This is a genomic window from Streptomyces sp. ISL-99 (assembly GCF_018614005.1).
GTDB lineage: Bacteria > Actinomycetota > Actinomycetes > Streptomycetales > Streptomycetaceae > Streptomyces > Streptomyces flavidovirens.
Map to the genome: position 1 here is coordinate 57,672 of NZ_JAGGPC010000057.1, position 52,647 is coordinate 110,318.

The 52,647-nt window shown below is 70.4% G+C and carries 46 protein-coding genes and 1 tRNA gene (1 of these 47 cut by a window edge); 22 read left to right on the forward strand and 25 right to left on the reverse strand.

Annotated elements, in window-relative coordinates; genetic code table 11:
* The 3 genes from dapF to miaA all read right to left on the reverse strand — a co-directional run.
* Nucleotides 1–107, reverse strand: partial view of a diaminopimelate epimerase gene (gene dapF / locus J7E91_RS29565; protein WP_214909764.1) — the 5' end (the start) only. The gene continues 772 nt to the left of window position 1, outside the view; the window shows 107 of its 879 coding nt (coding positions 1–107); it begins with the start codon at nucleotides 105–107; the stop codon falls past the left edge of the window.
* Nucleotides 108–141: 34 nt separating this feature from the next.
* Nucleotides 142–579, reverse strand: coding sequence for a hypothetical protein (locus J7E91_RS29570; RefSeq protein ID WP_214909818.1), 438 nt, complete (start codon nucleotides 577–579; stop codon nucleotides 142–144).
* 106 nt (nucleotides 580–685) lie between these two features.
* Nucleotides 686–1,624 carry a tRNA (adenosine(37)-N6)-dimethylallyltransferase MiaA gene (miaA, locus tag J7E91_RS29575; RefSeq protein ID WP_214909767.1) on the reverse strand — a complete coding sequence of 313 codons (939 nt, stop codon included), beginning with the start codon at nucleotides 1,622–1,624 and terminating at the stop codon, nucleotides 686–688.
* A 222-nt stretch (nucleotides 1,625–1,846) separates the two neighbouring features.
* Here miaA and J7E91_RS29580 point away from each other — a divergent pair, with 222 nt between their 5' ends.
* Both J7E91_RS29580 and J7E91_RS29585 read left to right on the forward strand, forming a co-directional pair.
* On the forward strand, nucleotides 1,847–2,053 hold the full coding sequence (locus tag J7E91_RS29580; protein WP_308377495.1) for a gliding motility protein: 207 nt from the start codon (nucleotides 1,847–1,849) through the stop codon (nucleotides 2,051–2,053).
* A 24-nt stretch (nucleotides 2,054–2,077) separates the two neighbouring features.
* Nucleotides 2,078–2,359 (forward strand): antitoxin, encoded by a 282-nt coding sequence (locus J7E91_RS29585; protein WP_214909771.1) that lies wholly within the window; start codon nucleotides 2,078–2,080, stop codon nucleotides 2,357–2,359.
* A 103-nt stretch (nucleotides 2,360–2,462) separates the two neighbouring features.
* Here the strand turns inward: J7E91_RS29585 and J7E91_RS29590 are convergent, their stop codons facing one another.
* Nucleotides 2,463–3,194 carry a class III extradiol dioxygenase subunit B-like domain-containing protein gene (locus tag J7E91_RS29590; protein ID WP_214909772.1) on the reverse strand — a complete coding sequence of 244 codons (732 nt, stop codon included), beginning with the start codon at nucleotides 3,192–3,194 and terminating at the stop codon, nucleotides 2,463–2,465.
* 74 nt (nucleotides 3,195–3,268) lie between these two features.
* On the reverse strand, nucleotides 3,269–4,753 hold the full coding sequence (gene miaB, locus J7E91_RS29595) for a tRNA (N6-isopentenyl adenosine(37)-C2)-methylthiotransferase MiaB (RefSeq protein WP_214909774.1): 1,485 nt from the start codon (nucleotides 4,751–4,753) through the stop codon (nucleotides 3,269–3,271).
* A 70-nt stretch (nucleotides 4,754–4,823) separates the two neighbouring features.
* Between miaB and J7E91_RS29600 the strand changes: the two genes are divergently transcribed.
* On the forward strand, nucleotides 4,824–5,819 hold the full coding sequence (locus J7E91_RS29600; RefSeq protein ID WP_214909775.1) for a TAXI family TRAP transporter solute-binding subunit: 996 nt from the start codon (nucleotides 4,824–4,826) through the stop codon (nucleotides 5,817–5,819).
* Here J7E91_RS29600 and J7E91_RS29605 read toward each other — a convergent pair.
* Together J7E91_RS29605 and J7E91_RS29610 are read right to left on the reverse strand one after the other, a co-directional pair.
* Entirely contained in the window at nucleotides 5,809–7,206 is a 1,398-nt protein-coding gene (locus J7E91_RS29605) for a HAMP domain-containing sensor histidine kinase (protein ID WP_214909776.1), read from the reverse strand. The genes J7E91_RS29600 and J7E91_RS29605 overlap by 11 nt on opposite strands.
* A 6-nt stretch (nucleotides 7,207–7,212) precedes the next feature.
* The gene (locus J7E91_RS29610) at nucleotides 7,213–7,923 is read right to left on the reverse strand and encodes a response regulator transcription factor (protein WP_214909777.1); all 711 of its coding nucleotides are present in this window, start codon (nucleotides 7,921–7,923) and stop codon (nucleotides 7,213–7,215) included.
* 271 nt (nucleotides 7,924–8,194) lie between these two features.
* Between J7E91_RS29610 and J7E91_RS29615 the strand changes: the two genes are divergently transcribed.
* From J7E91_RS29615 to J7E91_RS29645, 8 genes are all read left to right on the forward strand, one after another.
* Nucleotides 8,195–8,980 (forward strand): amino acid ABC transporter ATP-binding protein, encoded by a 786-nt coding sequence (locus J7E91_RS29615; protein WP_028814205.1) that lies wholly within the window; start codon nucleotides 8,195–8,197, stop codon nucleotides 8,978–8,980.
* Nucleotides 8,981–9,017: 37 nt separating this feature from the next.
* Entirely contained in the window at nucleotides 9,018–9,932 is a 915-nt protein-coding gene (locus J7E91_RS29620) for a glutamate ABC transporter substrate-binding protein (protein WP_214909778.1), read from the forward strand.
* A gap of 114 nt (nucleotides 9,933–10,046) precedes the next feature.
* Complete coding sequence (locus tag J7E91_RS29625) at nucleotides 10,047–10,694, forward strand: amino acid ABC transporter permease (protein ID WP_214909779.1); 648 nt, start codon at nucleotides 10,047–10,049, stop codon at nucleotides 10,692–10,694.
* Entirely contained in the window at nucleotides 10,691–11,656 is a 966-nt protein-coding gene (locus tag J7E91_RS29630; RefSeq protein WP_214909780.1) for an amino acid ABC transporter permease, read from the forward strand. The genes J7E91_RS29625 and J7E91_RS29630 overlap by 4 nt, the downstream gene beginning before the upstream one ends.
* Nucleotides 11,657–11,799: 143 nt before the next feature.
* Nucleotides 11,800–13,506 (forward strand): FAD-dependent monooxygenase, encoded by a 1,707-nt coding sequence (locus tag J7E91_RS29635; RefSeq protein ID WP_214909782.1) that lies wholly within the window; start codon nucleotides 11,800–11,802, stop codon nucleotides 13,504–13,506.
* A 47-nt stretch (nucleotides 13,507–13,553) separates the two neighbouring features.
* Complete coding sequence (locus J7E91_RS37415) at nucleotides 13,554–13,625, forward strand: putative leader peptide (RefSeq protein ID WP_309544753.1); 72 nt, start codon at nucleotides 13,554–13,556, stop codon at nucleotides 13,623–13,625.
* 79 nt (nucleotides 13,626–13,704) lie between these two features.
* Nucleotides 13,705–14,274, forward strand: coding sequence for a cysteine dioxygenase family protein (locus J7E91_RS29640; RefSeq protein ID WP_214909784.1), 570 nt, complete (start codon nucleotides 13,705–13,707; stop codon nucleotides 14,272–14,274).
* Nucleotides 14,271–14,660 carry a rhodanese-like domain-containing protein gene (locus J7E91_RS29645; protein WP_374224796.1) on the forward strand — a complete coding sequence of 130 codons (390 nt, stop codon included), beginning with the start codon at nucleotides 14,271–14,273 and terminating at the stop codon, nucleotides 14,658–14,660. Before J7E91_RS29640 ends, J7E91_RS29645 begins: the two co-directional genes overlap by 4 nt.
* A 224-nt stretch (nucleotides 14,661–14,884) precedes the next feature.
* Here the strand turns inward: J7E91_RS29645 and recX are convergent, their stop codons facing one another.
* Both recX and recA read right to left on the reverse strand, forming a co-directional pair.
* Complete coding sequence (gene recX, locus J7E91_RS29650) at nucleotides 14,885–15,490, reverse strand: recombination regulator RecX (protein ID WP_214909787.1); 606 nt, start codon at nucleotides 15,488–15,490, stop codon at nucleotides 14,885–14,887.
* Between the two features lie 3 nt (nucleotides 15,491–15,493).
* Nucleotides 15,494–16,627, reverse strand: coding sequence for a recombinase RecA (gene recA / locus J7E91_RS29655; protein ID WP_028814211.1), 1,134 nt, complete (start codon nucleotides 16,625–16,627; stop codon nucleotides 15,494–15,496).
* Nucleotides 16,628–16,824: 197 nt separating this feature from the next.
* Here recA and J7E91_RS29660 point away from each other — a divergent pair, with 197 nt between their 5' ends.
* The 6 genes from J7E91_RS29660 (at nucleotide 16,825) to J7E91_RS29680 (ending at nucleotide 22,705) form a co-directional block, all read left to right on the forward strand.
* Nucleotides 16,825–17,988, forward strand: a complete 1,164-nt coding sequence (locus tag J7E91_RS29660; RefSeq protein ID WP_214909788.1) for a sensor histidine kinase — start codon at nucleotides 16,825–16,827, stop codon at nucleotides 17,986–17,988.
* Nucleotides 17,985–18,650 carry a response regulator transcription factor gene (locus J7E91_RS29665; RefSeq protein WP_214909789.1) on the forward strand — a complete coding sequence of 222 codons (666 nt, stop codon included), beginning with the start codon at nucleotides 17,985–17,987 and terminating at the stop codon, nucleotides 18,648–18,650. Before J7E91_RS29660 ends, J7E91_RS29665 begins: the two co-directional genes overlap by 4 nt.
* A gap of 126 nt (nucleotides 18,651–18,776) precedes the next feature.
* Entirely contained in the window at nucleotides 18,777–19,304 is a 528-nt protein-coding gene (locus J7E91_RS36345) for a cytochrome ubiquinol oxidase subunit I (protein ID WP_308377496.1), read from the forward strand.
* Between the two features lie 20 nt (nucleotides 19,305–19,324).
* Nucleotides 19,325–19,711, forward strand: coding sequence for a cytochrome ubiquinol oxidase subunit I (locus tag J7E91_RS36350; protein WP_251016461.1), 387 nt, complete (start codon nucleotides 19,325–19,327; stop codon nucleotides 19,709–19,711).
* A gap of 38 nt (nucleotides 19,712–19,749) precedes the next feature.
* Entirely contained in the window at nucleotides 19,750–20,526 is a 777-nt protein-coding gene (locus J7E91_RS29675) for a cytochrome d ubiquinol oxidase subunit II (protein WP_214909790.1), read from the forward strand.
* Nucleotides 20,527–20,542: 16 nt separating this feature from the next.
* Complete coding sequence (locus J7E91_RS29680; RefSeq protein WP_214909791.1) at nucleotides 20,543–22,705, forward strand: MMPL family transporter; 2,163 nt, start codon at nucleotides 20,543–20,545, stop codon at nucleotides 22,703–22,705.
* 42 nt (nucleotides 22,706–22,747) lie between these two features.
* On the opposite strand, the gene J7E91_RS29685 is transcribed toward J7E91_RS29680, so the two are convergent.
* Together J7E91_RS29685 and J7E91_RS29690 are read right to left on the reverse strand one after the other, a co-directional pair.
* The gene (locus tag J7E91_RS29685; RefSeq protein WP_251016462.1) at nucleotides 22,748–23,914 is read right to left on the reverse strand and encodes an AI-2E family transporter; all 1,167 of its coding nucleotides are present in this window, start codon (nucleotides 23,912–23,914) and stop codon (nucleotides 22,748–22,750) included.
* Between the two features lie 149 nt (nucleotides 23,915–24,063).
* Nucleotides 24,064–24,258, reverse strand: a complete 195-nt coding sequence (locus J7E91_RS29690; protein ID WP_214909795.1) for a DUF3046 domain-containing protein — start codon at nucleotides 24,256–24,258, stop codon at nucleotides 24,064–24,066.
* Between the two features lie 79 nt (nucleotides 24,259–24,337).
* Here J7E91_RS29690 and J7E91_RS29695 point away from each other — a divergent pair, with 79 nt between their 5' ends.
* Entirely contained in the window at nucleotides 24,338–25,252 is a 915-nt protein-coding gene (locus tag J7E91_RS29695) for a hypothetical protein (protein WP_214909797.1), read from the forward strand.
* 54 nt (nucleotides 25,253–25,306) lie between these two features.
* Here the strand turns inward: J7E91_RS29695 and J7E91_RS29700 are convergent, their stop codons facing one another.
* The 3 genes from J7E91_RS29700 to J7E91_RS29710 are packed head-to-tail and all read right to left on the reverse strand — an operon-like array spanning nucleotide 25,307 to nucleotide 27,235.
* A complete protein-coding gene (locus J7E91_RS29700; RefSeq protein ID WP_214909799.1) occupies nucleotides 25,307–25,615 on the reverse strand; it encodes an AzlD domain-containing protein in 309 nt (102 codons plus the stop codon).
* Entirely contained in the window at nucleotides 25,612–26,361 is a 750-nt protein-coding gene (locus J7E91_RS29705; protein WP_308377497.1) for an AzlC family ABC transporter permease, read from the reverse strand. The genes J7E91_RS29700 and J7E91_RS29705 overlap by 4 nt, the downstream gene beginning before the upstream one ends.
* Before the next feature lie 10 nt (nucleotides 26,362–26,371).
* A complete protein-coding gene (locus J7E91_RS29710; RefSeq protein WP_374224797.1) occupies nucleotides 26,372–27,235 on the reverse strand; it encodes an AraC family ligand binding domain-containing protein in 864 nt (287 codons plus the stop codon).
* A gap of 97 nt (nucleotides 27,236–27,332) precedes the next feature.
* Here J7E91_RS29710 and J7E91_RS29715 point away from each other — a divergent pair, with 97 nt between their 5' ends.
* From J7E91_RS29715 to J7E91_RS29725, 3 genes are all read left to right on the forward strand, one after another.
* A complete protein-coding gene (locus tag J7E91_RS29715; RefSeq protein WP_214909803.1) occupies nucleotides 27,333–31,967 on the forward strand; it encodes an ATP-dependent helicase in 4,635 nt (1,544 codons plus the stop codon).
* Nucleotides 31,968–32,171: 204 nt separating this feature from the next.
* Nucleotides 32,172–32,969 carry an Fpg/Nei family DNA glycosylase gene (locus tag J7E91_RS29720; RefSeq protein ID WP_214909804.1) on the forward strand — a complete coding sequence of 266 codons (798 nt, stop codon included), beginning with the start codon at nucleotides 32,172–32,174 and terminating at the stop codon, nucleotides 32,967–32,969.
* Between the two features lie 81 nt (nucleotides 32,970–33,050).
* Nucleotides 33,051–33,815: an SDR family NAD(P)-dependent oxidoreductase gene (locus tag J7E91_RS29725; RefSeq protein ID WP_214909805.1), complete on the forward strand. Its 765-nt coding sequence runs from the start codon at nucleotides 33,051–33,053 to the stop codon at nucleotides 33,813–33,815.
* 503 nt (nucleotides 33,816–34,318) lie between these two features.
* Here J7E91_RS29725 and J7E91_RS29730 read toward each other — a convergent pair.
* From J7E91_RS29730 to J7E91_RS29770, 9 genes are all read right to left on the reverse strand, one after another.
* On the reverse strand, nucleotides 34,319–34,789 hold the full coding sequence (locus tag J7E91_RS29730) for a Dps family protein (RefSeq protein WP_214909806.1): 471 nt from the start codon (nucleotides 34,787–34,789) through the stop codon (nucleotides 34,319–34,321).
* Nucleotides 34,790–34,955: 166 nt separating this feature from the next.
* On the reverse strand, nucleotides 34,956–35,336 hold the full coding sequence (locus J7E91_RS29735; RefSeq protein ID WP_028814221.1) for a helix-turn-helix domain-containing protein: 381 nt from the start codon (nucleotides 35,334–35,336) through the stop codon (nucleotides 34,956–34,958).
* 109 nt (nucleotides 35,337–35,445) lie between these two features.
* Nucleotides 35,446–35,955, reverse strand: a complete 510-nt coding sequence (locus tag J7E91_RS29740; RefSeq protein WP_214909807.1) for a CinA family protein — start codon at nucleotides 35,953–35,955, stop codon at nucleotides 35,446–35,448.
* 20 nt (nucleotides 35,956–35,975) lie between these two features.
* Nucleotides 35,976–36,629 carry a CDP-diacylglycerol--glycerol-3-phosphate 3-phosphatidyltransferase gene (gene pgsA / locus J7E91_RS29745; protein WP_028814223.1) on the reverse strand — a complete coding sequence of 218 codons (654 nt, stop codon included), beginning with the start codon at nucleotides 36,627–36,629 and terminating at the stop codon, nucleotides 35,976–35,978.
* On the reverse strand, nucleotides 36,626–38,128 hold the full coding sequence (gene rimO / locus J7E91_RS29750; RefSeq protein ID WP_214909808.1) for a 30S ribosomal protein S12 methylthiotransferase RimO: 1,503 nt from the start codon (nucleotides 38,126–38,128) through the stop codon (nucleotides 36,626–36,628). The genes pgsA and rimO overlap by 4 nt, the downstream gene beginning before the upstream one ends.
* 115 nt (nucleotides 38,129–38,243) lie before the next feature.
* The gene (locus J7E91_RS29755) at nucleotides 38,244–39,065 is read right to left on the reverse strand and encodes a helix-turn-helix domain-containing protein (protein WP_214909809.1); all 822 of its coding nucleotides are present in this window, start codon (nucleotides 39,063–39,065) and stop codon (nucleotides 38,244–38,246) included.
* 200 nt (nucleotides 39,066–39,265) lie between these two features.
* Complete coding sequence (locus J7E91_RS29760; RefSeq protein WP_214909811.1) at nucleotides 39,266–42,064, reverse strand: DNA translocase FtsK; 2,799 nt, start codon at nucleotides 42,062–42,064, stop codon at nucleotides 39,266–39,268.
* A 144-nt stretch (nucleotides 42,065–42,208) separates the two neighbouring features.
* Nucleotides 42,209–42,895 (reverse strand): two-component system response regulator, encoded by a 687-nt coding sequence (locus tag J7E91_RS29765; RefSeq protein WP_214909813.1) that lies wholly within the window; start codon nucleotides 42,893–42,895, stop codon nucleotides 42,209–42,211.
* A gap of 243 nt (nucleotides 42,896–43,138) precedes the next feature.
* On the reverse strand, nucleotides 43,139–48,658 hold the full coding sequence (locus J7E91_RS29770) for a HAMP domain-containing protein (RefSeq protein WP_214909814.1): 5,520 nt from the start codon (nucleotides 48,656–48,658) through the stop codon (nucleotides 43,139–43,141).
* 265 nt (nucleotides 48,659–48,923) lie between these two features.
* Between J7E91_RS29770 and J7E91_RS29775 the strand changes: the two genes are divergently transcribed.
* Nucleotides 48,924–51,587, forward strand: coding sequence for a SpoIIE family protein phosphatase (locus J7E91_RS29775; protein ID WP_037649643.1), 2,664 nt, complete (start codon nucleotides 48,924–48,926; stop codon nucleotides 51,585–51,587).
* Nucleotides 51,588–51,636: 49 nt separating this feature from the next.
* On the opposite strand, the gene J7E91_RS29780 is transcribed toward J7E91_RS29775, so the two are convergent.
* Both J7E91_RS29780 and J7E91_RS29785 read right to left on the reverse strand, forming a co-directional pair.
* Nucleotides 51,637–51,709: transfer RNA gene (locus tag J7E91_RS29780), tRNA-Thr, on the reverse strand.
* Between the two features lie 144 nt (nucleotides 51,710–51,853).
* Nucleotides 51,854–52,519, reverse strand: coding sequence for a DegT/DnrJ/EryC1/StrS family aminotransferase (locus J7E91_RS29785; RefSeq protein WP_214909821.1), 666 nt, complete (start codon nucleotides 52,517–52,519; stop codon nucleotides 51,854–51,856).
* Between the last annotated feature and the right edge of the window lie 128 nt (nucleotides 52,520–52,647).

The window sequence follows — 52,647 nt, forward strand, 5'->3', positions numbered from 1 at the left end:
GCGACGAGGGACGGGGGCAGGTCGATGCTGTTGTCCGGGTCGGGGACGATCACGAAGTCGTTCTCGGTCCCGTGGCCCTTGAGGAAGGTGATCGGCGAGGTGCTCACGGCGTCAATCGTACGGGGCGGGTACGACAGCCGGTCAGCGCAGGCGGGCCACGCGCCAGACGGCCAGCGCGACAATGCCGGCCGCCACGACGACGTACAGCACGATCACCCGCCAGTCGGGGCGCTTGCCGGACTCCTTGGAGGGCAGGCCCGGCCAGGTGTGTCCCACGCGGCGGGCGGCCATCATGCCCCAGCCGGCGGCGCAGCAGCTGATGAGCAGTCCCAGCATGGCGACGACCGCTCCGCCGTCACCGAACTCGAAGGCCAGGGGGAAGGCGAACATCAGGGAGCCCATGGCGGCGAGTCCCACGATCGGCGCGAGCTGCCAGATCCGCAGGCGTCGCTGCGGGCGCAGCTCGACCTCGACCTCGGGACCCGTCCCGGTTTCGGGTGCCCCGTCCTGGTCGTCGGGCCCGTCGGGGCTCAAACGGTCCGGTTCGTCCTGTGCTGTGTCACGAGGGCCGGCTTCCATCGCCACGCGCCCTCCCAACTTGGACTCACTGGTCGATCGAAGCTTGATGATGGCACGCGCCCGGGCACCCGAATGACGGGCGGAGCGTCCCGATGCCATCACGTGATCAGGCTGTAACCGCTCGTTCGACCAACGCCAGAGCCCGATGCGGGAGTTCCGCGCGGTTCTCGGCCGCGCCGCTCAGCCAGTGGACCCTCGGGTCCCGCCGGAACCACGAGTCCTGGCGGCGTGCGAACCGCTTGGTGGCGCGTACGGTCTCGGCGCGCGCCTCCTCCTCGGTGCAGTCCCCGGCCAGCGCGGCCAGCACCTGCTGATAGCCAAGGGCGCGGGCCGCCGTACGCCCCTCCCGGAGCCCCTGCGCCTCCAGGGTGCGCACCTCGTCCACAAGGCCGGCTTCCCACATGCGGTCGACCCGCACCGTGATGCGCTCGTCGAGCTCGGGGCGGGCGACGTCGACGCCGATCTGGACGGTGTCGTACACCGAGTCGGGGCCGGGCAGATTGGCCGTGAACGGCTTCCCGGTGATTTCGATCACTTCGAGTGCACGGACGATGCGCCGGCCGTTGCTCGGCAGGATCGCGCGCCCCGCGTCGGGGTCGGCGGCGGCGAGCCGCGCGTGCAGGGCGCCCGGGCCGCGCAGCTCCAGCTCCTCCTCCAGGCGGGCTCGTACCGCCGGGTCGGTGCCGGGGAATTCGAGGGCGTCGATGGCGCCCCGTACGTACAGGCCGGAGCCGCCGACGAGGACGGGCGTGCGGCCCTCGGCAAGCAGCCGGTCGATCTCCGCGCGGGCGAGCCTCTGGTACTCGGCGACGCTCGCCGCCTCGGTGACGTCCCAGATGTCGAGGAGATGGTGCGGAATGCCGCCGCGCTCCTCGGGCGTCAGTTTGGCGGTGCCGATGTCCATCCCCCGGTAGAGCTGCATGGAGTCGGCGTTGACGACTTCCCCGCCGAAATGCTGGGCGAGGGCGACGCCCAGATCGGACTTTCCGGCTGCCGTGGGGCCGACAACGGCGATGACCCGCGGTGCGGGAGCTGCAGTTCTCACTCGCACAGTCTCGCAAACCCCACGCCCCCTCCCCGAACGAGTTACGTGACGGCACGCGGCCGGGTTCGTTGCCTGTTGCGAGGTTCCGACCGCCGGTTTACGGACCGGCGCCCCCGGGCGACGCAATGAGACGCTCCGGTCGGGCGCGGGATTTCGCCCACACGAGTAATGTATGGAGCAGATATGGGCGTTTTTGCACGGTTTAGCCGCAGGTCCAAGGCTGTGGCGGAGGAGTCAAGCGAGGAGGCGCAGGCCGCCACTCTGACGGCCGACACTCCGGAGGAAGCCGCGGCGGAAGGGCCGGAAAGCGGGGCCGAGAAGGGCGCCGGGGATTCCGAGGCCACCGCGGCGGAGAACGTGGACATCCCCAAGCAGCAGTCCGCGGACGAAGCGGCGGACAATGAGGCCGGAGAGAGCGCCCGTAAGTAGTCCCCCGAAGAGCGAAGGTGATCCATGGGCTTCCTGGATTCGTTGAAGGCCAAGCTTGCTCCTGCGAAGGAAAGGGTCTCGGACCTCGCGCAGCAGCACGAGGGCAAGATCGAGCAGGGCCTGAGCAAGGCCGCCAAGGCGGTCGACAGCAAGACCAAGGGCAAGTACAGCAGTCAGATCGAGTCGGGCACGGGCAAGGCGAAGCAGGCCCTGGACCGCATCGCGCACAAGGGCGACGGGACCGGCGGAACCGGAGGCACCGGTACGGGCACCACGCCGCCGCCGCCTCCCCCTGCGGCCGGCTGACCAACGGCCTCTTGACCGGCAGCAACGGCGGACGGCCGTGGAGCGCACATCGCTCCACGGCCGTCCCCGTGCTTTCCGGTGCCTCTGGGGACCGGACGGCCTCTCAGGACCAGACGGCGACGAAGTACCCGACGCCGTAGGGGGCGTCCTCGTACAGCACCTTCCCGTCGAGGCCGGCGCCCTCGGCGGCGCCCGCGAGGACCTGCCAGGGCGCCCTTCCCGCCGCCTTGAGTTCGTACGCCAGAGGCTCGTCCAGGGCCGCCAGAGCGGCCGTGTCGGCCGCGCCCAGCGCGCGCGCCGCCGCCGTGTCGAAGCCCTCGGCCCGTTCGTCCAGATACCCCGGTGCTTTGAGCGTCCGGCAGGCGCTGCCGTCGCCCATCACGAGAAGGGCGACCCGCTCCGCCCGCGCGGCCAGTTCCCGGCCCTCCTGCGCGCACTGAACGCCTGGCAGCCGTTCCCCGACGTGGAACCCCTCCACTGGGGCATCCCACCGCGTACGGGAGAGCAGCCAGGCACCCACCGCGAGCGACGGGGGAAGCTCGCTGTTCGCGACGCTTACGGGGACGCTGCTTTCCGGCATGTCCGCCGCTGCCAGGAACGTCTCGAAATCCACGCCGAAGCCCTTGAAGCTGCCCCTGGTCCCCTGGCGGTACGTTCCGGTGCCGTCCCCGGTCGCGGAGCCGACCACCACGAGCAGGTCCGGGCGGGAGGCCGCCAGCGTCCCCAGAGCGTCCGCGCAAGCCGCCCGTGCGGCGTCGAGTTCCGGTGCGGCGCCCGAGGCGACCTCGGGTACCAGGAGCGGCGGACAGGGGCACACGGCGGCGGCGACAAGCATGCCCGGCAGCCTAGTACCCCGGCGGAATCGGACTCCGGGGCTGCTGCCGGGCGGCTCTGTGCGGCGATCGCCTGCTACTGGACGGAGCAGCCGCCCGTGGCCGCCGGCAGCGGCTCCGGTACGCCGATCTTCGGCAGCCCCAGAAGAACGCCGGCGCCCTGCTGCGGCTGGGCGGTGCGCTTCTCCCAGGCGTCGCCCGCGCGGGTGCGGCGTACCGCCCTGGCGGGGCCCTCGGCGAGCAGGTGGTGCGGCGCTGCGTACGTGATCTCCACCGTCACCACGTCACCGGGACGTACGTCCTCGTCCGGCTTCGTGAAGTGGACCAGACGGTTGTCGGGGGCGCGCCCGGAGAGGCGGTGCGTGGCGCCGTCCTTGCGGCCCTCGCCCTCGGCGACCATGACATCCACGGTCCGGCCGACCTGCTTCTTGTTCTCCTCCCAGGAGATCTCCTCCTGGAGGGCGACCAGGCGCATGTAGCGCTCCTGGACGACCTCCTTGGGGATCTGGTCCTCCATGGTGGCGGCCGGCGTGCCGGGGCGCTTGGAGTACTGGAAGGTGAAGGCCTGCGCGAAGCGCGCCTCGCGGACCGTGTGCATGGTCTGCTCGAAGTCCTCCTCGGTCTCGCCGGGGAAGCCCACGATGATGTCGGTGGAGATGGCGGCGTGCGGCATCGCGGCGCGCACCTTCTCGATGATGCCGAGGAAGCGCTCCTGGCGGTACGAGCGGCGCATCGCCTTCAGCACGGTGTCCGAGCCGGACTGCAGCGGCATGTGCAGCTGCGGCATGACGTTCGGTGTCTCGGCCATCGCGGCGATCACGTCGTCCGTGAAGTCGCGCGGGTGCGGCGACGTGAAGCGCACGCGCTCCAGGCCCTCGATCTTCCCGCAGGCGCGCAGCAGCTTGGAGAACGCCTCGCGGTCACCGATGTCGGAGCCGTAGGCGTTGACGTTCTGGCCGAGCAGGGTGATCTCGGATACGCCCTCGGCGACCAGCGCCTCGATCTCGGCGAGGATGTCGCCGGTCCTGCGGTCCTTCTCCTTGCCGCGCAGCGCCGGGACGATGCAGAAGGTGCAGGTGTTGTTGCACCCGACGGAGATGGACACCCAGGCGGCGTACGCGCTCTCGCGGCGCGTCGGCAGCGTGGAGGGGAACGCCTCCAGCGACTCGGCGATCTCGACCTGCGCCTCTTCCTGGACGCGGGCGCGCTCCAGCAGCACCGGCAGCTTGCCGATGTTGTGCGTGCCGAAGACCACGTCGACCCAGGGGGCCTTCTCGACGATGGTGTCGCGGTCCTTCTGGGCGAGGCAGCCGCCCACGGCGATCTGCATGCCCGGCCGCTTGGTCTTCATCGGGGCGAGCCTGCCGAGGTTGCCGTACAGCTTGTTGTCGGCGTTCTCCCGCACCGCGCAGGTGTTGAAGACGACGACATCGGCGTCACCGTCGGAGCCCTCCGGCGCCCGCACGTACCCCGCGCCCTCCAGGAGACCCGAGAGCCGCTCGGAGTCGTGGACGTTCATCTGGCACCCGTAAGTGCGCACCTCGTATGTCTTCTCGCTCATCTCGTACACCAGGGTACGGGGCCGGGCACCCCCTGGTCCCCGAGGGGAGTGAACTGGCAGGATCGCGCGCATGCTCCAGGCTCTCCCCCGCATCAGCCGCCGCCGCGCCCTCCAGGGGTCCGTCGCCGCACTCGTGGTGACCGGACTGCTGCTGTGGTGGCTCCTGCCGATCGAGGAGTCCTCGCCGCGCGGGAGGATCACGTTCAGTACGGGCGTGACGACCGGGGTCTACCAGCGCTACGGCGAGCTCCTGGACAAGGAGGTCGCCCGCGATCTCCCCCGCGTCGCCATGGACCTGCGGACGAGCGAGGGCTCGCGGCAGAACCTCGCCCGGCTGGTGAACGGGCAGGCCGATTTCGCCATCGCCACCACGGACGCCGTGGCGCAGTACCGGCGGGACGGCCTGCCGGGGGGTTACCGGCTGCGCGGCTGCGCGCGGCTGTACGACGACTACGTGCAGCTCGTCGTGCCGAAGCGTTCCACGGTGCGCTCCGCGGCCGGTCTGCGGAACAAGCGGGTCGCCGTGGGACAGGACGGCTCGGGCGTACGGCTCGTGTCGAACCGGCTGCTCACCGCCGCGGGGCTCGATCCCGAGCAGGACATCACTCCGGTGTCCATCGGCATCGACACCATGCCCGAGCGGCTGATGAAGGGCACGATCGACGCGTTCTTCTGGTCCGGCGGCCTGCCGACCACCGCGGTCAAGGACCTGTCGAAGCGTTTCGACATCCGGCTCGTGCCCCTGGGTGACCTGGTCGACGAGCTGCACGCGGAGGCAGGCCCCTCGCGCCACTACCGGTCCGCCGTGATGCCTGCCGACGCGTATCCGGAGGCCCAGGACGGGGAGGCCGTGCCGACGGTGGCGGTCGCCAATCTGCTGGTGACCACGGACGCCACGGACGCGCGGCTGACGGAGGGGCTCACCCGTACGGTCATACGGAGCCGGGACCGCATCGGCAAGAAGGTGCACGCGGCGCAGCTGGTGGATCTGCGGACCGCCATCTACACCGATCCGCTGGAGCTGCACGAGGGCGCGCAGCGCTACTACCGCTCGGTCAAGCCGTAGGCCCGGTGCGCGGGACCTGGAGGGTCACGCGCAGCCCGTGGGGCTCGTTGCGGGCGTACGACATGGTGCCGCCGCCCGCGAGCAGCAGGGCCCGTGAGATGGACAGGCCGAGGCCCGAGCCGCTGACGTTCTGGTGGCGGGTGCTGCGCCAGAAGCGGTCGCCGACGCGTTCCAGTTCGTCGTCGGCCAGGCCGGGGCCGCCGTCGGCGACGGTGATCGTGCAGGACTCCCCGTTCGGTGCGACCGCGACTTCGACCGCCTCGCCCTCCGGTGTGAACTTCAGGGCGTTGTCGATCACCGCGTCCAGGGCGCTGGAGAGCGCCACGGGGTCGCCCCAGGCGGTGACAGCCTCGGGGCCTTCCCGGGTGAGGTGTACGCCCTTGTCGTCCGCCAGGGGGCGCCAGGCGGCGACCCGCTCGGTGACCAGATCCCCGATGTCGATGAGCTGGAGGTGGGCGGGGGCCTGTTCGGCCAGCGCCAGGCCCAGGAGGCTGTCGAGGACCTGGGCGAGGCGCTTGCCCTCCGTCCGGACGGAGGCGATCTCCTCGTTGCCCTCGGGCAGTTCGAGGGAGAGCAGCTCGATACGCAGGAGCAGGGCGGACAGCGGGTTGCGCAGCTGATGGGAGGCGTCGGCGACGAAGGCGCGCTGCTGCTCCAGCACTTCTTCGACGTTGTCCGCCATCTCGTTGAACGAGCGGGCCAGGCGCCTGAGTTCCGGCGGGCCGCCGGCCACCGCGACCCGCGAGTTCATCAGTCCGGTCGCTATGCCGTGGGTGGCCGCGTCCAGGACGCGTACGGGCCTGAGCACCCAACCGGTCAGCCGGAACGCGGCGCCGACCGCGACCAGCATCGCCGCGGCCTCGCCCGCCGCGATCAGCAGCCAGTCGCGCAGGATCCGCGAACGCATCTGCCCGGTCGGCGAATCGGTGACCACGACCGCGACCACGTCACCGTCCCGTACGACCGGTGAGGCGACGACGAGGCGCCCTTCCTGCCAGGGCCACACCTGGGCCGGGTCATGGCTGCGGCGCTTGTAGAGCGCTTCCTGGAAGGCGTCCTGTGCCTCGCCGCTCTCGGGAACGGCCCAGTTCTCGGGCGCGCTCGCCATCGGCCACTTGTCGCGGTAGAAGACGCCCGCCCTGATCCCGTACACCTGGCTGTAGCTGGCGAGTTCGGTCTCCAGCGTCCTGCGGCGCTCGTCCTGGCCGCTCTCCGTGCGTTCGGTGACGAACTGGGCGAGCGCCGCGAAGCGCGCCGTGTCGTCGATCCGGTCGACGACCACCCGCTGCTGCTGCGCGGCCGCCACGCTCACCGCGAGGGGCAGGCCCAGCGCGAGCAGGATGCCCGCGAGCAGGACGATGAGCAGCGGGAGGAGGCGGGTGCGCACGTGGGGTTACGGGCCCTGTACCGACGCGGCCGGGACGACGAGCCGGTAGCCGACACCGCGCACGGTCTCGATGAGCGCGGGCATCCGCAGCTTGGAGCGCAGGGAGGCCACATGCACTTCCAGGGTGCGGCCGGTTCCTTCCCAGCTCGTACGCCACACTTCGCTGATGATCTGTTCCCGGCGGAAGACGACGCCGGGGCGCTGCGCGAGGAGGGCGAGCAGGTCGAATTCCTTGCGCGTGAGCTGGACTTCGCTGCCGGCGACGCTGACGCGGCGCGTGGGCAGCTCGATGCGTACGCCGCCGAGCCGCAGCGCCGAGTCGTCGCCGGGCACCGGGGGCGCCTCGCCCGTCGCCTTGCGCCGGCTGACGGCGTGGATACGGGCGAGCAGTTCGCCGGTGTCGTACGGCTTCACGACGTAGTCGTCGGCGCCGAGGTTGAGGCCGTGGATGCGGGAGCGTACGTCCGCCCGCGCGGTCACCATGATGACCGGGGTGTCTCCGCGCTTGCGGATCTTGCCGCACACCTCGTACCCGTCCTGGTCGGGCAGGCCGAGGTCGAGCAGGACGACCCCGAAGGGCTCCTTCTCGGCCGGCAGGAGCGCCTGGATCGCCTCCTCGCCGCTGCGGGCGTGGACGACCTGGAAGCCGTGGCGGACGAGGATGGCGGAGAGGGCCGCCGCGACGTGGTCGTCGTCCTCGACGAGCAGCAGTCTCATGGCACCTCCCCCTCCGGTGAACTCTCTGTGAACAGATCTCCGCGCAATATGCCTCATGGCATAAACGCCGATGCGTCACGGTCCAGTCAAGACCCTTCCCGTTACGGGCATGTTCCGTTATGGAGCCGGTATCCCCGGCCGGAGTCCCGTTCACGCGGAGTGTCCGGTTGCAGCCGGATCGTTATGCTCAATTTCCGCTCAGATGTAATGACGCTGGTCGTAACGGCTGACTAGGGTCCTCCCCAACCGAGGAGGACGGAGCAAGAAGCCGATGAGCGGAGTTTCAGTGACCAAGGCCGCCGATGACGCTGCCCCCGCAGCCGACGACCTGGTCGTGCTGAGCAACGTCAACAAGCACTTCGGCGCGCTGCATGTGCTCCAGGACATCGACCTGACCATCGCCCGTGGCGAGGTCGTGGTCGTCATCGGACCCTCCGGGTCCGGAAAGTCCACGCTGTGCCGCACCATCAACCGCCTGGAGACGATCGACTCCGGTGCGATCGCGATCGACGGCAAGCCGCTGCCCCAGGAGGGCAAGGAGCTCGCGCGGCTGCGTGCCGACGTCGGCATGGTCTTCCAGTCGTTCAACCTCTTCGCACACAAGACGGTGCTGGAGAACGTCACGCTGGGCCAGATCAAGGTCCGCAAGGCGGACAAGAAGGCGGCGGAGGAGAAGGCGCGCACCCTGCTCGACCGGGTGGGGGTCGGCTCGCAGGCCGACAAGTACCCGGCACAGCTCTCCGGAGGCCAGCAGCAACGTGTCGCGATCGCGCGGGCGTTGGCGATGGACCCCAAGGTCATGCTCTTCGACGAGCCCACTTCGGCGCTCGACCCCGAGATGATCAACGAGGTGCTGGAGGCCATGCAGCAGCTGGCACGCGACGGCATGACGATGGTCGTCGTCACCCACGAGATGGGCTTCGCGCGCTCGGCGGCCAACCGCGTCGTCTTCATGGCGGACGGCAAGATCGTCGAAGAGGCCACGCCCGACCAGTTCTTCAGCAACCCGCGCAGCGACCGGGCCAAGGACTTCCTGTCGAAGATCCTTCACCACTGACGACCAACGACGACCTACGACATAAGGGATGTTCACGATGAAGCTCCGCAAAACGGCCGCCGTTGCCATTGCTGTGCTCGCCCTGACCGCGACCGCCTGTGGCGGCGAGTCCGGCACCGCGGGTGACAAGCCGAAGGGCCCGACCGGCGGCAAGGACGCCCCCAAGCTTCCGACGTACACGGTCGCCAAGGACGTCAAGCTCGACTCGCCGACACTGAAGAAGGCCCAGCAGGCCGGCAAGATCGTCTTCGGTGCCAAGAACGACCAGCCGTACCTCGGCTTCGAGGACACCGACGGCAAGCGCTCCGGCTTCGACATCGAGATCGCCAAGATGGTCGCCGCCGACCTCGGCTTCTCGCCCGACCAGATCACCTTCAAGACGGTCGACTCCGGTGTCCGTGAGACGACCATCTCGAAGGGTGACGTCGACCTCTACGTCGGTACGTACACGATCAACGACGAGCGCAAGAAGCAGGTCGGCTTCGCCGGTCCGTACTTCATGGCGGGCGCCGACCTCCTGATCCGCAAGGACGACAGCACGATCACCGGACCCGACTCCCTCAAGGGCAAGAAGGTCTGCTCGATCGTCGGCTCTACACCGCTCCAGGAGATCAAGAAGCCGAAGTACGGCGCGAAGACCGTCGAGCTGTCGAAGTACTCCGAGTGCGTGCAGCAGCTCATCAACAAGGAGGTCGACGCCGTCACGACCGACGACGCGATCCTCAAGGGCTACGCCGCCCAGCGTCCGACGAAGCTCGAGGTGGTCGGCAAGCCGTTCACCAAGGAGCCGTACGGCATCGGCATGAGCAAGGACGACAAGGTGCTGCGCGAGGCGGTCACCAAGGCCGTCGAGGCGCACATCAAGAACGGCGACTACAAGAAGGCGTACGACGCGACGCTCGGTCTCTCCGGCTCCGCGTTCACCGAGCCGCCGGCGCTCGAGCGCTACTGATAACCGCCGTCTGTCTTCGGTGGTGACTTTCCGTGCCCCGTACGCGCTTGAGGGGAGCGTACGGGGCACGGCGTCCCCTGCCCGTCCGCTGCTGCCGCCCACGAGGACTTCCCCGTGAATGTATTGCTCGACCACTTGCCGGAGTTCCGTGACGGCTTCATAGGAACCGTGCTGCTCACCGCCGCCAGTGCGCTGCTCGCGATGGTGCTGGGCGTCGTCATGGCCGGTTTCCGTGTCTCTCCCGTACCGCCGCTGCGGTTCTTCGGCACCGCCTGGGTCACACTCTTCCGCAACACCCCGCTGACGCTGCTGTTCCTCGTCGTCTGGTTCGTGGTGCCCGCCGTCTTCGGCGCCGGCATGAACCCGTGGGTCAAGGCCCTGCTGGCGCTCGGCTTCTACACCTCCGCGTTCGTCTGCGAGGCCGTCAGGTCCGGTGTCAGTACGGTGCCGCTCGGCCAGGCCGAAGCCGCCCGTTCGCTGGGCATGACGTTCTTCCAGACGCTGCGCATGATCGTCCTGCCGCAGGCCACGCGCGTCGTGGTCCCGCCGCTGAGCAGCATCTTCATCGCGCTCACCAAGAACTCGGCGATCGCGGGCGCCTTCAGTGTCACCGAGTTGTTCGGTGTGCAGAAGCTGCTCAGTGACAAGGGCTTCGCGATCGCCTGGATCTTCCTCTGGGTGGCCCTCGGCTACCTGGTCATCACCTTCACCATCAGCGGTCTCTTCCGGCTGCTCGAGCGGCGCCTGGAGGTCGCACGATGAGTTCGAGCGTCCTGTACGACGCCCCGGGTCCCAACGCCCGGGTACGTAACCGCATCTACAGCGTGGTCGGGTCCCTGCTGATCCTGGGGCTGATCGGTTTCGCGGTCTTCCGGCTGGCGGACCGCGGTCACCTCGCGCCCGAGATGTGGGACATCTTCAACTACGCCGGCGTCCGGACGAGCCTGCGCGACGGCATCCTGTCCACCCTTCAGGTCTTCGCGGTGGCGGCAGTGCTGTCGCTGGTCCTGGGTGTGCTGCTTGCTGTGGCGCGGCTTTCCGACCACCGTCCCGTAAGCCTGGTGGCCACCGGGTTCATCGAGTTGTTCCGGGCCATCCCGCTGCTGATCACCATTTACGCCCTGTGGGTCCTGTTCCTCACGTACAAGGACAGCCTCGGCTTCATCGGTGAGAGTTCGGCGTACTGGGCTCTGGTCATCGGACTGACCGTGTACAACGCGTGCGTCCAGGCCGAGGTCCTGCGGGCCGGTGTCAACGCCGTGCCCAAGGGGCAGGTCGAGGCGGCCTACGCCCTGGGTCTGCGCAAGTCGCAGGTCATGACTATGCTGCTGATCCCGCAGGCCGTCCGCTCCATGCTGCCGACGATCATCAGCCAGCTCGTGGTGACCCTCAAGGACACTTCCCTCGGCTACATCATCACGTACGGGGAGCTACTGTTCGTGGCCCGGACGCTGGCCAACAACACGATCGTCAATGACGACAATCCGTATGTCTCGGTCGTCATCGTCGTGGGTGCCATCTACGTCGCGATGTGCATGGCGCTGTCCTCCCTAGCCACCTGGATCGAGAAGCGCGGCAGCCTCGCCAAGACCGGCATCGTGCCGGCCGCCGCTGCCGAACCGCTGGAGGCACCCGGAGTGCTCGACGCCGGCGGCGGGCCGCTCGGACCGCACGTGGAAGGCAGGACCGAAGGCACCGAAGGGTCTGCGCCGAAGAAGAACTGACGAAATGTGAGGCAGCGGCCACCGCGCCGCTGCCTCTGTCACTTGACGCAAGCACCCGCAGTGGGTTGCATACGTTCTGTGATCGTGCACCGGGTTCCAACTGCCACTTCCCGCATGTCCGTACGGACTGGAGGGGACGCGCCGTGGACCCGGTGATCGTCGTGGGGGCGGGTCCGGTCGGACTGGCCCTCTCGCTGGCTCTCGCGGGCCACGGGGTGCCCTCCGTCGTACTCGACGAGGGGGCCGGCAAGGACGAGCCCCGCACGGCGCGTACGGCCGTCCTGCGGGCCGACACGGCGGATCTGGCGGAGCGGCTCGGTTGTGCGACGGTCCGTGACGACGGTACGCGCTGGGCCGGATGGCGGTCGATGCGGCGCAATCAGGACGTCAGGGAGATTCGTTTTGGCGACGACGATGATCTGCCCTCCCCCGTGCACCTGCCGCAGCACGACCTGACGCGCGGGCTGCGGGACGCCGTCGCGGCGCAGGAGCTCGTGCGGATCGTTGCGCACGAGCGCCTCGACACCATCGAGCAGGACGACACCGGAGTCACCGCGCACACCCGAGAGCCGGGGGCCACCTGGTGGCGCGGCAGCTTCCTGGTCGGGTGCGACGGGGCGAGGTCGACGGTGCGCAAGCTCCTCGACATCCGCTTTCCGGGACGCACGGCGGTCGAGAGGCACGCCGTCGCCGCGCTGCGTACGGAACTGCCCTGGGACGGCGAAGCGTTGCTGCACCGCATGCCGCCGTGGCGGACGGGCGGGCAGGAAGTGACCGCCCGTCCGCTGCGGGACGGCGTGTGGCGGCTCGACTGGCTGCTGCCGCCGCGCGGCGAACTCGTCACGCCCGAGGCGCTGGTGGCACGCGTCCGGGACACGCTGGCCGGCTGGTGCGGTGAGACACCTCCGTACGAGCTGATCGACACCGGCGTCTACACACTGCACCACCGGCTGGCCCGGAAGTGGCGGGTGGGACGCGCGTTCCTGGCGGGGGACGCCGCCCACCTGCTCGGGGCGCTCGGGACGCAGGGCCTCGACGAAGGGCTGCGGGACATCGACAACCTGGCCTGGAAGCTGGCGCAGGCGTGGCACCTGGGCGCGTCACAGACGCTGCTCGACAGCTACCAGGCGGAGCGGCGTACGGCCGTCGCCGCGCGCCTGCGCGCCGCCGACCAGGCGCTGCCGGTCCTGCGCGGCAGCGGGCTGCGGACGTACCTCCCCGGCACCACGCGCGGGCACGACTCCCTGCTCACGGACGGGCACCTGGGGCGCGGGGCGCTGGGGGCGCCTTCCGCGTACACGCACTCTCCGCTCGCGCCCCCGCACGCCGAGGCGCAGACGCTGGTCGGTACGCCCCTGGGTGGGCCGGTGGCGGACGTACGGGTGACGGCGCCCGACGGCGCGACGGTGCGGCTGCGGGACCGGCTGGGGCGGGGGCGGCAGCTGGTGGTGCTGGTCGCGCCGGGGACCGGCGTGTGGGACCGGCGGCACTGGATGACCGCGGGGGTGATGCCGCGGCTGGCGGCGGCGGTGACGGCGCTGCCGGTGCGCGCCGAGCTGCTGGTCACGGAGGGCTACCCCGGGGCGTCGGCCCACACCGTGCTGCTGGTGCGGCCGGACGGGCATCTGGTCGCGGCGTTCCAAGGGGTGCGGCCGGCCGAGCTGTACGCGGCGGCGGACGCGGCTCGTGGGGGACCGCCGGTGTCGGCGCAGGCGGGGCCGGGTCCGCAGCGTTCCGGGGAAGCGAAGGTCACCGCGAAGTCCGGGCGCTCCGACGGGACTGATCGGGCCGACCGGACTGACCGGACCGACCGGACTGACCTGACCGACCGGACTGCGGACATCAATTGACCGCCGCAGGCGTGCGTGGTGTACTCCGGAGCGTGACCGACACCGATGTGCGCCTGTGGCGGAGGGTCCATATGGACCTCGTCCGCTATGCGGGCTGCGTGTGTCGCCCGTCCTGCTGATTCGCCCTTCTTCTCTCGCGCTGTGCCGTGCTGTGCGTCCGGCCGCGCGTTCTCGCGAACTTCTCCAGGACGGTCCCCTGTGTCTCTTTCCGCACGTTCCTCAGACGCGCCCGAAAGCGTTCCCCGGAGCGCGTCGCCCTCCCCCTCCCCCTCGCCCTCTCCCTCTTGCGCGGAACTGCTCGAGTTCGTGCGCCGTACGGCCGCCGACGCTTCCCTGGTGGCTTCCCTTCCGCTCGACCCCGGCGGCCGTACCTGGGTACGGCTCGACGGGCCCGGCGGAAGCGAGGCATGGCTGATCGGCTGGCCGCCCGGCACCGGCACCGGCTGGCACGACCACGGCGGCTCACACGGTGCCTTCGCCGCGGCGGCGGGCACGCTACGGGAGGAGTCGCTCGCGGCGCGCATCCCCACGGAGGGCTGGAAAACCCTCGAACTGGCCGACGGGGTCGACCGCGAGCGGCAGCTGACGGCCGGCCGGGGACGGGCCTTCGGCGCGCACCATGTGCACCAGGTCCTGAACGAGTCGGCGGACGAGCACGCCGTCTCCGTGCACGCCTACTTCCCGCCGCTGCCGATGATGCGGCGCTACAGCCGAACGGGAGCGGTGCTGCGTCTGGAGCAGGTCGAGCATCCCGAGGAGTGGCAGTGAGCGGCGAACGTACCGGCATCGACGAACTGCTGGCGCGGGTGCGCGAAGGGCTCGACCGGATCGGACCGCAGGAGGCGTACGACGCCGCAGCGGCCGGCGCCCTGCTGGTGGACATCCGGTACGCCGCTCTGCGCGAGCGGGACGGACTGATCCCGGGGGCGCTCGTCGTCGAGCGCAACGAGCTGGAGTGGCGGCTCGATCCGCAGGGCAGCCACCGGGCCCCGGAGGCCACCGGTCATGATCTGCGGGTGGTGGTGATCTGCAACGAGGGGTACGCGTCGAGTCTCGCGGCGGCGTCCCTTCGGCAGCTGGGGCTGCACCGGGCGACGGATCTCGACGGCGGGTTCCAGGCATGGCGAGCGGCGGGGCTCCCGGTGGCTCCGTAAAGGCTCACCCGGTGACGGGCGTTCAGCGGGCTCGCTGGCGCCGGGGTCGGTGGCTGGGTTCCTGTGCCATGCGCGGGGACTCTCCTGTGCACACGTTTGCTGTGCACAGGAAGGGCGGGTCCGCGCCCGCGACCGGGGGCCTGCCCGCCCCGGACCGCCGAACCCGGGTGGGCGCCCTCCGGCAAAGCGCCCGGTCGGGCCGAAGCCTCCACATGGGCTGCGGCTCAGAGCGGGTCGTGGCCCAGGTCGTCGTCCGCGGCTTCGCCCTCTTCTTCGAGGGCGCGTCTGACCACCCGCAGGGCCATGCCCTCGGGGTAGCCCTTGCGGGCCAGCATGCCGGCGAGGCGGCGCAGCCGGCGGTCTCGCTCCAGGCCGCGGGTGGAGCGAAGCTTGCGGGCCACGAGCTCGCGGGCTCTCTCTTCCTCCTGGTCGGAGTCGAGCCGGCCCATCGCGTCGTCGATGAGGGTGGGGGCGACTCCCTTGTTCCGCAACTCCCGTGCGAGCGCCCGCCGGGCGAGGCCCCGGCCGTGGTGGCGGGACTCCACCCAGGCGTCCGCGAAGGCCGCGTCGTCGATGAGCCCGACCTCCTCGAAGCGGGACAGCACCTCGTCCGACACGTCGTCCGGGATGCCACGCTTCGCAAGGGCGTCCGCGAGCTGCTTTCGGGTGCGGGCGGTTCCGGTGAGCAGCCGCAGACAGATCGCCCGCGCCTGCTCACCCGGATCCTGAGGCGGCAGCCCCTTCCCGGCCCTCGACGGGGCGGGGCTGCCGCTGTCCTCGGCGTCCATGCCTTCGCTTGCGTTTCCCGGCCAGTCCGTTCTCCGGGTCACGGTCTAGCTCTTGGCTGCCGCGGGCTTGGCCGCCTTGGCCTTGGTCGCCGGAGCCGGCACCGACTTCGCGTCGGCGGCCGGGGCGCTGACCGCCGCGTCCGCACCGGGCTCGGCCCCCGGAGCCACCGGCTTGACGCCGACGCCCAGCTTCTCCTTGATCTTCTTCTCGATCTCGTCGGCGAGATCGGGGTTGTCCTTCAGGAAGTTACGGGCGTTCTCCTTGCCCTGGCCGAGCTGGTCGCCCTCGTACGTGTACCAGGCACCCGCCTTGCGCACGAAGCCGTGCTCCACGCCCATGTCGATCAGACCGCCCTCGCGGCTGATGCCCTGCCCGTAGAGGATGTCGAACTCGGCCTGCTTGAAGGGCGGCGCGACCTTGTTCTTGACAACCTTTACGCGGGTGCGGTTGCCGACCGCGTCCGTGCCGTCCTTCAGGGTCTCGATGCGGCGGATGTCGAGCCGCACCGAGGCGTAGAACTTCAGCGCCCGGCCACCGGTCGTGGTCTCCGGCGAGCCGAACATCACACCGATCTTCTCGCGGAGCTGGTTAATGAAGATCGCTGTGGTCCCGGACTGGTGCAGCGCACCAGTGATCTTGCGCAGTGCCTGGCTCATCAGCCGGGCCTGGAGACCGACGTGCGAGTCGCCCATCTCGCCCTCGATCTCCGCCCGCGGCACGAGGGCCGCGACGGAGTCGATGACGATGAGGTCGATGGCGCCCGAGCGGACCAGCATGTCCACGATTTCGAGCGCCTGCTCGCCGGTGTCCGGCTGGGACAGGATCAGGTTGTCCGTGTCGACGCCGAGCGCCTTGGCGTACTCGGGGTCGAGTGCGTGCTCCGCGTCCACGAAGGCGACGGTGCCGCCGGCCTTCTGCGCGTTGGCCACGGCGTGCAGCGTCAGCGTCGTCTTACCGGAGGATTCCGGTCCGTACACCTCCACCACGCGGCCGCGCGGCAGCCCGCCGACGCCGAGGGCGATGTCCAGGGCGGTGGACCCGGTGGAGATGACCTCGATGGGGTCGTTCGGCCGGTCGCCGAGGCGCATCACCGCGCCCTTGCCGAATTGCCGTTCAATCTGCGCGAGCGCGGCGTCGAGCGCCTTCTCGCGGTCGGTGCCTGCTGCCATGGGTTCCACCCGATTTGCTTGAGTCGATCGCTTCACGTCAATGACGCTATCTCCTGCCACTGACAACGCGTCCCGGCGTCGTCCTGACCTGTGGATAAACCCTCGCGCTACACGGCCAGGACCCCATGAGAATGGATGTTCGATTTTGCTGTCAAGCGCACCACGCCCGCCGCCCCGCGCCCCCCGCCCCGCCTATCCTTCGCTCCATGCCCCTCCCCCAGCGCACCGTGCACCTCGCCGTCGCGTCCTGTGTCGCCCTGGTCACAGTCGTCGGCACCCTGGTGCGCGACCGGGACGCATTCGACTCCCCGGGCCGCCTCCTGCTCGGCTGGTCGCTCATCGCCGTCGGCTGCTCGGCCCTGCTGTGGCGCCGCCGGTGGCCGGTGCCCGTCGCGGTGGTCACCCTGCTGTGCTGCGCGGCGTACTTCCCGGTCAGCCCCGTCGACCTGCCGCTGCTGCTCCTGGCCTTCGCGTACGCGCTCTACACGGTCGCCGCCCAGGGACACCTCGCCGCGGCCATCACGCTTGCCGTCGTCACCATGCTGTCCACCGTGTACGTCGAGCAGGTGGTGACCCGGGGAGCGCGGCACGTCGACGACGCCGCGATCTTCCTGATGGCCGGCTGGTTCGTCGGCGTGATCGCGATCGGCCAGGTGCACCGTACGCACCGCGCCTACCTGCGCGAGGTCGAGCAGCGGATCCGTGCCGCCGAGCGCGAGAAGGACGTACGGGCGCGGCAGTCCGCGACCGAGGAACGGCTGCGTATCGCCCGTGAACTGCACGACGTTCTCGGGCACAACATCTCCCTGATCAACGTTCAGGCGGGCGCCGCCCTGCACCGCCACTCCAAGCGGCCGCGCGGCCCCGAGGAGCTGGTGCCCGCTCTGGAGGCGATCAGGGACAGCAGCAAGGACGCGCTGCGCGAACTGCGCGCCACGCTCGGCGTGCTGCGCCAGGTCGACGACGCAGAGGGCGCGCCGGTCACTCCGACCGCCGGTATCGAGCAGATCGAGGAACTCACCGCCCGCGCGCGGGCGGCGGGACTCGACGTCCGTACGACCGTCGAGGACGCGGCGCAAGGACTGCCGCCGCAGGTCTCGCTCGCCGCCTACCGCATCGTCCAGGAGTCCCTCACGAACGTCGCCCGTCACGCCCGGGCGCACACGGCTGTCGTCACCGTGCGGCGCGACGGCGACAATGTCGTGGTGCGTATCGAGGACTACGGACAGGGCGCGGCGCCCGGCGCGGAGGGCAGCGGGATCAACGGAATGGCAGAACGGGCACGGGCACTGGGTGGCGAACTGACCGCCCTGGACACCGGCAGCGGCTTCCTCGTAGAGGCCCGCATCCCCCTCGGGGGCGACGCGTGATCCGCGTGGTGCTGGCCGACGACCAGACGCTGGTGCGGGCCGGGTTCCGCTCCATTCTCGACGACGAGGACGACATCGAGGTGGTCGGCGAGGCGGCCAACGGCCATCAGGCGCTGGCGCTCGCCCGTGAACTGCGTCCGGACGTCGTGCGGATGGACATCCGGATGCCCGAACTCGACGGCTTGGAGGCGACCCGCCGGATCGTCTCGGATCCCTCCTTCGACGGCGTACGGGTCGTCATCCTCACCACCTTCGACGTGGACGACTACGTCTACGGGGCACTGCGCGCGGGTGCGTCGGGCTTCCTTGTGAAGGACACGGAACCGATGGAACTGCTGCACGGTGTGCGGGTCGTGGCGCGCGGCGACGCGCTCATCGCGCCCGCCGTCACCCGCCGGCTGATCGCCGAGTTCGCGGGACGCGTCAAGCAGCCGGATCCGAGCCCGCGCCTGAACGCCCTCACCGAGCGCGAGCGGGAGGTGATGGGCCTGGTCGGCGCCGGCCTGTCCAATGACGAGATCGCCCAGCGCCTGGTGCTCAGCCCGGCCACGGCGAAGACGCATGTCAGCCGGATCATGACCAAGCTGAGTGTGCGCGACCGGGCGCAGCTGGTGGTCCTCGCCTACGAGAGCGGCATGATCACCCCCGGCTGGCTGGGCTGACCCGCCCCTCCCCCCTGACGCAACTCCTGGGGTACGCCGCCGGCCGGGCCCGCGACTCCTGGGGTACGCACAGTGTCCTCTCCGGGCCGATGCCCCGGCCCTGACCGCGCCCGCACAGTCACAGGCGTGGAACCAGAAACGCTCGATCTCGCGCGGTTGCAGTTCGCCCTCACCGCCGGCGGACACTTCCTCTTCGTCGCCCTGACCCTGGGGCTGGCGACTGTCGTCGCCGTCATCCAGACCCGCGCGGTCTTCTCCGGCGATCCCGTGCACGCCCGCATGGTGCGCTTCTGGGGGCAGCTGTACGTCATCAACTACGCCGTCGGCATCGTCACGGGCATCGTGATGGAGTTCCAGTTCGGCATGGCGTGGAGCGGTCTCGGGCACTACGCGGGGAACGTCTTCGGCGCTTCCCTGGCGATCGAGACGATTGTCGCGTTCTTCGTCGAGTCGACGTTCCTCGGTCTGTGGATTTTCGGCTGGAACCGCTTCGGCAAGCGTGTCCATCTCGCGCTGCTGTGGGTGCTGACGCTGATCTGCGCCCCGCCGACCGTCCGGCCGAAATGGCGCGGCTGCAGGCGGACATGGCGGCGAAGTTCGGGCCCGGTGACTATCTGCCGTCCGAGGCGTGGACCAGGGCCGGCGCGATCGTGATGCTGTCCGTCTTCGGCTTGATGTTTTTCATAGCGGTCCTGGGTGTCGTCCTCGGCTCCATCAAGTGGGCCGTCTATCACCTCCGTGCCTGGCATGTGCTGCTGATGGCCGTCGTGCCGCTGCCGTTCGTCGCGATGACCGCGGGATGGGTCTTCAGGGAGGCCGGCCGCCAGCCGTGGGTGATTTACGGGCTGCTGAGAACGCGGGACGCGGGCTCCGCTCTCTCCACCGGTCAGTTGCGGCTGTCGCTCACCGTTTTCGGCGCTCTCTTCGTGCTGCTGATCGCCGTCAACTGGTGGCTGTTGCTGCGTGCCGCGGGGCGCGGGCCTTCCGGGGTGGCTCTCGGTACGGACGACCGTTCCGAGGACGGCTCGTACGACCCTCCCCTCCCCGTCCACTCGTACTGAAGACAGAAGAAGACAGAAGAGGTCCGGAGAAAGACGTCATGGACATCCTTGCCATCGCCCTTCTCGGGTTCTTCGCCGCCGGTTACTTCGTGCTGGCGGGTGCGGATCTCGGAGTGGGCATGCTGCTCGCATACCTGGGACGCGGGGCCGGTGAACGGCGTCTGGTACTCGCGTCGATCGGTCCGTTCTTCCTCGGCAACGAGGTGTGGCTGGTCGCCACTGCCGGAGTGCTGATCGGTTGCTTCCCCACGCTCGAAGGGGAGCTGTTCCAGGGACAGTTCCTGGTGCTGCTCCCGCTCGTCACGGGCTGGGTGGTGCGCGACGCGGGACTGTGGTGGCGCGGACGGTGCGCCACGCGCGCGTGGCGCACCGTTATGGACGCCTTGGTGGTGTGCGGCAGCTGGACCGTGGCGCTGTCCTGGGGAGCGCTGTACGCGGGTCTGCTGACCGGGGACCCGGTCAGGCCGGCGTCCGGTGGCCTGACGGTGTTCACGGCCCTTGCCGTGGCGCTGCTGTTCGCGGCGCACGGGCTCGGGTTCGCCGCGCTGCGGCTGACCGGCAGGCCGTACGAGCGGGCGAGGCAGCTCGTCGGCCGTATGCCCCGCCTGCACTCGTTCGCGCCGACCGCGGTCGTGATGGCCGCCCTGCCGCTCCTCGTTGGCTCCCGGTTGCCGCTCATGGACGCGGCGGCGGACAACGCCACGCTCTCGCTCCTGGTCCCTGCCCTGCTCGTCGTCACGCCCGGACTGGTGGCCGCACAGGTGTGGCTGTGGCGGACGTTCCGCGACCGGGTCACCCGGCCCTCGTACCTCTGAATCAAGGAGACCTGTCATGACCACCGGTACCGATCCGACCGCTGAGCGCGCACAACGGCCGCCCGCACGGCGTGCGAGTGTCTTCGAGCGCCTGGCTGCCTTCTCGCACCAGCACCGATGGCGGGCTCTGGGCCTGTGGGTGGCTGTCCTGATCGCTGTCACCGCCGCCTCGACAGCCGTGGGCAGCGACTACCACAACGACTTCTCGCTCCCGGGTACGGACTCGCAGGCCGCCAGGACCACGCTCCAGGAGCACGGTTCCGCGCAGGCGGGTGACACCGTGCAGATCGTCCTCAAGGACAGTGCGGGTCTGCGCGGTGCGCACGTCGAGGAACGGGTCGAGCCCATGTTCGAGAACGTCGCGAGGCTTCCCGGCGTCGCCGATGTGCGCAGTCCGTACGACGACCGGGCGGCGTTCTCGAAGGACGGCACCGTCGCGTACGCGACCGTCACCCTCAAGGGCAAGGCGGAGGAGGTCGCCAAGGAGGACGCCGTAAAGCTGATCGACACCGCCAAGTCGGTCGCGGGCGACGGGCTGCGGGCCGAGGTCGGCGGTGACGCAGCGCGCGGCGCGGAAGAGAGCGGGGGCGGTGCCGCGGAGGGTGCGGGAATCCTGGGTGCGCTCGTGATCCTGGTCTTCCTCTTCGGTTCCCTGGTCGCCGCGAGCCTGCCCGTCGTCGCCGCGCTGTTCGCGGTGGGTACGTCGGTGGGCCTGATCGCGATGGCCTCGCACCTGGCGAACGTGGCCGACTTCACCCCGCCGGTCATGATGCTCGTCGGTCTGGGCGTCGGCATCGACTACGCGCTGCTGATCTTCTCCCGCTACCGGGGCGAGTTGCTGAAGGGCGTACGGGCCGAGGAGGCCACCCGTACGGCGCTGGACGCGGCCGGGCGTACCGTCTTCTTCGCCGGCTGCACCGTGATCATCGCGCTGATGGGCCTGGTGGCTCTGGGCCTGGGTTCGCTGCAGGGCGTGGCGCTCGCGGTCGCGCTGACCGTTCTGGTCACCATGGCGGCCTCACTGACGCTGCTGCCGGCCCTGCTGGGCATCCTGGGCAGGCGCATCGAGCGCGGTGTGGCCAGGCGGGCCGCGAAGGCGAAGCGCGTCGAGGGTGCCGGCTGGCGGCGCTGGGCGACCGGTGTGCAGCGCAGGCCTTGGGCGGCGCTGCTCGTGTCGCTCGTCGCGCTGGGCGCGCTGGCCGCCCCCGCGCTCGACATGCGGCTGGGTTTCGCCGACGCGGGCAACGACGCGCAGGCGAAGACCAGCCGTAAGGCGTACGACTTGCTGGCTGAGGGCTTCGGTCCCGGCTTCAACGGTCCGCTCGTCGTCGTCGCGGACGGTGGCGGCAAGGAGGCGGCGGAGCGGGTCCGTACCGCGGTGGAGCAGACCGACGGGGTCGCGGCGGTCACTCCGGCGCTCCCGGCCGAGGACGGCTCGGTGTCGACCGTCATCGCCTTCCCGGCTTCCGCGCCGCAGGACGAGGCGACGTCGGGGCTGGTGAACCGGCTGCGTTCCGACGTACTGCCGCCGCTGGAGCGGGACACCGGCGCCGATCTGCTGGTCGGCGGGTCCACGGCCGCGACCGAGGACTTCGCCGCCAGCGTCTCGGACCGGATGCCGCTGTTCGTCGCGATCGTGGTGGGGCTTTCCGCGCTGCTGCTGCTCGCCGTGTTCCGGTCGGTGCTGATCCCCGTCAAGGCCGCGCTGCTGAATCTGATCAGCATCGGGGCCGCGCTCGGCGTGGTCACTCTGGTCTTCCAGCACGGCTGGTTCGGTGTCGAGCCCGGCCCCATCGAGGCGTTCATTCCGGTCATGGTCTTCGCGATCGTTTTCGGGCTCTCCATGGACTACGAGGTGTTCCTGCTCTCCCGCATCCATGAGGAGTGGAAGCGCACCGAGGACGCCCCGGGTGCGGTGCGCGAGGGGCTCGCGGCGACGGGCAAGGTGATCACGGCGGCCGCCGCGATCATGATCGTGGTGTTCGCGGCCTTCATGCTCAGCCCGGACCGGATGCTCCAGCAGTTCGGCCTCGGCCTGGCGGTCGCGATCCTGCTGGACGCCGTCGTCATCCGCTGCCTGATCGTGCCCGCGGTGATGCAGCTGCTGGGGAGTCGCGCGTGGTGGCTTCCGGGGTGGCTGCGCGGGGCCCTGCCGCGGGTGGAGCTGGAGCGCCACTGACGACCCACACCTGAAGCGGGGGCGGGGTCCGGGGCATCCGGGTCAGGCGTCGTCGTCCGAGGACGGCGGCGCCTGGTCCGTGCGCGACACCCGCCGGGGCTCGTGGCGCAGTGTGCGCCGCAGGCGCAGAAGGGCCGAGGTGCCCCGGCGCCGCGGGTGCCGGCCGTGGACACGCGGGTCGTCCGTCACGTCGTACCGCTTCACATACGCGCCCAGGAAGGCCTGCAGCGTCGCGATCGCCGGAATCGCGATCAGCGCGCCGACGGCTCCCATCAGGGCCGTGCCCGCGACGACCGAGCCGAAGGCGACCGCAGGGTGGATGTCGACGGTCTTGGACGTCAGCTTGGGCTGCAGTACGTAGTTTTCGAACTGCTGGTAGACGACGACGAATCCGAGCACCCACAGCGCGTACCAGGGGTTGACGGTGAAGGCGATCAGCATCGGCAGTGCGCCCGCCAGGTACGTACCGATCGTCGGAATGAACTGCGAGATCACTCCCACCCACACCGCGAGGGCGGGCGCGTACGGTACGTCGAGGATCAGCAGCAGGACGTAGTGCGAGACACCGGAGATGAGCGCCATCAGGCCGCGCGAGTAGATGTAGCCGCCGGTCTTGTCGACCGCGATCTCCCAGGCGCGCAGCACCTCGGTCTGGCGGGCGGGCGGCAGTACGGAGCACAGGGCGCGGCGCAGCCGGGGTCCGTCGGCGGCGAAGTAGAAGGAGAACAGGAAGATCGTCAGCAACTGGAACAGTCCGCCGAGCACGGTCGCCGACACCTCCAGCACGCCGGTCGCGCTGTTCTGCAGATACTTCCGCAGCCAGTCGGAGTTCAGGACACTGTCCTGGACCCCGACCCGGGAAAGGTCCGTGCGGAAGGTCCGGTTGATCCAGTTGATCACTTGGTCGAGGTACTTCGGAAAGTCCTCGACCATCTCGACGATCTGGCCGGCCAGCATCGAGCCGAGCAGTACGACAAATCCGATGCCCACGGCCAGCACCCCGATGAACACCACGAAGGTGGCGAGGCCGCGGCGCATGCCGTGGGCCGCCATCCGGCCGACGGCGGGCTCGATCGCGAGGGCCACGAAGAAGGCGATCAGGATGTTGAGCAGCAGGCCGACGAGCTGATGGAACGCCCAGTTGCCGAGCTGGAAGCAGGCGAAGAGCGCGAGCGCGAGCACCATGGCGCGCGGCAGCCACCGGGGCATGCCCGCCCGCCCGCTGTCGGCCCCCGGGGGTGCGGGCGGCGGAGCGGTCGGCGAGTCTTCTGGCCCGGCAGGCTCGTCAGTGGATGCCACGGGTTCAGTCTCGCCCATGCCTGTGACATCGCACCCGCTCCCCACCTGCGGCCTGCACGTCAGCGCTTGTCCGCGGGCACGTCCATCGTGGCGCAGACGGCGCGCCAGACGGTCTTCGCTTCCCAGCCGGCGTCCAGCGCCTGGTGCACCGTACGACCGCCGAGCTCGGCCATCACATGGTCGCGGGCGAAGGAATCGGCGTACGCCTCGCCGAAGTGCTCCGCCATCCGCTCCCAGAAAATCGTCAACCGCATGACTCCAGTATCGCGCCCCTGAGAGTGCAGCCCCGCGCGCGGAGCTTGCCGAGGGCGCTTTCCGTTCTACGGTCGTTCCATGGCTGGATCCGGAACATCCCCCCTCGCACGCGCCGAGCAGTTCGTCTGGCTGACGGCCCGCGTGCTCGAACAGCGGCACTTCGCCTACCACTTCCTGGAGGGCGACGCCGACGCGGTCGAAGCGGCGCTCGCCCCGTACCAGGGTGAGGACGGCGGCTACGGCTACGCGCTGGAACCAGATCTGCGCGGTCCCGTGAGCCAGCCGCTGCACGTCGCGCACGCGCTGCGTGTCCTCGATTCCATCGGCCGCTGCGAAGGCCCGCGGGTGGAGCGGATGTGCCGCTATCTGTCGGATGTGTCGACGAAGGAGGGGGCGCTGCCCGCGGTGCACCCTTCGCTGCGCGGCTATCCGGCAGCGCCGTTCGTCCCGGTCGTCGACGACCCTCCGGGTGACCTCCTGGCGACGGGGCCGGTCGTGGGGCTGTTGCACCGCAATGAGGTGTGGCACGCGTGGCTCTTCAGGGCCACCGACTTCTGCTGGGCCGCCGTCGAGGCGCTGGAGGAGTCCCACCCGTACGAGGTTCAGGCGGCGGTCGCTTTCCTGGACGGTGTGCCCGACCGGACGCGGGCCGAGGCCGCCGCGGACCGGCTCGGCCGGCTGGTGCGCGAACAGCGGCTCGTGGTGCTGAACCCGGCGCGGGCCGGGGAGCAGCCGGTCGCCGCCGGGTACGCGCCGGGCGAGCACCACTTCGCCTACGACTACGCCCGTACGCCGGGATCGCTCGCCCGTCGCTGGTTCAGCGACGAGGAGATGAGCCGCTCGCTGGACTTCCTCGCGGCCGCGCAGCGGGAGGACGGGGGCTGGCCGATCCGCTGGCGGGAGTGGGCGCCGGGGACGGCCCTTGAGTCACGTCCGGTCGTGACGATCGAGGCACTGCTGACGCTGCGGGCGTACGGACGCGTCATCGGCTGATTCCGGCGTGGTGACGTCCCGCAGCAGCAGGGCGGCGATGGCGGACACGGCACGTCAGCCGCTGACCGCCCGTACACCGGCGGTGACGACCACGGCGGCCCCCACCACGACGAGGAAAGGGGCGCGAAGGACAAGCGCGAGCGCCGCCGCCGCGAGTCCCGCGCCTCTCGCGTCGAGCATCAGCTGCTGACCGGTGCTGAACGTCTGCTGGGCGGTGAGCGCGGCCAGCAGGGCTACGGGCAGCAGGGCGGCCAGCCGCTTCACGAGCGGGCGTTCCAGGGCCCCCGCCGGCACCAGCAGGCCGAGCAGTTTGACGAGGTAGCAGCCGACGGCGGTGGCGCCGATCGCGATCCAGACGCTCATCGGCCTTCCTCCTTCTCGGTGCGGCCTGCCCTGCGGCTTTGTACGCAGAGCACAGCGGGGGCGGCGAGGGCGGCGACGAGCACCGGCACGCCCGCGGGCAGTACCGGCAGGAATCCGAGCGCCAGGAGCACGGCAAGACCCGCCACGGCCCGTTCCATGCCGGTACGGAGCATGGGCGCCAGCAGTGCGAGGAAGACAGCGGGGCTTGCGGCGTCCAGGCCCCACGCGTCGGTGTCACCGATGGCCTCCGCACCCATGGCGCCCACCAGGGTGGTGAGGTTCCACAGCACGTACAGGGTCAGTCCCGTGACGGTGAAGCCGAGCCGGGCGCTGCGGCGCGAGGGCTGCGCGAGCGTCACCGCTGTCGTCTCGTCGATCACCCAGTGCGCGGCGAAGGGGCGTACGAATCGGGGCAGGGCCAGCAGCTGGGACAGCCGCAGCCCGTAGAAGGCATTGCGTACGCCGAGGAAGAAGGCGCCCGCGGCGGCGGTGAACGGATTGCCGCCCGCCGCGAGGGCGCCGACGAGCGCGAACTGCGAGGCCCCCGTGAACACGAGGAGGCTGAGCGCGCAGGTCTGGAGCAGGGTGAGGCCCGATCCCGCGGAGGTCACGCCGAAGGCGAAGCCGGAGAGTCCGACGGCGACGCCCACGCCAAGCGCGTCACGGACGACCGCGCTGTCCGGTTTGGCCGCAGGCGGTTCTGTACGTATCGCCGGGGGTGCTGTCTGTGCTGTCTGTTCTGCCACGTCCGGGACACTACGACGGGCGGCCACGACCGGTCTTGTACGTTCTTGCGCGCTCCCGCTGATAGGCGCCGGGCGGCACCCCGACAATCCGGGTGAAGTGCCGGTTCAGATGCGGCTGGTCGCTGAACCCGACCGCGGTTGCGGCCTCCACCGGGGCCGTGCCGGCTTCCAGGAGGCGCCGGGCGCTGCGTACGCGCGCATTGGTGAGCCAGGTGTGCGGCGGCATGCCGTACGCCGACTTGAACGCGCGCAGGAGCGCGAACGGACCGGTCCCGAGTTCGTTCGCGAGCTGTTCCAGGGAAGGGGGCTTCGCCATGCGCTCCTCGAGAAGGCTCTTCGCGAGCGCCGCCGTACGGGCGCCCGCCGCCGTCGGCGTACGTGCGGGCAGCGTCTGGCCGTGCCGCCGCAGCAGTCTGGCCACGGCGATACGCAGCAGGCTGTCGGCGGCGAGCGCGTTGCCCTCCTCGGCAGCCGTGTGCACCGCGCGGATGAGGCGCGCGGTGTCGGCGTCCTCGACGAGGGTCTCGGCGAAACCGGCCGTTCCCCGCAGGCTCGTCGTCTCCTCGGCAATGGAGGCGACCACCTGCACCGAGGGGTACAGGGTGGCGTACGACCATCCCTCGGGCACGCCCGCGCGGGCCGAGTGCGGCACCTCCGGGTTGATCATGACGACGGTGCCGGGGCGGGCCCTGATCGTGCCCTGCGGCATCACCACGTCCTCGATTCCGCGGAAGACCGCGCCGAAGACGAACCCCTCATGGCTGTGCCGCGAGAACGAGTGGCGCACGTAGCGGGCCCGGAGCAGGTCGAGGCCGGGGACCCCCGGGTACTGCCAGTGTCGCGCCCACTCGTCCGCGTTTCGCGCCTCCGTCATCGCCATAAGGCCATTCTGCGTCCGTGCCACGAGCCGTTGACCTGCGCGTCCATGTCCTGGACGCCCGTTGTCAGTGGTCGGGTGCACGATGGGGGACATGTCCAGGACTGCGCTCGACTCCTTCTCCCCCGCGACCCGCGGCTGGTTCACGGGGGCCTTCAGCGCGCCCACCGCGGCGCAGGAAGGTGCCTGGCAGGCCATCTCGGAGGGCTCCGACGTCCTGGTCGTGGCCCCGACCGGCTCCGGAAAGACCCTGGCCGCGTTCCTCGCCGCCCTCGACAACCTGGCGTCCAAGCCCCCGCCCGCCGACCCGAAGAAGCGCTGCCGGGTGCTGTACGTATCGCCGCTCAAGGCTCTCGCTGTCGACGTCGAGCGCAACCTCCGCAGCCCGCTCACCGGCATCCGCCAGGAGGCCGTACGCCTGGGGCTGACCGAACCCGACGTGCGGGTCGGCATCCGCTCCGGCGACACCCCGGCCAACGAGCGGCGGTCACTGGCGACGAAGCCGCCGGACATCCTCATCACCACACCCGAGTCGCTGTTCCTGATGCTCACGTCCGCCACCCGCGACGCCCTGGCCGGCATCGAGACGGTGATCCTGGACGAGGTGCACGCCGTCGCGGGGACCAAGCGCGGCGCGCATCTCGCCGTATCCCTGGAGCGGCTGGACGAGCTGCTGCCGCGGCCCGCCCGCCGGATCGGCCTGTCGGCGACGGTACGGCCGGTGGACGAGGTCGCCCGCTTCCTCTCCCCCCAGCGGCAGGCCGCCATCGTCCAGCCGCCTTCGGGCAAGGAGTTCGACCTGTCGGTGGTCGTCCCCGTGGAGGATCTCGGCGAGCTGGGCGGCGCCCCCGCCAAGGGGGACGACGCGGGTGACAAGCCGTCGATCTGGCCGCATGTGGAAGAGCGCATCGCCGACCTCGTCCAGGCCCACCGCTCGACGATCGTCTTCGTGAACTCCCGTCGTCTCGCCGAGCGCCTGTGCAACCGGCTCAACGAGATCGCGTACGAACGGGCCACCGGCGAACCTCTCCCCGATGGCCACTCCCCCGCCGAACTCATGGCGCAGGCGGGCGCCGCCAAGGGCGCCCCGCCGCTGCTCGCCCGCGCCCACCACGGCTCGGTCTCCAAGGAACAGCGTGCCCAGGTCGAGGAAGACCTGAAGGCCGGCCGGCTGCCCGCCGTAGTCGCGACCTCCAGCCTGGAGCTGGGCATCGACATGGGCGCGGTGGATCTCGTCGTCCAGGTCGAGTCACCTCCGTCCGTCGCCTCCGGCCTCCAGCGCGTCGGCCGCGCCGGGCACCAGGTCGGCGCGGTCTCCACCGGCGTCGTCTTCCCGAAGTACCGGGGCGACCTCGTCCAGTCGGCCGTCGTCACCGAGCGCATGCGCAGCGGCTCCATCGAGGCGCTGCGCGTTCCCGCCAACCCGCTCGACGTCCTGGCCCAGCAGCTCGTCGCCATGGTCGCCCTCGACACCTGGCAGGCCGACGACCTGCTCGCCGTCGTCCGCCGCGCGGCGCCCTTCGCCTCGCTCCCCGAGTCCGCGTTCACCGCGGTCCTCGACATGCTCGCGGGCCGCTACCCCTCCGACGCCTTCGCCGAGCTCCGCCCCCGCGTCGTCTGGGACCGCATCGCCGGTACGGTCACGGGCCGCCCCGGTGCGCAGCGCCTCGCCGTCACCTCCGGCGGCACGATCCCCGACCGCGGGCTCTTCGGTGTCTTCCTGGCCGGAGCCGACCCCAAGCGGGGCGGTGGCCGTGTCGGTGAGCTCGACGAGGAGATGGTCTACGAATCCCGGGTGGGCGATGTCTTCACCCTCGGCACCACCTCGTGGCGCATCGAGGACATCACCCGCGACAGGGTGCTGGTCTCCCCCGCCCCCGGCGTACCGGGCCGGCTGCCCTTCTGGAAGGGGGACCAGCTGGGCCGCCCCCTCGAACTGGGCCGCGCGCTCGGCGCGTTCGTCCGCGAGGTCGGCTCCCTCACGCCCGAGGACGCCCGGCTGCGGCTGACGGCGGCCGGACTCGACGCCTGGGCCGCGGACAACGTCCTGTCGTACCTCGACGAGCAGCGCCGCGCCGCCGGTCACGTCCCCGACGACCGCACCATCGTCGTGGAGCGCTTCCGTGACGAGCTGGGCGACTGGCGCGTCGTCATCCACTCCCCCTTCGGCGCCCAGGTGCACGCCCCCTGGGCGCTCGCCCTCGGCAGCCGCCTGACCGAGCGGTACGGCATGGACGCCCAGGTCATGCACGCCGACGACGGCATTGTGCTGCGCCTGCCGGACGCCGACCTGATGGGCTTCGACCTCCTCGGCGAAGAGCCGTCCCGGCAGGGCACGGAGTTCGACAGCGACCAGGCCCCGCTCGGCGCCGCCGACGTCGCGTTCGACAAGGGCGAGGTCAACCAGATCGTCACCGACCAGGTCGGCGGCTCGGCGCTGTTCGCCGCCCGCTTCCGCGAGTGCGCCGCCCGCGCGCTGCTGCTGCCGCGCCGCAGTCCGGGCAAGCGCACCCCGCTGTGGCAGCAGCGTCAGCGTGCTTCCCAGCTGCTCCAGGTCGCCTCGGAGTTCGGCTCGTTCCCGATCGTCCTCGAAGCCGTGCGGGAGTGCCTCCAGGACGTCTTCGACGTACCCGGGCTCACCGAGCTCATGGGCGACATCGAGTCCCGCCGCGTCCGGCTCGTCGAGGTCACCACCCCCGAGCCGTCCCCGTTCGCCCGCTCCCTCCTCTTCGGTTACGTCGCCCAGTTCCTGTACGAGGGCGACTCGCCCCTCGCCGAGCGGCGCGCCGCCGCGCTCTCCCTGGACTCCCGGCTCCTGGCCGAGCTGCTCGGCCAGGCGGAGCTGCGCGAGCTGCTCGACGCCGACGTCCTGACCGAGCTGGAGCAGGAGCTCCAGTGGCTGACCGAAGACCGTCGTATCAAGGACATCGAGGGCGTCGCCGACCTCCTGCGGGTCCTGGGCCCGCTCACCGGCACGGAGCTGGAGGCGCGCGGCGCCGAACCAGGGTGGGCAGAGGCGCTGTCGACCGCCCGCCGGGCCATCCGGGTCCGTATCGCGGGGGCCGACCACTGGGCGGCCGTCGAGGACGCCGGCCGGCTGCGCGACGCGCTGGGCACCGCGCTCCCCGTCGGCGTACCGGAAGCGTTCACCGAGCCCGTCAAGGACCCGCTCGGCGATCTCCTGGCCCGTTTCGCCCGCACCCACGGCCCCTTCACGTCCGCCACGGCCGCCGCCCGGTTCGGCCTGGGCGCGGCGGTGACGGACGGCGCCCTGCAACGCCTCACCGCGAACGGCCGGGTCGTACAGGGCGAGTTCCATCCCGCCGGCATCGGCCAGGAATGGTGCGACGCGACGGTACTGCGCCGCCTCCGGCGCCGGTCCCTCGCCGCCCTGCGCCATGAGCTCGAACCGGTTCCGCCCGCCGCCCTCGCCACGTTCCTGCCCCAGTGGCAGCACCTGGGCAGCAGCAGCCTGCGGGGCATTGACGGACTGGTGCGCGCCGTGGAGCAGTTGCAGGGCGCCTCAGCCCCCGCGTCCGCGCTGGAAAAGCTGGTCCTCCCGTCCCGCGTCGTGGGCTACTCACCCGCGATGCTCGACGAGCTCACCACCACCGGCGAGGTCCTCTGGGCCGGATCGGGTGCCTTGCCGGGCAAGGACGGCTGGGTATCCCTCTACCTCGCCGACGCGGCGCCCCTGCTCCTCCCACAGCCGTACCCCCTCGAACTGACCGCGCTGCACGAGTCCGTCCTCACCACCCTCTCCGGTGGGTACGGTCTCTTCTTCCGCCAGATCGCCGACCAGGTCCGCGCCACCACCCACCCCGACTGCACGGATCCCCAACTGGCCGACGTTCTGTGGGACCTGGCCTGGTCAGGGCGCCTCACCAACGACACCCTCGCGCCCCTGCGCTCCCTTCTGGGCTCGGGCCGTACGGCGGGCTCCACCGCCCACCGCGCCAAACGCACGGTCCCGCGCGGGCGGTACGGCACCCTCAGTGCGGCCGCCCGCCCCGCCTCCCGCACCGGCCCGCCCACGGTCTCCGGCCGCTGGTCCCTGCTCCCCGCCCACGAACCTGACCCGACCCACCGCGCCCACGCGCTCGCCCGCACCCTGCTCGACCGGCACGGTGTGGTCACGCGCGGCGCGGTCGCCGCCGAAGGGGTCGAGGGCGGCTTCTCGGCGACGTACCGCATCCTGGCCGCGTTCGAGGACAGCGGGCAGGCGCGCCGCGGTTACGTCGTGGAGGGCCTCGGCGCCGCCCAGTTCGCGATGGACGGCGCGGTCGACCGCCTGCGCGCGGCTGCCACCGCGCGCGAGCGCGCGGAAACCGATTCCCCGAACCGCGCGGTGGTCCTTGCCGCCGCCGACCCCGCCAACGCGTACGGCGCGGCTCTGCCCTGGCCGGAACCGCCCTCCGACGCCGGCCACAAACCCGGCCGCAAGGCCGGGGCCCTGGTCGTCCTCGTCGACGGCGAGCTGACCCTCTACATGGAGCGCGGCGGCAAGACCCTGCTGGCGTGGCCCACCGCCCCGAACGACCCGTCGGCCTCCGACCCCCGCCTCACCGCGGCGGCCGAAGCCCTGGCGGCGGCGGCCAGACAAGGCGCTCTGGGCACGGTCACCGTGGAACGCACCAACGGCGCCCCCGCCCTGACCTCCCCTCTGGGCAAAACCCTCGAAGCAGCGGGCTTCCACCCCACTCCCCGCGGCCTCCGCCTCCGCCCGTGAGCCCGCCGCCCCAGCGACCACCTGCACGGCAGCCCGCATACGGGCCTCACCCGGCGCCCCGGCCCAGTGCGCACCGCCACCGACCCGTTTTGAGCCCGGCCGGCGATTGAGGCCTTCGGGAAGGGGCGGGGGGGGGGGGAAGAAACAAGCCGGGCACGCCCGGTCCCAGCCCCGCCCCCGCCCCCTCCACCGCATCATGGACCCATGCCCGAAGGAGACTCCGTCTGGCAGGCCGCCCAGCTCCTGCACACCGCCCTCGCCGGACACACCCTCACCCGCGCCGACCTCCGCGTCCCCCGGTTCGCCACCGCCGACCTGACCGGCCGCACCGTCCTGGACGTCGCCCCTCGCGGCAAGCACCTCCTCGCCCGCATCGAGGGCGGTCTCACGCTCCACTCCCACCTCGGCATGGACGGCGCCTGGAAGATCTACGCCCCCGCCGAACGATGGCGCGGCGGCCCCGCCCACCAGATCCGCGCCATCCTCGGCACCGCAGACCACACGGCCGTGGGCTACCGCCTTCCCGTACTCGAACTCATCCGGACCGAGGACGAAGCCCAGGCTGTCGGCCACCTCGGCCCCGACCTCCTGGGCCCGGACTGGGACGCCGAAGAAGCACTCCGCCGCCTCCTCGCAGCCCCCGACCGCCCCCTCGGTGAAGCCCTCCTCGACCAGCGCAACCTCGCCGGCATCGGCAACATCTACAAGTCGGAGCTGTGCTTCTTCGCCCGCGCCACCCCCTGGCTGCCCATCGGCGAACTTCCCGCCCCCGAACGCCTGGTCGCCGCCGCCAAACGCCTCCTGGACGCCAACCGCGACCGCCTCGGCCGCCGCACCACCCTCCGCGAACGCGCGCCCACCCCGCTCCTCTACGTGTACGGACGCGCCGGCCGCCCCTGCCTGCGCTGCGGCGCCACGATCCGCCACGCCGACCAGGGCGACGGCAGCCGTCTCCGCCCCACCTACTGGTGCCCACGCTGCCAGTCGGGCCCGCCCCCCTGAGAGAGAGGCACCACCCGCCCGGCGCTCCACACACCAGCCCACCAGTTGACGCCCCGTCAGCTACGGCCGTACCGTCCCCGCATGCCCCTCAAGGCGTACGACCTCACCGGCCGCACCGCACTCGTCACCGGCGCCGCGAGCGGCATAGGCCAGGCGAGCGCACTGCTCCTCGCCGAAGCCGGCGCCACCGTCCACTGCGCGGACCGCGACGAGAACGGCCTGCACGAGACCACCGCCCTGATCACCAGGGCAGGCGGCACCGCCCATCCCCACCCCCTGGACGTCACGGACCGCGCCCGGCTCGCTGAGGCGGTCGCCGCGGCCGGCCGGGTCGACATCCTCGCGGCCATCGCCGGAATCATGCACCGCAGCACCGTCCTGGAGACCCGCGACGAGGACCTCGACCGCGTCCTGGCGGTCAATTTCAAGGGCGTTCTGTACGCCTGCCAGGAGGCGGCCCGCGCCATGATCGCGGCCGGGACCCCCGGCAGCATCATCACCATGGCGTCGGGCGCGGTGGACGCGGCGAACGCCGGTCTGCTCTGCTACAGCACGGCCAAGGCAGCCGTCGTACAGCTCACCAGGACGCTCGCCACGGAGCTCGGCCCCCACTCCATCCGCGTGAACGCCGTAGCCCCCGGCTGGATCCGCACCCCCATGACCGACCGCCACGACGCGGCGCTCCAGGACCGGGCCGAGGCCGCCCTGGTCCACGCGTCCCCGCTCGGCCGCGTCGGCGCGCCCGAGGACGTCGCGCACGCCGTCCTCCACCTGGCGTCGGACGCCTCCGCCTTCACGACGGGCCAGATCCTCCGACCGAACGGCGGCGTCGCAATGCCCTGGTAGCCCGACGCCACCATGCCCCCGGCACTACGCCCCCCGCCGCCCAGCCCCACGCCTCCGCGCCCCCCACCGCCACGCCCCGCCGGCCCCCCGCCACAGCGCCCCCGCAAGCCGGGCCCCGGCGCCCCCCTCCCCGCCCGGTGTACGCCCGCGCCTCCGCCGGCGCCCCGAACCCACCCCGGCCGCAGCCTCCGACACCACATGAACCGGCAGCAGGCTCAGCCCCCAGCCGCCCGCCGCCACCGCACCCTCCACCACTCCAGTCCGCTCCGGCATCAGCACAAGCCGCAGTGCGGCGCACCACCACACCGCGCCCAGCACCAACGCCGACACCCGCACCGCACCGCGTCGTCCCCAGAAGTCACGCCATGCCATGGCTGCCTCCTCCGGCCGACGCTAGGCGGGCCCCATGACACGGCGGGAGGGCGCACCGGAAGCACACTCCGGCGCACCCGCCCGCACCAGACACCGCACGCGCTCGCGCAGCCCGCTCGCCTGCGCTCGCCCTACGCGCTCTCGGCCTGGAACATCCACGCGTGCTTCTCAAGATCCGCCGTGAGCCCGATGATGATGTCCTGGGTCACCGGATCCGGCTCGGCGGTCACCTGGATCCGCTCGCGCATCCGCCCGACCACGACACCGAGCGCGTCCACCAGGATCCGTACCGCGTCCACATCCTTGATCCACCCCGACGGAACCTCCCGGATCGCCGTCGCACGCGCCACGCTCGCGGACCGCCCGTCCGGATTGACGCCCAGGGCCGATGCCCGCTCAGCCACCGAATCCGAGTGCAGCCTCGCCGAGGCGACCACGTCGTCGAGCTGCAGATGTACGGACCGGAAGCGCGGCCCCACCACATTCCAGTGGACCTGCTTGGCCACCAGCGAGAGATCCACCAGGTCCACGAGCGCGCCCTGCAAGGCCTCACCCACCGCCTTGAGATCCGCCTCGGGCAGGGTGCTCTTCACGACAGACATCCGTTTTCCTCCTCGGGAACCGGCCTTTCACCGTTCCCACCACCATGGCACATACGACCCAAAACGGTCATAGGAGGGCATGAAAGAGCCCCGGCGGTCCCTCAGGACCACCGGGGCTCCCCCACAAGCTCTGAATCAGCTCTGGATCAGCTCTGAATCGCCGCAATCAGGCGGCGACCACGTCCACCGCTTCGGCGGGTGCCTTGATCGTCACCCGCTCCGGTGGCACACCTGCCACCGACGTCACCGAAACGGAATTGAGCATCGGGCGTACCGGTGGACGCACCGGCTCGCTCGCAGCCGACTCCGCCAGCTCAGCCAGCGACAACTCATCACTCACTTCGCGCATGAGCTCGGACATCCGTACGTCAAGCGCGTCGCAGATAGCGGAGAGCAGCTCGGAGGATGCCTCCTTCTGCCCCCGCTCCACCTCGGATAGATAGCCGAGTGAGACTCGGGCGGACGAGGAGACTTCGCGCAGAGTACGGCCCTGGCGCTGGCGCTGCCGACGCAGCACGTCACCCAGCAGGCGACGGAGCAGAATCATCGGTGGCTCCCTCCTCGGACCGCGTAGCCGCATCCTTCACGCCCCACCGTACCGCCTCGCGCTGCGGCCGTGCGGGGAGCGATGTCGTGTTCACTCAGGGCTGCAAACATCAATTCCCCCCGTTCTGTTCCGTATCCTGTGCCCGCGCATTTTCGTTCAGTTCGCCGAAGAGCAGGGTCAGCGCGCTTCGTACACTCTCCATACGGATTACCGCCCGGTCTCCGTTCAACCTCAACCGGGCCACTTTCCCGGCCCCGTCCGGCCCCGCGACTGCCACGAAAACCGTCCCGACGGGCTGCCCGTCCTGGGCCTCGGGCCCCGCGACACCCGTGGTCGCGATGCCCCACCCGGCTCCGAGTACGCGCCGTACCCCTGCCGCCATCTGCCGCGCGACCTCCGGGTCCACGGCCCCGCGCTGCTCCAGAAGTGCCGCGTCGACCCTGAGAATGTCCCGCTTCAGCTCTGTGGCGTACGCCGTGACAGCCCCGCGGAAGGCCCGCGAGGCTCCTGGCACGGCGGTGAGCTCAGCGGCCAGCAGACCGCCGGTGAGGGATTCGGCGACGGCGAGCGTCTCGCCCCGTGCCGCCAGCACCTCCAGCACCTCAGCGGCACCACTCACATCTTCACCAGCCCCACCCGTCACCGTGACGACTCCGCCGCGATCCCGGCCCGCCGCAGCACCACGGCCTGCCGCACATAGTCAAGACCGGTCACCACGGTCAGCACGACCGCCGCCGCCATCACCCAGAACCGCAGCGTCGCGAGCGGCCCCGTCAGCGCCAGCACGTACATCCCGACCGCCACACCCTGCATGAGCGTCTTCATCTTGCCGCCGCGGCTGGCCGGAATGACTCCGTGCCTGATCACCCAGAAGCGCAGCACCGTGATGCCCAGCTCCCGGAAGAGGATGACGCCCGTCACCCACCACGGCAGATCCCCGAGCGCCGACAGGCAGATCAGCGCCGCGCCCATGATCGCCTTGTCGGCGATCGGGTCGGCGATCTTCCCGAAGTCGGTGACGAGGTTGTACGTACGGGCCAGATGTCCGTCGAAGATGTCCGTGATCATGGCGACGGCGAAGGCCGCCCACGCCCATGCGCGCCAGGCCGGGTCGTACCCGCCGTCCTGAAGCATGAGCATCACGAAGCCGGGCACCAGCACCAGCCGCATCATGGTGAGGATGTTGGCGATGTTCCAGAGGCTGGCCTGATTGACGGCCGCAGCGCCCAGCTTCCCGCCGGGCGCCGGCTTGGCGCCGGTTCCACCCGCAGCGGATGCCGGGACTCCGGTCATCTGCCTGCCTCCTCGTCGGGGGTCTGGGGGTCGCCTCCCAGAATCTCGCAGGGTTCCGCCACCAGGTCCACGCCCTCGGTCCCGACGACCTTCGCGACGACCATACGGCCGACGGTCAGCCCCTGGCCCGAGGTGAACAGCACCTGGCCGTCCGTCTCGGGCGCCTGGTGCGCCGCCCGGCCCACCGCGCCGTCCTCACCGTCCACCGACTCGACCAGCACCTCGACCGTCTCCCCGAGCCGTTCCTCGGCCCGCTGGGCGGTCAGCTCGTCCGCGAGCCGCGAGATGTGCTCCAGCCGCTCGGCGATGACGTCGGCGTCCAGCTTGTTGTCGTACGTGACGGCCTCGGTGCCCTCCTCGTCGGAGTACCCGAAGACGCCGATCGCATCCAGTCTCGCACCCGTGAGGAAACGCTCCAGCTCGCCGAGGTCCGCCTCGCTCTCGCCGGGGAACCCGACGATGAAGTTGGACCGCACGCCGGCCTGCGGCGCCTTGCTGCGGATCGTCTCCAGCAGCTCCAGGAAGCGGTCGGTGTCACCGAAGCGCCGCATCGAGCGCAGCACACCCGCCGCCGAGTGCTGGAAGGACAGGTCGAAGTACGGCGCGATCTTCGGCGTGGACGTCAGTACGTCGATGAGTCCCGGCCGCATCTCCGCGGGCTGCAGGTAGCTCACCCGTACCCGCTCGATGCCGTCGACCTCCGCGAGCTCCGGCAGCAGCGTCTCCAGGAGACGGATGTCGCCGAGGTCCTTGCCGTACGACGTGTTGTTCTCGGAGACCAGCATGATCTCCTTGACGCCCTGCTCGGCCAGCCAGCGCGTCTCCCCCAGCACGTCCGACGGACGCCGCGAGATGAACGATCCGCGGAACGACGGGATGGCGCAGAAGGAACACCTGCGGTCACACCCGGACGCGAGCTTCACGGAGGCGACGGGGCTGTTCCCGAGCCGCTGCCGCAGCGGCGCACGCGGCCCGGAAGCCGGCGCGAGCCCCTCGGGCAGATCCTCGGGAGGCGTGTCCTGGGCGTGCCCGGGAAGCGCCACATCGGAGGCGCTGGAGGCGTCCTGGCGCTGCGCGGGGCTGATGGGAAGCAGCTTGCGCCGGTCGCGCGGGGTGTGGGAGGCGTGGATGCCGCCGTTGAGGATGGTCTGGAGGCGGTCGGAGATGTCGGCGTAGTCGTCGAATCCGAGTACGCCGTCGGCCTCGGGCAGCGCTTCCTGGAGTTCCTTGCCGTACCGCTCGGCCATGCAGCCCACGGCGACGACGGCCTGGGTCTTGCCGTGATCCTTCAGATCGTTGGCTTCCAGCAGGGCATCGACGGAGTCCTTCTTGGCGGCTTCGACGAATCCGCAGGTGTTGACGACGGCGACGTCCGCGTCCGAGGCGTCCTCGACGAGCTGCCAGCCGTCCGCTGCCAAGCGGCCTGCCAGCTCCTCCGAGTCCACCTCATTACGGGCGCAGCCAAGAGTGACAAGGGCGACGGTGCGGCGTTCGGGCATGGACTCAAGACTACTTTGTCCCGGCGCGCGCCCCCGCCGCGAGGGGTTCCACGGGGACCGGCGCCCCCGTGTCCGGCCTCACCGGCCCGCCCCGGGCCGGTGAGGGCCTCCCAGGTCAGCCGACCTCCGGGTCACCCTTCGTGTACGTCAGCCGCTCGACCTGTCCCGCCTGGAACTCGTCGCCGACCTCCTTGCCGTTCACGAAGAGCTGCATCGCCCCGGCGTCACCCAGCACAAGCTCGATCTTCTCCTTGTCGGTGAAGGTCTTGGACTCGCCCTTGAGCAGCAGGCCGTCGAAGAGCAGCCTGCCGTTGTGGTCCTTCGCCGAGATCCAGCTCTTGCGGTCCCTGGCGGTGAGAGCGACTGTCACCTGGTCCTGCGGGACCGCCGCGATGGCACTGTCCGACGGGTCGGGCTTGGGGTCGACGGGCTTGGTCGTGGTGGGCTTGGCCGGCTTCGAGGTGGTGGGCTCGGAACCCGCGACCTCCCTGGCACCGCCGCTGCCGTCGTTGCCGTTGAAGAGCGTGAAACCGACGAAGCCGACGACGGCGACGATCGCGGCGACCATGGCCGCGGTCCAGTTGGGGCGGCGGGCCTCCGGACGGATCCGTTCCGCCTCGAAGAGCGGCGCCGCGGGCGTGGGCGCGGGGCGTCCGCCGTGCTCGTCGTCGTACTGCGCGACCAGCGCGTCCGGATCGATCCCGACGGCGCGTGCGAGCGTACGGATGTGTCCGCGTGCGTACACATCCCCGCCGCAGCGGCTGAAGTCGTCCTGTTCGATCGCGTGCACGATGGGGATGCGCACCCGGGTCGAGCCGCTGACCTCGTCGACCGTCAGACCCGCGTCCACGCGGGCCTGCTGGAGAGCGCGTCCGATCGAGGGCCGGTCGTCTTCGAACGAAGGCCGGTCGTCTTCGGGAGAGTTGCCGATGGACACGGGGGCGCCTTTCGAGCGTGAGCCACCTGCTGGATGTTCAGTCTAGGGGTGGTACGAAAGCGTGAGGCAACTGGGAGGGCGGACTTTGTACGCCATCAGAACCGCTCGCGGAACCGCCCGGCAGCCCGATGGTGACATCATCTGTCTCCCCCTCCCTCAACTGGACGTACGAACAAGGGAAACGGTTGCTCGCCGTTCTCTTACGGGTGAGAATCTCCCCGGATCATAGCGAGCATTTCATCCAATTCGTCCGGTTTCACCAGTACATCGCGCGCCTTCGATCCCTCACTCGGCCCCACGATGTTCCGAGATTCCATCAGATCCATAAGCCTGCCCGCCTTTGCGAAACCGACACGCAATTTCCGCTGGAGCATCGACGTCGAGCCGAACTGCGTGGACACCACGAGCTCGGCGGCCTGGCACAGAAGGTCCAGGTCGTCACCGATATCCTCGTCGATTTCCTTCTTCTTCGCCGTCCCGACCACGACGTCGTCCCGGAAGACCGGCGCCATCTGGTCCTTGCAGTGCTGGACGATCGCCGCGACCTCGTCCTCCGTGACGAACGCGCCCTGCATACGGGTCGGCTTGTTCGCACCCATCGGCAGGAAGAGACCGTCGCCCTTGCCGATCAGCTTCTCGGCGCCCGGCTGGTCGAGGATGACCCGGCTGTCCGCGAGCGAGGAGGTCGCGAAGGCGAGCCGCGAAGGCACATTCGCCTTGATCAGACCGGTGACGACGTCCACGGAGGGCCGCTGGGTGGCGAGCACCAGATGGATACCCGCAGCGCGGGCCAACTGGGTGATACGGACGATGGAGTCCTCGACATCACGCGGCGCGACCATCATCAGGTCCGCGAGCTCGTCGACGATGACCAGCAGGTACGGATACGGCGACAGCTCCCGCTCGCTGCCCTCCGGCGGCTTCACCTTGCCGCTGCGCACCGCCTGGTTGAAATCGTCGATGTGCCGGTAGCCGTACGCCGCCAGGTCGTCGTAGCGCAGGTCCATCTCCCGTACGACCCACTGCAGGGCCTCGGCGGCCCGCTTGGGGTTGGTGATGATCGGCGTGATGAGGTGCGGGATCCCCTCGTACGCCGTGAGTTCGACCCGCTTCGGGTCGACCAGCACCATCCGCACGTCCTCGGGGGTCGCCCGCACCATGACCGAAGTGATCAGGCAGTTGATGCAGGACGACTTGCCCGACCCGGTGGCGCCCGCGACGAGCACGTGCGGCATCTTCGCGAGGTTCGCCATCTCGTAGCCGCCCTCGACGTTCTTGCCGAGCGCGACGAGCATCGGATGGTCGTCCTCGGCGGCGTCCGCGAGCCGCAGCACATCGCCCAGCTTGACCATCTCGCGGTCACTGTTGGGAATCTCGATGCCGACGGCGGACTTGCCGGGGATCGGGCTGATGATGCGTACGTCGGGACTGGCGACGGCGTACGCGATGTTCTTGGCGAGCGCCGTGATCCGCTCGACCTTGACGGCCGGGCCCAGCTCCACCTCGTACCGCGTGACCGTCGGCCCACGGGTGAAGCCGGTGACGGCGGCGTCGACCTTGAACTCCGTGAAGACGTTCGTCAGTGAGGCGACGACGGCGTCGTTGGCGGCGCTGCGCGTCTTGCCGGGCCCGCCGCGCTCCAGGAGGTCCAGGGAGGGCAGGGAGTAGGTGATGTCGCCGGCGAGCTGAAGCTGCTCGGCGCGGGGCGGCAACGGCTGGGACACCTCGGGCTGTGCCTTGGTCAGATCGGCCACCTTCGACCCGGACGCGGCACCCGCCCCAGCCGCGGCAGCGGGCGTGGGCTCCGGCTTCCCGGCGCCCTCGCGTGCGGGCGGCACGGCGGCCGGACGCCCGGTGGAGACACCCTGGGTCAGATCTGCCACGAGCGCCGAGGGCGGCAGCCCGTTCAGTACGGCGCCGTCCAGCGCGGCAGCGGCGGCGGCGGCGAAGTCCACGGGGTCCATGGCGCGACCGGGCACCGGCGCGGGCGCGGGCTGCGCGGCGGACCTGCGGGGCCTGCGGCGCCGGGTGAGCGCCTCCTCCTCCGCGACGTCCGGGTCGTATTCAGCGGGAGCCGGGCCCCGGCGCGCGGACGAGCGACGCCCGCCGGCCGGAAGCGCCTCACGCCACTGCTCCTCGTACCGCTCGTCGTCCTCGAACTCGTACTCCTCCGGCGGCGCCGCGAGAATCCCGAGCATGACTCCGAGCTGCCGCAGCCGCTCCGGGATGGCGTTGACCGGCGTGGCGGTGACGACCAGCAGCCCGAAGACGGTGAGCAGCAGCAGAAGCGGTACGGCGAGGACGCTGCCCATGGTGAAGACCAGCGGTGTGGAGGTGGCCCAGCCGATCAGGCCGCCCGCGTCCTGCAGCCCCTCGATGCCGTCGCCGCGCGCGGGCGACCCGCAGGCGATGTGGACCTGTCCGAGAACACCGACCACGAGGGCGGAGAGCCCGATGACGATGCGGCCGTTGGCCTCCGGCTTCTCCGGATGCAGGATGAGCCGTACGGCCACGGCGCCCAGCAGTATCGGCACCAGCAGGTCCAGCCGCCCGAAGGCGCCGGTCACCAGCATCTCGACGAGGTCGCCGACCGGGCCGCGCAACTGCGCCCACGTACCGGCGGCGACGATCAGCGCGAGGGCGAGCAGGAGCAGCGCGACGCCGTCCTTGCGGTGCGCCGGGTCGAGCCCCTTCGCGCCGCGCCCTATGCCGCGGAACAGCGCGCCCACACCGTGCGCCAGACCCAGCCAGAGAGCGCACACGAGCCGGTACACGCCGGCGGTGGGCGACGGCGCGGGCTTCGGTGCGGCCCTGGCAGCCGCCTTCTTCGCGGGCGCCTTCTTGACCGGCGCCTTCTTCACGGGCGCGGTCTTCTTCGCCGCCGCCGCGGTCTTCTTGGCGGGCGCCGCTTTCCTGGTGGCGCCGGTGGTACGGCCGGCGCGCGGCTTCGCGGTGCCCGCCGTGCCCTGGGAACCCTTGCCGGACGTACGTGAGGCCATGGTGGTGAGGTTACCGGTGCGAGCCGCGATGGACACGTGTGCCCACTGCTTCACCCGTTCGTGTCGTGCCCTGGTCGACAGAAAACTGACGCCGCCTCACGCGGGCGACGCAGTCCGCTCAGTACGTCCGGTCAGTACGTCCGGTCAGTGCTGCGAAGGGAACGGCGGCGCGGCGCCGTTGGTACCCGGTTCGAGCGCGTCGAGCGCCCGGCGCAGCCCGGTCAGCTTGCGCTCCAGGTGAGCCGCCGTGGCGACGGCCGCGGCGTCCGCGGACTCGTCGTCTAGCTGCTTGGAGAGCGCCTCGGCCTGCTCCTCAACGGCGGCGAGCCGCGCAAACAGTTCGGCGAGGAGCCCGGCGGGCTCCTTCGTGTCGCCCACACCGCCCGCCTGGCCGCCGCCCTCCAGCTGGAGGCGCAGCAGCGCGGCCTGCTCGCGCAGTTGGCAGTTCTTCATGTACAGCTCGACGAAGACGGAGACCTTGGCGCGCAGCACCCACGGGTCGAACGGCTTCGAGATGTAGTCCACCGCGCCGGCCGCGTAACCCCGGAAGGTGTGGTGCGGCCCGTGGTTGATGGCGGTGAGAAAGATGATCGGGATGTCCCGGGTCCGTTCTCGCCGCTTGATGTGCGCGGCGGTCTCGAAACCGTCCATTCCGGGCATCTGTACGTCCAGCAGAATGACCGCGAAGTCGTCCGTCAGCAGCGCTTTGAGCGCTTCCTCCCCTGACGATGCCCGTACCAGTGTCTGATCGAGCGCAGAGAGGATGGCCTCCAGCGCCAACAGATTCTCCGGCCGGTCATCGACCAGGAGGATCTTGGCCTTCTGCACCATGGCCCGCCCTCCTCGCCCCGGCAGTGCACCGGGCGCCGCCCCAGGGGACGACTCTCTTGCGTCGCCCGTCCTTGTGCCGGTCATGGTAGCCGCACCCCGCCTGTCGCCACACCCTGTCACCGCGATGTCACTGTGCACGTAGCAAAAACGCGGTGGGAGACCAGAAGGTTCCCCGAATACCGCAGACTCACACACCTTCGGCCACAGTCAGTCAGCAACCTGCCGGATTCGCACAGCCTACGATCACTCCCCACGCATCCACTGATCCATCACAGAGAGCAGATGGTCGGGATCGACCGGCTTCGTGACGTAGTCGGAAGCGCCGGACTCGATGGCCTTCTCCCGGTCGCCCTTCATCGCCTTCGCCGTCAGTGCGATGATCGGCAGTCCCGCGAACTGCGGCATCCTGCGGATCGCCGTCGTCGTGGCGTAGCCGTCCATCTCCGGCATCATGATGTCCATCAGTACGACCGTCACATCGTCGTGCTGCTCCAGGACTTCGATGCCCTCCCGCCCGTTCTCGGCGTACAGCACGGAGAGCCCGTGCTGCTCCAGCACGCTGGTGAGCGCGAAGACGTTGCGGATGTCGTCGTCGACGATCAGCACCTTCTCGTTGGAGAACATGATGCCGCGACGCGGCTCCGGTGCCGCCTCCTGCCCCCTCCCGGACCACGACTCCTCGGCAGCCGCCTGTGTCTCCGGCGCGCCGGAGGGCTGACCGGCCGCCTGGCCCGGCAGCGCGGTCCGCTGGTCACGGCCGCTCACCGCCCTGCGACGGCGCCGGAACAGCCCGGCGGGGCCGGTCTGCGGGTCCGAGGGCAGCCGGGCGGGCCCGGTGTCGGCCGGCGGCGCGACCTCCGCCGCCGAGGCGTCGTCCGGGGCGCTCCCGCGCAGCGGCTCCATGCCACCGGGAGTGAGCTGCGGGTACCCCTGCGGCGGCAGTTCGCTCGGGTGCAGCGGCAGGTAGAGCGTGAACGTCGACCCGCGGCCCGGCTCGCTCGCCGCGTGGATCTCGCCGCCCAGCAGCCGGGCGATCTCCCGGCTGATGGACAGCCCCAGGCCCGTGCCTCCGTACTTCCTGCTGGTCGTCCCGTCGGCCTGCTTGAACGCCTCGAAGATCACCCGCATCTTGCTGGCCGCGATCCCGATGCCGGTGTCGGTCACCGAGAAGGCGATGAGGTCGGCGTCCGCGTCGCGCAGTGAGCCGGCCTCCAGCAGCTGCTCACGGATGGCGTCCGGTACGTCGGTCCTGGCCGGCCGGATGACGAGCTCCACGGCCCCGCTGTCGGTGAACTTCACCGCGTTGGACAGGAGGTTGCGCAGGACCTGCAACAGCCGCTGCTCGTCCGTGTGCAGCGTCGCGGGCAGCTCCGGGGACACCCGTACCGAGAAGTCGAGTCCCTTCTCCGCGGTGAGCGGCCTGAAGGTCGCCTCCACATAGTCCACGAGCTGGACCAGCGCGATCCGGGTCGGGCTGACGTCCATCTTGCCCGCCTCGACCTTCGACAGGTCCAGGATGTCGTTGATCAGCTGGAGCAGGTCGGAACCCGCCCCGTGGATCGTCTCGGCGAACTCCACCTGCTTCGGCGAGAGGTTGCCCTCGGCGTTGTCGGCGAGCAGCTTCGCGAGGATGAGGAGCGAGTTGAGCGGCGTACGCAGCTCGTGCGACATGTTCGCCAGGAACTCGGACTTGTAGCGCATCGAGACCGCGAGCTGCTCGGCGCGCTCCTCCAGGACCTGCCTGGCCTCTTCGATCTCGGTGTTCTTCACCTCGATGTCGCGGTTCTGCTGGGCCAGCAGCTCGGCCTTCTCCTCCAGTTCGGCATTGGACTCCTGAAGGGCCTTCTGCCGGTTCTCCAACTCCGCCGACCGCTCACGCAGTTGCTCGGTCAGCTCCTGCGACTGCTCCAGCAGCACCTCGGTCTTCGTATTGACGCTGATGGTGTTGACGCTCGTCGCGATCATCTCGGCGATCTGGTTGAGGAAGTCCTTCTGGATCTGCGTGAAGGGCTGGAAGGACGCCAGCTCGATCACACCGAGGACCTTCCCCTCGAAGAGCACCGGCAGCACGATCACATGTGCGGGCGGTGCCTCGCCGAGACCGGAGGAGATCTTCAGATAGCCCGGCGGCACGTTGTCCACCAGGATCGTGCGCTTCTCCTCCGCCGCCGTGCCGATGAGCGTCTCACCGGGCTTGAAGGACGTCGGCATGGAGCCCGCCGAGTAGCCGTAGCTCCCGCGCATGCGCAGCTCGTACGGACTGTCCTCGTCCGCGCCGACCTCGGTGCTGCCGCGCGTCGTCAGGGCCAGGAAGAACGCGCCGTGCTGAGCCGAGACCACCGGCGTGAGCTCGCTCATGATCAGCGAAGCCACGTCGTCGAGATCGCGGCGGCCCTGCATCAGACCCGAGATACGGGCCAGGTTGCCCTTGAGCCAGTCCTGTTCCTTGTTGGCGAGGGTGGTGTCGCGCAGGTTGGCGATCATCGTGTTGATGTTGTCCTGGAGGACCTGGATCTCGCCCGCGGCATCGACGTCGATCTTGAGATTGAGGTCACCGCGGGTCACCGCCGTGGCCACGGCCGCGATGGCGCGCACCTGCCGGGTCAGGTTCCCGGCCATCTCGTTCACGGACTCCGTCAGGTCACGCCAGGTGCCGTCCACATCGCGTACGCGCGCCTGGCCGCCCAGGATGCCCTCGGTGCCCACCTCGCGGGCGACCCGGGTCACCTGGTCGGCGAAGGACGACAGCTGGTCCACCATCGTGTTGATGGTGGTCTTGAGCTCCAGGATCTCGCCGCGCGCGTCGATGTCGATCTTCTTGGTCAGGTCGCCCTTGGCGATGGCCGTGGTGACCATCGCGATCTGACGGACCTGTCCGGTCAGGTTGGACGCCATCGAGTTCACCGACTCGGTGAGGTCCTTCCACGTACCGGAGACACCGGGGACGCGCGCCTGGCCGCCCAGTTCACCTTCCGTACCCACCTCGCGGGCGACCCGCGTGACCTCGTCGGCGAACGACGACAGCGTCGTCACCATGGTGTTGACGGTGTCGGCGAGCTGCGCGACCTCGCCGCGCGCCTCGACCGTCACCTTCTTCGTCAGGTCACCATTGGCGACCGCCGCCGAGACCTGCGAGATGTTCCGCACCTGAGACGTCAGGTTGTTGGCCATCAGGTTGACGTTGTCGCTGAGGTCCTTCCAGATGCCGGTGACGCCGCGTACGCGCGCCTGGCCACCGAGGATGCCCTCGGTACCCACCTCACGCGCGACTCTCGTCACCTCGTCGGCGAACGACGACAGCTGGTCCACCATCGTGTTGACGGTGGTCACCAGCTCCAGGATCTCGCCCTTGGCATCGACGGTGATCTTCTTCGACAGGTCGCCCTTGGCGACCGCCGTCGTCACCTCGGCGATGTTGCGGACCTGCGAGGTCAGGTTGTTGGCCATGGAGTTGACGGACTGGGTGAGGTCCTTCCACGTACCGCTGACGCCCTGCACCTCGGCCTGGCCGCCGAGCATGCCCTCGGTGCCCACCTCACGGGCCACCCGGGTCACCTGCTCCGCGAAGTTCGACAGCTGGTCCACCATCGTGTTGAGGGTGTTCTTCAGCTCCAGGATCTCGCCGCGCGCGTCCACGTCGATCTTCTGCGACAGATCACCACGGGCCACCGCCGTCGCGACCTGCGCGATGTTACGGACCTGGGCGGTGAGGTTCCCGGCCATGCCGTTCACCGAGTCGGTCAGATCGCGCCATACGCCGGCCACGCCCGGCACCTGCGCCTGGCCGCCGAGCCGGCCGTCCGTACCCACCTCGCGGGCGACCCGCGTCACCTGGTCGGCGAACGACGACAGCTGGTCCACCATCGTGTTGATGGTGTTCTTGAGCTCCAGGATCTCGCCGCGCGCGTCCACGTCGATCTTCTGGGACAGGTCACCACGGGCCACCGCCGTCGTCACCTGGGCGATCTGACGTACCTGCGAGGTCAGGTTCCCCGCCATGAAGTTGACGGAGTCGGTGAGTTCCTTCCACGTACCGCTGACGCCGTCCACCCGCGCCTGACCGCCGAGGCGGCCCTCCGTACCCACGTCACGCGCCATCCGCGTCACCTGGTCGGCGAACGACGACAGCTGGTCGACCATCGTGTTCACGGTGTTCTTCAGCTCCAGCATCTCGCCGGAGACGTCCACCGTGACCTTCTGCGACAGATCACCGTTGGCGACCGCCGTGGTGACCTGGGCGATGTTGCGCACCTGCCCGGTCAGGTTCCGGAAGGCCGTGTTGACCGAGTCCGTCAGGTCCTTCCACGTCCCCGCCGCGCCCGGCACCTGCGCCTGGCCGCCCAGCAGACCCTCGACGCCGACCTCGCGCGCCACTCGCGTCACTTCGGAACCGAAGGACTGGAGCTGGTCCACCATCGTGTTGACGGTGTTCTTGAGCTCCAGCATCTCGCCCGCGACGTCGACGGTGACCTTCTGCGTCATGTCACCGTTGGCCACCGCCGTCGTGACCTGCGCGATGTCCCGCACCTGTGTCGTGAGATTCCGGAAGACCGTGTTGACGGAGTCCGTCAGGTCCTTCCACGTGCCCGCCGCGCCCGGCACCTGCGCCTGGCCGCCGAGCAGACCCTCGCCGCCGACCTCGCTCGCCACGCGCGTGACCTCGTCCGCGAACGTCCGCAGCGTCTCGGTCATCTGGTTGATCGTCTCGGCGAGCTGCGCGACCTCACCGCGCGCGCTCACCGTGACCTTCCGCGACAGATCACCGTTGGCGACCGCCGTCGTCACCTCGGCGATCCCGCGCACCTGCGCGGTCAGGTTCCCCGCCATCAGGTTGACCGAGTCCGTCAGGTCCTTCCATACGCCGGCGACCCCTGGCACCTGCGCCTGCCCGCCCAGCTCGCCCTCCGTACCGACCTCGCGCGCGACGCGGGTCACCTCGGAGGAGAAGGAGGACAGCTGGTCGACCATCGTGTTGACGGTGTTTTTCAGCTGAAGCATCTCGCCGGCCACATGCACGGTGACCTTGCGTGACAGATCGCCCTTGGCGACCGCCGTCGTAACGAGAGCAATGTCACGCACCTGAGCCGTGAGCCGGTACGCCATGGTGTTGACCGAATCCGTCAGGTCTTTCCATGAACCGGACATACCACGCACCTGGGCCTGCCCGCCCAGCTTGCCCTCGGTACCCACCTCGAGCGCGACCCGCGTCACCTCGTCAGTGAACGCCGACAGCTGGTCGACCAGGTTGTTGACCGTACGCCCGACCTTCAGGAATTCGCCGCGCAGCGGATGCCCCGCGCCCTCCGCGCCGTCGCCCCCCTGCGTCCGCAGCTCCATCCGCTGGTCGAGGTCGCCGTCCGCCACCGCGGACAGCACCCGTCCCACCTCGGAAACAGGCCGTGCGAGGTCGTCGACCAGGGCGTTCGACGCGTCGATCGCGGTGGCCCAAGAGCCCTCGCAGGCCCCCGTCTCCAGCCTCTCGGCCAGCTTTCCCTCGCGTCCGACCATCCGCCGCACCCGGGCGATCTCACCGGTCAGATGCAGGTTCCGGTCGGCCACCTCGTTGAAGACAGCGGCGATCTCGGCCATCACCCCGTCGCCCGACACCGTCAGGCGTTTGCGGAAATTGCCGTCCCGCATCGTCACAAGGGCCTGCAGCAGCCTGTTCAGGGCCGCTGTGTCCACTTCGGTTGTCCCGTTGTTCCGGGACCGTCCGCCTTTTGCGCGCGTGCTGGTGCTCCGCGCGGCTACGCCAGACTCCACCGTGTCCCTCCCGCAGGGGTCGACCGTACTCATCGGGCTTCGCCCGAAGCCTTCCCAGTGTTTCACCATGGCCGAACAAGGCCATAACAGTTCGGCAGCTTCGCACACCCCTCCCCGGACTCCGGGAGCGGAAACACTGGTAACCGGCATCCGCTCGGACGTGGAAGGTAAGTAACCTGGCTTCTGGCTGTCCAGCCGCCCCGGTCCGCCCGGCGGGGGCGGTGACGCGAGATCCACCACCGGGCACCGGAGGGGCGGGCCGATCATGGCAGAGCCGGGCGTCGAGACGCGTACGAGGAGTTCTGTGATCACCGCGCGGGCGGCTGCCAGCTTCGACCCTGTGGGACGGTCCGTCGCGACGGCCCGCGCCTTTGTCAGGGACACACTCCAGGGCTGGGGGTACGCCGACATCGTGGACGACGCCGTCGTCCTCACCAGCGAGCTCGTCACGAACGCGGTGGTGCACGCCGGCACCACCGCCGACGTGCTCTGTCTGCGTACGGACGACGGCGTCCGCGTCGAGGTCGGCGACCGCTACCCCGAACGCGAGGTCCCGCTCCAGGGCACGGCCCAGTCGTTCGGCAGCCCCGACCGCGAAGGCGGCCGCGGCCTGCTCCTGTGCGCGGCCATCGCCTCCCGCTGGGGCGTCGACTACGCGCCCACCCACAAACACGTCTGGTTCCAGCTCGACCTCCCCGAACGCCCGGTCGGCATCCGCTCAGCCGGCCCCGTACTCCCCGTCGAGCTCCTCCCGGTCGCCGACGGCCGCATCCGCGTCGCCGTCGTCCAGATCGACCGCTCCGGCGCCATCAACGCCTGGAACGAGGACGCCGAAGAGCTCTTCGGATACGCCGCCGACCAGGTCATCGGCAAGCAGCTCACCGACTTCGCCGCCTGGCCGCACACCCCCGGCATCGCCACCGGCATCGCGGACGCCCTCAAGCTCTCCCGCTGGGAAGGCAGCTACGGCGTCCGCGCCGCCGACGGCCGCACCGTCGCCGTCTACGCCTCCCACCTGCGCGTACGGGACACCTCCGGCGAGCCGTCCACCGTCTGCCTCCTCGTACGCGACTTCGAGCGCGCCGTGCTCCAGTCGCCTCAGCGCACCCCCAGCGACACCGCCAAGGGCTCGCTCTCCGAGGGCCGCACCACGGACCCCTTCGAGGTCTTCATCGGCTCCCCCGCCCCCGACGACCTCGACGGCCTCCTCCAGCGCACCGTCGAGCGCTCCCGCGACATGCTGGACGCCGACTCCGCGTTCCTCCTCCTCGCCACCGACGACGAGACGGAACTGGAGGTACGGGCCACCACCGGCCTCCCCTCCGCCCGCCAGCGCTTCGCCCGCGTCCCCGTGGAGGCCGGCACAGGCCGCTACGGCTCCGCCCGCATGCCCGCCGTCCACGACGACCTCACAGCCGTCCCAGGGGCCGTACCGCTCCTCAACGGCACCGGCATGCGCTCCGTCGTCACCGTCCCCCTCAAGGTCGAGGGCCGCCTCACCGGCTCCCTCGGCGTCGCCGCCGAAGCCCCCGGTCGCTACTCGAACGAAGAGGCCCTGCGCCTGCAGTTCGCCGCCGACCGCATCGCCCTCGCCGTCGAATCCGCCCGCCTCGGCGAGCTCGAACGCCTGCGCCGAGGCTCCCTGTCCTTCCTCGTCGAGGCCTCCGACCTCCTCGCCGGTACGCTCGACCGCGACCAGACCCTCGCCCTCATGGCACAGATGACGGTCCCCACCCTGGCCACCTGGTGCGCCGTCTACACCATCGCCGACCAGTCCTCCGAGCCGTACCTCTCGTTCGTGCTCCACGAGGACGAGGAGCGCATCGACGGCCTCAAGGCCCTCCTCTCCAAGATCGACCCGCCGGAGCCCGTCCCGGCCCCCGGCGCCCGCGTCTGGAACGCCCCCAGCGAAGCCGCCCACCAGGCAGCCCTCCGTACCTCGATGCGCAGCCTCGGCCTCGGCTCCACCCCTCACCTCGGCTCAGGCATCGGCACCACCCTCGCAACAGCGGCAGCAGTCGGCGGCGAGACCGTCGTGCTCCCCCTGGTCGCCCGCAACCGCGTCATCGGCATGCTGACCCTCGGCAAGCCCACCGACGACCACTTCCGCCAGGAGATCCTCGAACTCGCCGAGGACCTCTCCCGCCGCGCCGCGCTCGCCCTGGACAACTCACGCCTGTACTCCGAGCGCATGGCCATCAGCCAGTCCCTCCAGCGCAGCCTGCTCCCTCCGGAGCTTCCGCACGTCCCGAACGTCGAGGTGGAGGTCATCTACCGCGCCGCCGGCGAGGGCAACGAGGTCGGCGGCGACTTCTACGACCTCTTCCCGATCCGCGACGGCGCGTACGGCTTCGCCATCGGCGACGTCTGCGGTACGGGCCCCGAGGCGGCAGCGGTAACCGGCCTCGCCCGCCACGCCCTGCGCCTCCTCGCCCGCGAAGGCTTCGGCGGCCCCGCCGTCCTGGAGCGCCTCAACGCGGCGATCCTCGACGAGGGCGCCCGCAGCCGCTTCCTGACGCTCCTGTACGGCGAGCTGTGGCCCCAGGAGGACGGCAGCGCCATCCTGAAGGTCGTCTGCGCGGGCCACCCCCTCCCGCTGCGCCTGCGCCCGGACGGCACGGTCGAACCGGCAGCCGAACCCCAGCCGCTGCTCGGCGTCATGGAGGACCTGGAGCTGTACGAGCAGATGGTCACCCTCGACCCCGGCGACGTACTCCTGTGCGTCACCGACGGCGTCACCGAGCGCCGCGAGGGAACCCGCATGCTCGGCGACGACGGCCTGGCCGACGTCCTCGCCACCTGTACGGGCCTGACAGCCGGCGCCGTCGCCGCCCGCATCCTGCGCGCCGTGGAACGCTTCGCGGCGGAACCGGCCTCCGACGACATGGCCATCCTCGCCATGCGCGTACCGATGCCGCACAACCCGTAAGAGGTACGCGAAAGGCCCCCGCCAACCGGCGGGGGCCTTTCGTGTGTTGAGCCCCAATACGGAATCGAACCGTAGACCTTCTCCTTACCATGGAGACGCTCTACCGACTGAGCTATTGGGGCCTCTGCTGCGCTGCGGCAACGGAATAGATCATACCTGAATCCCAGCCGTGCTCCGAACCGGGTGACATGGCCGCCCCAGAAGCCGTCGTGAACGCGACCGACCTGATGGTGGAGTTCTTCGGCCTCCCACCCCAAACAAAGGTCCTAGAAGGCCGGTTGAAGGAGCCCGCCGAGCGCATTGCAGGACGCCACAACGCGCTGAAGATCACGGCGGGACAGCAAGCCACCAACGGGCAGCGCGAGCGTCTCATCGGCAGCACGCTCGGTCTCGGGCAGACAGACCTCCCGCCGGAAGGCGGGCAGCCGGTGTACGGGTGTCTGAACGGGTACCTGACAGTCCACCCCCTTGCGCCGCACAGCGCGGGCAAACGCATCGCGGTCGGGCCGCCCATTGCCCGGAACCCGGACGACGTACTGCTGATACGTATGCCCTGCGCACGCCTCGGGGGTCCGCACCCCGGTGAGCCGCCGGTCCAAATAAGCGGCGTGCACCTGCCGTTGAGCGAGCGCACTCTGCTCAAGGACGTCCCCTTCGCGGTGCTCCACCACCAGGAACCCCCGCCGCCGCCCGAGCTCCCGCACCGGGTTCACACCGGCCAGGTACCCGAATCGCGGTACGGCGACGATGGCGGCCGTACGCGACGTCACAGCAGCGTCGGCAGCGTCCGCATCAAGGCAGTAAGTGGCCCCGTCGATGTCCGCGAACACCGGCATGGCACCAACGGCCAGCACGGCCTCGGCCAGCTCGGCGTTCCCGTAGGCCGGCACGATGACCTCGTCGCCGGCACCGACACCCGCGGACTTCAGCATTCCGATCGTCCCCATGTCTTGGGATGCTGGTCGTACAACGTGAACACCAAGTAACAGGGCATAAAAAAACGCTGGTCCCCGAACCGAAGTTCAGGGACCAGCGTTGAATGATTGTTCGGCGGCGTCCT

Bases quoted from the DNA above. Each gene is read 5' to 3' on its own strand.
- J7E91_RS29680 (WP_214909791.1), top strand. From the start codon at position 20,543: ATGACCACCGGTACCGATCCGACCGCTGAGCGCGCACAACGGCCGCCC.
- J7E91_RS29615 (WP_028814205.1), top strand. From the start codon at position 8,195: ATGAGCGGAGTTTCAGTGACCAAGGCCGCCGATGACGCTGCCCCCGCA.
- J7E91_RS29730 (WP_214909806.1), bottom strand. From the start codon at position 34,789: ATGTCTGTCGTGAAGAGCACCCTGCCCGAGGCGGATCTCAAGGCGGTG.
- J7E91_RS29725 (WP_214909805.1), top strand. From the start codon at position 33,051: ATGCCCCTCAAGGCGTACGACCTCACCGGCCGCACCGCACTCGTCACC.
- J7E91_RS29660 (WP_214909788.1), top strand. From the start codon at position 16,825: ATGCCCCTCCCCCAGCGCACCGTGCACCTCGCCGTCGCGTCCTGTGTC.
- J7E91_RS29610 (WP_214909777.1), bottom strand. From the start codon at position 7,923: ATGAGACTGCTGCTCGTCGAGGACGACGACCACGTCGCGGCGGCCCTC.
- J7E91_RS29695 (WP_214909797.1), top strand. From the start codon at position 24,338: ATGGCTGGATCCGGAACATCCCCCCTCGCACGCGCCGAGCAGTTCGTC.
- J7E91_RS29570 (WP_214909818.1), bottom strand. From the start codon at position 579: ATGGAAGCCGGCCCTCGTGACACAGCACAGGACGAACCGGACCGTTTG.
- J7E91_RS29685 (WP_251016462.1), bottom strand. From the start codon at position 23,914: ATGCCCCGGTGGCTGCCGCGCGCCATGGTGCTCGCGCTCGCGCTCTTC.
- miaB (WP_214909774.1), bottom strand. From the start codon at position 4,753: ATGAGCGAGAAGACATACGAGGTGCGCACTTACGGGTGCCAGATGAAC.
- J7E91_RS29700 (WP_214909799.1), bottom strand. From the start codon at position 25,615: ATGAGCGTCTGGATCGCGATCGGCGCCACCGCCGTCGGCTGCTACCTC.
- J7E91_RS29785 (WP_214909821.1), bottom strand. From the start codon at position 52,519: ATGCTGAAGTCCGCGGGTGTCGGTGCCGGCGACGAGGTCATCGTGCCG.
- J7E91_RS29590 (WP_214909772.1), bottom strand. From the start codon at position 3,194: ATGCTTGTCGCCGCCGCCGTGTGCCCCTGTCCGCCGCTCCTGGTACCC.
- J7E91_RS29620 (WP_214909778.1), top strand. From the start codon at position 9,018: ATGAAGCTCCGCAAAACGGCCGCCGTTGCCATTGCTGTGCTCGCCCTG.
- J7E91_RS29630 (WP_214909780.1), top strand. From the start codon at position 10,691: ATGAGTTCGAGCGTCCTGTACGACGCCCCGGGTCCCAACGCCCGGGTA.
- J7E91_RS29760 (WP_214909811.1), bottom strand. From the start codon at position 42,064: ATGGCCTCACGTACGTCCGGCAAGGGTTCCCAGGGCACGGCGGGCACC.
- J7E91_RS29585 (WP_214909771.1), top strand. From the start codon at position 2,078: ATGGGCTTCCTGGATTCGTTGAAGGCCAAGCTTGCTCCTGCGAAGGAA.
- J7E91_RS29675 (WP_214909790.1), top strand. From the start codon at position 19,750: ATGGACATCCTTGCCATCGCCCTTCTCGGGTTCTTCGCCGCCGGTTAC.
- J7E91_RS29600 (WP_214909775.1), top strand. From the start codon at position 4,824: ATGCTCCAGGCTCTCCCCCGCATCAGCCGCCGCCGCGCCCTCCAGGGG.
- J7E91_RS29690 (WP_214909795.1), bottom strand. From the start codon at position 24,258: ATGCGGTTGACGATTTTCTGGGAGCGGATGGCGGAGCACTTCGGCGAG.
- J7E91_RS29775 (WP_037649643.1), top strand. From the start codon at position 48,924: ATGGCAGAGCCGGGCGTCGAGACGCGTACGAGGAGTTCTGTGATCACC.
- J7E91_RS29765 (WP_214909813.1), bottom strand. From the start codon at position 42,895: ATGGTGCAGAAGGCCAAGATCCTCCTGGTCGATGACCGGCCGGAGAAT.
- J7E91_RS36350 (WP_251016461.1), top strand. From the start codon at position 19,325: ATGTTTTTCATAGCGGTCCTGGGTGTCGTCCTCGGCTCCATCAAGTGG.
- J7E91_RS29710 (WP_374224797.1), bottom strand. From the start codon at position 27,235: ATGACGGAGGCGCGAAACGCGGACGAGTGGGCGCGACACTGGCAGTAC.
- J7E91_RS29720 (WP_214909804.1), top strand. From the start codon at position 32,172: ATGCCCGAAGGAGACTCCGTCTGGCAGGCCGCCCAGCTCCTGCACACC.
- pgsA (WP_028814223.1), bottom strand. From the start codon at position 36,629: ATGACCGGAGTCCCGGCATCCGCTGCGGGTGGAACCGGCGCCAAGCCG.
- rimO (WP_214909808.1), bottom strand. From the start codon at position 38,128: ATGCCCGAACGCCGCACCGTCGCCCTTGTCACTCTTGGCTGCGCCCGT.
- J7E91_RS29735 (WP_028814221.1), bottom strand. From the start codon at position 35,336: ATGATTCTGCTCCGTCGCCTGCTGGGTGACGTGCTGCGTCGGCAGCGC.
- J7E91_RS29715 (WP_214909803.1), top strand. From the start codon at position 27,333: ATGTCCAGGACTGCGCTCGACTCCTTCTCCCCCGCGACCCGCGGCTGG.